Here is a 54562-nt window from a genome sequence, read left to right on the forward strand (position 1 = left end):
TGATTGACGCTGAATTGAAACCATTTCAACAAAAATGAAAGAAATGGAGAATACAGTAACTCAATCAACTAATAACGTAAAAAATAAACTTAGCGGTTTAAAAAGTATGTTTTCAGATTTAGCAAAAGTAGCCGCTTTAGGGTTTCTAGCTAAAGAGTTGTATCAATTAGGTAAATATTCAGTTCAAACAGCGTTAGAAGTTCAAGCTTCTATGAACCAAATTCAACGGCTTATGGGCGAAAGTTCTCAAGCTTTCTTAAAATGGGCTGAAAACAATGCATTAGCTTTTAATATGAGTAAGGCTGAGGCTATAAAATACGGATCAACCTATGGAAATATACTGGCTGGTTTCATTAAAAATCAAGATAAATTAGCAGGCTATACAGCTAAACTGTTAGAAACATCTTCAATCATTGCACAGGGAACAGGACGAACTATGACTGACGTTATGGAACGTATCCGAAGCGGTTTACTTGGTAATACAGAAGCTATTGAAGACTTAGGGGTAATGGTTCAAGTTAAAATGATTGAAAGTACAGAGGCGTTTAAAAAGTTTGCTAATGGTCAAAGTTGGGAACAATTAGACTTCCAAACACAGCAACAAATAAGGTTGATGGCAATTTTAGAACAAGCAACAAAACGTTATGGCGATACATTACAAGATAACGTCAACAATAGAATATCAACATTTAAAGCTTTAATGAAAGACTCAGCATTAAATATTGGTAATGCGTTTTTACCTATAATTAATGCTATTATGCCTACTTTAAATGCATTTGCTGGTGTTATTCGAACAGCAACGGCGAAGTTGGCCGAATTCATTCAATTACTATTTGATAAAAAAGTAAGTAGTACTGATGGAGTTGCAGGGGCTGTAAATAATGCTACCCAAGGGTTGCAAGGTGCAGGGAATGCGGCTGGAGATTTAGCTGATAATTTAGACGATGCTGGTGGAGGAGCTGGAAACCTAGCTGACAATGTAGGTAAAGCAGGTAAAGCCGCTAAAAAAGCAGTAAAAGAACTAAGAGGTTTAATGGGGTTTGATGAAATTAACCTATTAAATAAAAAGAATGATGACTCTGACGACAACTCTGGAGGAGGTGGCGGAGGAGGTAAAGGCGGTAAAGGAAAAGGTGCTGGCGGTAAAGATATTTTACCTGATATAGACATTTCTGACAGAGGTACAAAATATAACACTATGTTTGATGGACTTCTTGAAAAACTTAAACCTTTATTAGCTTTTCTTGAGCATTTAAAAAACTTATTTAAACTTGGTTGGAAACTTACTTTCAGAGAAGAAGGTATTGATCAACTAAAAAAATCACTTATGGGCATTAAAGAGTCTCTAGAAATAATATTTGGTGATGGTTTAGTTGCACGAACGGCCGGAACGTTCTTAGAACGACTAGCATTTGCATTAGGACAAACAACAGCGGCGTTAGCTAACGTTGTGTTAGGAATAGCCGTATTTATCGCTGAAAGTCTTAACAAATCGTTGCAAGAAACTAGACTTGACATAAAAAGTTGGCTAATGCGAAGTTTCTTAGAAATGGGAGATATAGTAGGAAGTATTGGTAATATTGCCGCTGATATCTCAAACATTTTCTATGATACTATTACCAGTCAACCGTCAACAGATATTGGAGCCAATATAATTTCAACATTAACTTATGCTGGAATGGGTGTTGTTGATGTTGGATTGAAACTTGGTAGAGATTTATTAGGTGGTATTGAACGTGTAATTAGAGAAAATTCTCAACCTATCACAGATGCTTTCATTGGTATGTTAGATGCATTAAAACCTTTCTTTGAGACATTTAAAGAAGCTGTAAGAGATGCTTTTAAAATATTTAATGATGTATACGATAACCATATAAAACCGTTTATTGATAGTTTCTTTAAAGGCATATCAGAAATTGTAACGACATTAGCTAATGCATGGAATAATCATATAAACCCAGTTTTAAAAGAGTTGGGAGAAAAATTTCATGATGTATATAGAGATTATATAAAACCAGCTATGGAAAAAACAGGTGAAGCAATTGGTGTTGTTTTCGATGTTTTAAAAGATTTGTGGGAGAATGTACTTGTCCCAGTAGGAAAACTATTATCTGAATTGGCTACAGGATCTTTAGGAGAAATAGTCAAAATATTAGGAGAAACCTTGCTAGAAGCACTAAAAACTGTTTCTGAATGGTGGAAAAAACTAATGGATGTGGTAAAAGATTTTGGTGACTGGTGTAAAGAACATAAAACGACTATAGAAGCAGTTGTTGTGGCAGTCGGTAGTTTTGCAACGGCGTTGATGGTATTAAAAGGTGCTTCAGCAATAGCCGCGACATTATCAGCTCTTTCAGGTGCTAGTATATTACTATCAGGTGCATTTACGGCCTTAACAGTCGTTGAAACAATACTTACTGGGGTTACAACAGTCTTAGGTGGAGTATTTGCATTTTTAACTTCTCCGTTAACGCTTATTGCCTTAGGTATTGCGGCGATAATCACAATTGGGTATTTATTATATGCTCACTGGGATGAGATAAAAGCCTATGCTGAAGAAGTTTGGAACGCTATAAAAGATTGGGTTAATCAAGCTTGGGAAGGCATAAAAGAAGCGTGGAGTAACATTGGAGAGTGGTTCACTGAAAAAATGGGAAGCTGTTAAGCAATTTTCGAACCAGTAGGACAGTGGTTTAGCGAGAAATTCCAACAAGCGTGGGACTTTATAGTTAATATATTCAAAGATATAGGCCAATGGTTTAGTGAAAGGTGGAATGATGTTAAAAATATTTTATCTCCACTAGCTGATTGGTTTAGAGAGAAATTCCAAAATGCTTGGGATAATTGACAAATATATTTAAAATAATAGGTCAATGGTTCAATGAAAGATGGACTGAGGTTAAAAACATTCTATCTCCTATAGGTCAATGGTTTAAAGATAAATTCCAAAGTGCTTGGGATGGTCTGACAGGTATATTTAAATCATTAGGCTCTTGGTTTGGTGCAAGATGGAACGATGTAACAAATGCACTTAGTAACGTTGCCAGTTGGTTTGGAAATACCTTCACTAGTGCATATAATGCGGTTAAAAATGCATTTAGTCTATAGGTTCATTCTTCAGCGGTGTATGGTCTACTGTAAAAAGTATATTTGTAATGCTGGTCAAATGGTCGGAAGTGCTGTTGGTGGAGCTTTTAAAGGGGCGGTTAATGCGGTATTAGGAACTATTGAGAGTATAGTAAATGGATTCATTAACATGATTAATGGTGTAATAGGAGTTATTAACGCTATACCGGGGGTTTCATTAGGATATATCAACGGAATTAGCTTACCAAGGCTTGCTCGTGTGGTATTGTTGATAGCCCAACCATTGCAATGATTGGGGAAGCTGGTAAAGAAGCGGTTGTACCTCTTGAAAACACTGGTTTCTTACAAACAATGGGACGTGTTGTAAGTAGTGCTGTTGCTGATGTAATGGAAATAACCACCAACCTCAGGCGGTTTAACTGGTGATATCGTGATCCAGTTAGGTGGCACTGAGTACGCTAGATTTACAATTGATGAAATCATAAAGAACAGGAAAGGTAGGTCAAACTCTTATAAAAATTTAGGAGGAACAATATGGCAAAGTTAATTATTAATGGAGTAACAATTGTTACTCCTAAATCATTTCAAGTATCTATTCAAGATATCGATGGAGAAACAGGACGAGATGCTAACGGTAATATGGTTAGAGATAGAGTCACAACTAAACGAAAATTAGAGTGTGAATGGGGTTTTTAACTCAATCTGAAATGAGTACCTTATTAAGTAGTGTTACAAGTGAATTCTTCTCAGTTTCCTACCCTGACCCTATCATAGGTCAAACAACAAAACATTTTACGTTGGGGATAGGATTCTCCAGCTTATAGTTTTAGTGAAAAATTCAAAACCATGGAGCGGTTTAAAAATGAATTTCATAGAAAGGTAGGTTAATATGTTTAACAACAATACAAGCTATCAAGAAGCAATAAATGCACCCTCAAGACGAATTACTGGAAACGTAACAATAAAAGGTCAGAAATTATCTGATGATATTTCATCGATGATTATGTTAGTTCAATCTCAGGTAATACACTTACTATTGGTGCTACAAATGCTTCAACAGTAGATATTAAATTCAAGAGATTAATAGAAGGCTAGAAGAAAAAGAACTTATAAGGGTTTCATTTTCTGTTCAAACATCTAGTGGAATTGTCGAGAGACAATTGGAGAGTTCTTCTTAACTGAAATAAAACTTGATAGAAACAACAAAACAACAACGTTAAAGGCCATTGATAAGATGGCTTTTTTAAATGATAAATACACTTCTACTTTACTTTATCCAACCTTAGGAAGGAAATAGTTCAGGAAATAGCTAATAGCTGTAATCTGAGGGTTAATAATAATCTAATATAACAAGCTTACCTAGTTTTAGTAAAAAGTTAGAAAAGTTACTTATAGAGAAATGTTAGGTTACTTAGCACAGACAGTAGGAGCTTTGTAATTTTTAATAATAATGGTGAATTAGAGTTTAGAAAATTAAATAGAACTCAAAAACAATCTCAAAAGGTTCTTACCTTTAAAAGGTTTGGAAGTGGATGAGGTAGAATACAGAATTAACGGTATTTCTATCAGTTTAAATAACCAAGAGAAAACAATATTAGCTGTTGGAAGCCCGTTAGGTACACAGGTTAAACTTACTAACCGTTAATGACTCAAGGGTGGTTAAATTCTATCTTCTCAGAGTATTCAAGATTAAGATTTAACCCTTTAAATTAAATTGGCGTGGTGATCCGTTTGTTGAAGTGGGTGATTGGGTTTCTATAGAAATAGCTAACGGCTCTTATCGTGCTTTTCCTATATTAGAGTTAAAACTATCTTATAGCGGTGGTTTAAAGTCTACTATAGGGCTAATGTTAAGGGGACTACAACTTCAACAACAGAATATAAAGGAACAGTTGAACGTCAAATTGAGTTTATTAATGCTCGATTAGGTGCTTCAGGTAATTATGTTTATGCTGATACCGTTGAACCAACTAATCCGAAAGATGGTGATACATGGTTTAAGCCCAACGGAGCATTCACAGACTTATATATTTATGAAAATAATCAGTGGGTTTTAAAGACATCAACTGGGAATATTGAGGTTTAATAACTAAAATTACAGACTCAAGTGTTTCAACTCAAAAACTTAGCTACCGCAATAGCAAAAATCATAGAACTTGACGCCGCTAGAATAACAACAGGTAGTCTTTCCTTTGAACAATTAAACAGTAGTGCTGTTAGTGAAATAAGAAAGGGTATGGTTAGTGAAACAAAATTTAATAGTTTTGTAAATGATTCTAACGGTTTAAGGCAACAAATGAGTTCTGAGATTGAAAGGGTTGTTGAAAGTAAAAAATCGACACTTAAAGGACAAGATGGAAAAAGTAGTTATATTCATAAGAAATATACTAACGATGTACTTGCAGGCCCAATGACTGATAATAGTAATTCATTATATATAGGAATTTATACAGGTGATAAGCAGTAGCACCAACTAATATGAGTGAATATGAATGGACTAGAGTAAGAGGATATAACGGCGTTAATAGTTACATTCATAGAAAATATAGCGACAATTCAAACGGAGCTAATATGAGTGATGACTCTAATCTAAAATATATAGGTATTTACACTGGGGCTAGTGCGACACCTCCAACAACTCCAACCTCATATACTTGGAGTAAGATAAAAGGTGAAGATGGTCGCCAAGGAGTACCGGGAGTTAGAGGTGCTGATGGTAGAACTAGCTATTTACACACCGCATACGCTAATTCACCTACAGGAGATGTTGATTTTAGTACTACTAATAGCAACGGTAAAGAGTACATAGGAACTTACAGTGATTTTGAACTTGCTGATAGCAATGATTACCGCCGTTATAAGTGGGTCAAAATTAAAGGTGAAAATGGTCAAAATGGTAGAGATGGTAGAGATGGACAGGACGGTAAGTCAATTAATATAAATTGGTTGCCTAATTCTAATTTTTCTTCGGCATTTAATAAATGGGAAGATGTGTTAACTAATAGCGGTTTAAATTCTAGTTTTGAGCATGCAAAAACGCATTTTGGAAGAGGGTTGCACATTTGGGGTACTGCTAATGCTGACTATAAAGGTCTCAAAAGTTTCCAATTTAAATTAGAAGCTAAAAAGGGTGATAAGTTAACTTTATCAATGGACTTGGGTAAAGACGCTTTAACACAAAATGCACCGTTAAAAGTAGGTTTACAGTATTCGATAAAAATAGCTTAGTGCCTCCTGTTAAGGAAGAGCAAATTATAGATTTAGCGACGGAGAATTTTAAAATAAAAAAATATAAACGCATTTCTCGAACGTTCACAGCTAAAACAGATATTGATGAGTGTATAGTAATGTTACATGCGCCCACTAGACAACTTATTAATTTTTATATTGACAACATAAAATTAGAAATAAGTGAAGTTGCGACAGAATGGACACCAGCATATGAAGACTTACAAGGTCACACGCTAACAGCTAATCTATGGTTTAGTGGAAATTACATCAATAATGTAACTAAAAACGTTAGATTAACCTAGTGTTATTTTATGACGGTAAAGAGGTTAATGACTTTACTACAAATGTAAGATATACAAGCGGTGTAAATAGTAGTTGGCTTACTCAAGATAATCTTAGAACACTCAGAGATGGAACTATAGATTATGGCTTTTGGGGTGATGGTGAGAAGAATGGAGAAACCTTATCCGCAATAGCAACGGTAAATTATAAAGGTTAGAAATTGTTTCTACCGCAAGGTTAGATAACGTACCAAATGTTGAAGATGTTAAAGAAACGATTAAGAAATTCAAAACTTTTGAAAGTACCTTAGATAGTTTCAAATCTGTTATTGGAGAAATTAAAGGTAAAGAGATTAAAACTATAGTTAAAGCACCAAATTTATGTACTGAAGATTTTCTAACAATAAAACTAAATCAGGTAATGATTTATACTTTAACGTTTCGCCAAACCTTAAGGCTAACACCAAGTATACTATTATATTAGATGTTTCATTTAAAAAAAATGATGTTCATCAGCGAACTAAAGTGTACGGAGCTAAAAGCGGGGGTGGTGAACAATGGTTAAAAGATGGTCGGAATGTTTGGGTGGTCGATTATGCGACAGAACAAAACAGAGTCAACATTTATCCTTTAGGGGAATTTTCACAAGTGAATAACGTTGAAATATATGAGGGAGACTATAGAGAATTCATAGAACAAAATAATCGTTTCACATCGTTGGGATCAGCAACTAACCAAACTAGTTTTTACTCTTATAAAATAAATCATAATATAACAGGTGCAAAAGGTAAATTTTTCTTAGTGCGATTTGACTTAGCAAGTTTACCATCTGATAAATGGTTTTCAAGTGGTGACGACGGTATTCTTGCACTTTATTCATTTGGAACTAAACAGTTTACAGAAGAGTTAAAACTAAAAGATAACGAGTATATTTTTAAAGAACTTTTTAACGATAATTTTTATATTTTCCATAATACAAATTCATTAAAAATAACCAACGTGAGACTTTACGAAGTACGTTTTGGTGTAACTCTAGCTACTCAAAACTCGTTAATAGATATTAGTAGTATGATTGACCAAACTAAAGACTCCGTTACACTTAGTGCTAGAAAAGAAATTGAAAGTAAATTAACTAATTATCCAACTAATGCATACCTTTCAAACAATTATGCTAATAAACGAGACCTTGAAAGTCTAGTTACAAAATCAGAACTAAAAGTCTTATCAGACAGGATAGAAAGTTCTGTTAATACTGGTAATTTCGGTACTACACTTTCCCAAAATGCTTATTATGTAAGAGTTGCATGGAACGGAATTTCAAATTATGTTCAATTTGAAGATGGAGGATTGAACTTTTATGAAGGTTCTAACACACAAAATAATTTGCGTGCAAGGATAGATGATGGAAATTATACGTTTTGGCGTGACGGATATGAATTAGGAAACATGGGAACAGGATATTACAAACTAGATCGTAATAAAAAAGGTATACAATTTCACCTTGAGTATGATGGATGGTTCATGGGTTGGGCTTATAAGCAAAAAAGGACAGATAACCATTACACTTGGAAATGGTACTATACTTCCGGTTCGGTTGGTGATACATACGCTGATACATTAAATGCAGGTTGTAATACTAATTTTAGGTGGAATGAAATATGGTACTTTAAAACAAGGACTTCTTGGTTCAACATTATGGATGGACTAGACGGGACTATTTCAGTTGTTTCAAACATAGAAAACACTGGAGACGGTGGAATTCGCTGGTGGACTAGAAACTTAACATTTAAAAACGGAATACTAATTGGAGGATAAAAGGATGAATGAACCTATTGAATTAAAATTTACAAATGCAAAAAATGATATTACAAAATTTATTGAGATTACTGGAAATGAAAACGGCGTGCCTCCATTTGTAATGGTTGGGATTTTATCTCAAATTTTAACTGAGTGGCAACGACGCGAACTTATTCAGTTAACGGACGCAATAAGTAGACCAAAAGGAGAAGAAGAAAATGTTTAAACTAGCTTGGAAAAATGGATTTGAACTTGGTGTAGACAACCCAAAAACAAGGGTTCAAATTACAAATGAAGATATGTCGATTATTATCACTAAAAATTTAGATGGTGATTTATCAAAGCATTCTGATTATGATTTAGTTAATTTAGTGTTAGAGAAATTTTATCAAGATACATTCCCTAATCGTGCTGAGAATGAACGATTTAATAAAGTTGATGAAAAACTTAAAGTACTAGACACTAAATTGGCTGAAATGGATAAGATGAAAAAAGAACTTGAAATAACACAAGGTTCTTTAATGGATTTAATAACACAAATGAGCGGAAGTTTGGAGGCTGAACACCATGAAGATAATTCACAACCTAAAAATACAAGTGAAGGAGGTGACAGTAATGATGGCAATGCTATTCGCAATTAATATAGCAAAAGGGAAACGTACGTTTGCACAAGTACCTAAATTCCTTAAAGATAAAGTCAGAGAATGCTTAATCGATATGGATTTAGAACATCTAGCTAAAGAGGGGGCTTAAAGCCCTCTTTTATTTTGCAAAGAAAGGAGTTTAATTAATGGAAATTACATTACCAGAGTTAGCTGAACGATATTACCATTTAACGAAAGATGTTTACATGCATGCTTTTACATTAATGATAGTGCTAGATGTGTTGACTGGTGTAGCAAAGGCTTTTGTATCAAGGACACTTAATTCAACTATTAATAGAAGAGGTTTAATTCAACATATAACTGTATGGGTTATGTGTATTACTGTATATCCTTATGTATTATATTTAGGTTTTAATGAGGCAGGGACAGCATTTTTACTATTCTTCACACTGAGTTATTGCTTATCGCTAATAGAAAATCTAAGTGTTTTAGGTGTGCCGTTTCCAACTGGTATTAAGAAACGATTAGAAAAGTTAAGAGACGAACTTGACGGAAAGAAGGAATAATAGATGAAAAAATTAATTAAATTAGATTTTAACAACACTACAAGGGAACGTAAGACTGAGGATAGCTATTCAGAACTTTATTCTTATGACAAAAATAACGGATCATTTGAGTTTGAGATATTAAACGACACACTTACGACTGAAAAAGTTATAGCTTTGTTTAAATTTACAGAAAGTAATAAAGTATGGAAGACTACTGGAACGGTAGAAGGAAATAAAGTACATGTGACTTTTGATACTACTTTAATTACTCAAAATGAAACGGTAATTTGTTACTTATATTTCGATGAAGAACAAAGAACATCTGACACATTCAGATTTAAGTTTAAAGTAAAAGTATCTGAAATTCATAAAATGAGTCGATATGAAGTTAAAGAAAGATTTATCAACAACACAGTTATTGTCGATAGATTAGACGTTGTGACAAAAGAAGAACTAAAAGAAGCGTTAAAAAATGTTGGTGGAATAGCAACAGAAGGACTATTAACAGAGGTTAAGGCTGAAGAATTGTATGCTAAAAAGTCAGAAGCAGTAGATAATACTAATTTTGAGTTAGTTAAGAACAGATTACTAGCGTTAGAACTTAAGACTGATAAGGATACGGTATATGACGATAGCGAAGTTAAAGAAAGACTTACAACGCTTGAGAATAAACCTCCTGTAGACCTATCTGGATACGCCACTAAAGAAGAACTAAGAAATGTTAGTGGTGGTCAACCATTAGCTGACAACCTTGTGACTAAAGAGGAGCTAGAGAACAAACATTACATTTCTGATATAAGCAATTTGGCTACTAAAGAGGAGTTGCAAGAGGTTAGGAACAGTCAACCAACAGTTGACACTTCAAACCTTGTTACTAGGGATGAATTAACAGCTAAGAATTTCTTAACAGAACATCAATCACTGGATAATCTAGTTACTAAGCAAGAATTAGAAGAGAAACAATATCTAACGGCACATCAAGATTTATCAGAGTACGCTAAGAAGTCAGAATTATACAACGATACACCGCTTAAAGAACGTGTCACGGCACTTGAGAGCAAAGCTATCGAGGGTGGAGCATATGACGATAGCGATTTAAGAAATCGTGTTGTAACGTTGGAAAGCAAAGAAGATAAAGATACTAAATATGATGATACAGAAGTAAAACACAGACTTACAGAACTTGAGAATAAGCCTGCGGTTGATACTTCTGTTTTTGTTACTGAAGAAAAGTTAAATAGTAAAGGATATCTTACTCAACATCAATCTTTAGAAAATGTAGTAACTAAGGAAGAGTTAGAAAGCAAAGGTTATTTAACTTTACATCAAGATATTAGTAATTTAGCAACAAAAGAAGAGTTAGCTAATACGGTGACTAAGGAAGAATTAAACAATAAACATTATGTGACTGAAGAAGAATTAAATAACAAAGCATATCTAACTTCACATCAAGATTTATCAAACTATGCCTTAAAATCAGAAATACCGCAACCATACAACGACAGTACACTAAATGAACGTGTTACAGCGTTAGAAAGTAAAGCAATTGAGGGCGGTGCATATGATGACTCAGATTTAAGAAATAGAGTAGTAGCTCTAGAAGGTAAGGAAGATAAGGACACTAAATATGATGACACAGATTTAAGAAATCGTGTTACTAATTTAGAGAATAAACCACCTATAGATACTTCAGAATTTGTGACTAAAGATGAACTAACTAACAAAGGATATCTTACAACACATCAAAGTTTAGATCACGTGGTAACTAAAGATGAATTAGCTAGTAAGAATTACATCTCAGATATCTCAAATTTAGTTACTAAAGATGAACTAGCAAGCAAGAACTACTTAACTGAACATCAACCATTAACAGAAGTTAATAATAGATTAGATGTGTTGGAAGCTAAGCAAGACAAAGATACAGTTTATAATGACAGTGAGTTAAGACAGCGTGTAACTAATCTTGAAAATAAATCTAATGTGGACTTAACAAACTATGTTACTAGTGAACAATTAGAGAATAAGCACTATTTAACTCAACATCAATCATTAGAAGAGTACGCTAAGAAGTCAGAATTATACAATGATACTGATATTAAACAACGTTTAACAACGTTAGAGAGTAAACCTAACATTGACACATCAAACTTTATCACTAATGAACAGTTAGAAGCTAAGCATTACTTAACGGAACATCAAACCTTAACACACCTTGCAACAACTAGCGATTTAGAAGCATTGAGAAATGTTGCCGTTAGTAAGTCAGAGTTAAGTAAAAAAGTTGATGCGACTGAGTATAATTCTTTCAAAGATAGTGTTGTTACAAAAACTGAACTTACTGAGAAAGGATATTTAACAGAACATCAGAATTTAGATGGATATGCTAAAAAGTCAGAATTAGAAACTTTAAATCAAACATTGTCTCTTACAAATGGAGTGTTAAGCATTAGTGGTGGGAATAGCGTTGCACTACCTGCTAGTCAATATGAAATCCACGGAACTGGAATGCCGAACGGTGTAGTAGAAGCTGAAATTGGTACAACGTATATTGACAAAAACAAAACTAACGGAGCATTCAAATGGATTAAGACTACTAACGGCGGAAATCAGGGGTGGGAAGTGTTAACTGGAGATACTGGTTGGCGAACACTTAACTCAACTTCAAAATTAACTGTTGAGGGTAGAACTTCAACGATTAAAATAAGACGTGTTAACAACTTAGTGACTTACAATTTTGGAGGGCTTCAATGGGGCTGGTTTGGAATAGTCAGACGTGGTGGAGCAGGATACGTAGAACATAAAAGTAGTGGTGAAAGAGGAACTAAAGTATTACCTGTCGACGGAATACCTTCAGGCTTCAGAAGTGAAGCGTCATTAGTTGGTGGTACGTACGACGATAAAGGAAGACCTTACGGTGTTTGGTATTTAGGTGGAGTAAATGACTCAAATTACATTCAATTCACATTTAACGACCCTATTCCAACAGATAGAGATATTAGAGATATAAGAGTGAGTGCAGTATCTTATTTAACATCCGAACCATGGCCTACACAATTACCATAAAGGAGGACAAAACAATGGAACAATTACAACCTATTTTATTAACACTTATCGTGTTCGGACTTAACCTATTAGGTAAGTTTTTAAAAGAGTGGAAACCGTTTCCGACAGAACTTATCCCTCAAGTATTAGGAGTACTTGGGGGGCTTATAGGTTGGGCGGTATTTAAAGATACTAACGCAGTACTTTTAGGACTTGCAAGTGTAGGAACACATCAAGTGGTTAAGCAAAGTAGAAATAATAACAATACGGAGGATAAATAACATGACAGAAATTTATAGCGATTATTTTCAAAACGGAGTATTTTTTACTCCACCTAAAAACGATATACTAGGAATAGTAATACATAATGATGGGGGTTCGCTATCAGCTAGACAATATGACGGATTCTTAGTCGATAGAGTGAACAATGGAACTCTTGACAGAGGGTTCGCAGCGTACTATGTAGATAGAAACGACGTGTATGTATTCCAACCATCTAACCATCAAGAGTGGCACACGGCTAACCCTTACGGAAATGGTAATTTTATCGGGTTTGAAGTTTGTCAATCAATGTCAGCAAGTGATAGTGAATTTATAGCTAATGAAGATGCTACACTATTACTAGCAGGTCAAGTACTTCAAAGCTATGGCTTACCTATCAACGAAGACACAGTTAAATTACACCACGAATTTAGTGCGACTTCTTGCCCTCATAGAAGTATGGAATTACACGGAAATGGTGGAGCTTACAACGGAGCAGGAACTGAAGCGTGTAGACAATATTTCATCAATCGAATTAAGCAATTATTAGCTGGAGACGTAACTGAACCACCAGTTGTAGAGAAAAGCATTTTAGATGAAGACGTAGAACTAGCTAAGCGTGATGAACCTTATTACGAAGCAACAGTAAGCATTGATTATGTGTTAGAAAGCCAACCAACAGAAGATAGTGAGGATAAAGAATTTGTCCCAGCTGGAACTAGAGTACGTGTGTACGAGAAAAAAGGCGGTTGGAGTAGAGTAAATTACAAGGATAGCGATCAATGGATTGAAGATAAGTACTTAACAGAAGTTACAGTATTTTAATGATTTTAGCCCTTACTTAAAAGTAGGGGCTTATTTTTTATGTATTTTTTAAAAAAAGTTTTAAATATCTCTTGACTTTATACCTTATATAAGGTATAATTAATAATGTAAAGGAGGTGAGGTAGTGAGTAACAGAAGAAATAAAAAAACAGACTCTCACAAAGACAAGATGTTGGTACTAGCAACAGTGTTAGCTATCCTCGAAATAGTAAACACAATTCTTGAAATCTTTGTAAAAGTCTGTAAATAGACCCTTAGGGAACGGAGCTTATAAAAGCTCCTAGTACCTAAATGTTATTCACATTATATCATGAAAAAGAAAAAATACAAACTATGATTATAATATTAGGTATATTTGCCGTGATAATTTCAATTATCTTAAAACTTATTTAGGAGGTTTTACAATGATAGATCAAGCGATTAAACAAATAGAAGAATTATTCAACAGTGATTTAACTGATTATAGAATTTCAAAAGATACAGGATTGACACTAAGTGTTATTCAAAATTACCGCAGTGGTAAGTACGAGTTAGAAAATATGAGTTTTAAAGTAGCAAAAAAATTAATCAGATATGCGGAGGAATTAAAAATGAGAAATTATGATAAAATGATGGTAGTGGTAAATGAATTAGTATTAGAAGATGGAGCAACAGTGACTTACTGGACTGAGGATAAACCTAATGATTGTACATGTTGCTATTCAGTAGAAGAGCTAAAAGCACATTTAGGAAATATGGAAGAAGATGACTATGAGAAATTAATATTCCAGGTTGATAATGGTGATGATTGTGACAAATCATATCAATTCTACATGAGTGAATACAAAGCAGTTTTAGATCGTGACGAAATTACACTATCTTTCTTACACAACACTAGATAAATTTTAAGCCCCAAAATAAGGGGCTTTTTTTAAAAAAAATTTCAGTCAAACTTTGATTATCGGAAAATCGTATGTTAAAATATAGTCAGTTGGTATTACAACCTAAACTTTCTTTTAATACTAAAGTTTTTCAAGACGGGACGCTATTTCTCCTTGTAATATTTATTTGGTTAATGCGATGTATCATAGTAACAAAATAGCGTCCGCAGTCGGTTTTCCTTCCATAAAACAAAATAGCAAACATTTTTCAACCTCCTAATGGGGGTTGTTTTTTTATGGGGAAAAAAAGGGGAAAAAGCTTCTGAATACTTGTTTTTTTCTTTTAAACCTCAAATATACACAGGTGCTTTTTAAAACACCTGAAATATGCTATAATATACTGATAAATATACATTTTATACTTGAAATATATTTTTTTACACCTCAAATTTAGAGAAACATCTATATGAGAGAAATATTATAAAAGACACGTACTGGAATTGATTAAATCAACTCTAGCGTGTGTCTTTTTTTGTTAGTAGGGAATAAATGGGGAAAGGTTGTTAAGGTTATTTCTTAAGTTGACTTTCATGTTCTCGGTAACGTGAGTGTAGATTGACAATGTTGTTTTAATATCAGAATGTCCTAATCTTTGAGATATTACTTTGATAGGTACATTTTGTTCTATCAACAAAGCCACATGAGTATGTCTGAAAATATGTGTGTGAATATTTAAAATTTTTAAATGATTTAATATAGTTACGTAGGTAATTTTAAAAATGAATTTATTTGAAGATATATAATCTAGCAATAATTTAGCTATAAAATCGGATATTTCTATAGTTCTAATACTCGATAAAGTTTTAGGTGAACCAAGTTCTCCATTTACTAATTTTGTTTTGCTAACAGAAATAGTTTTATTTTTAAAATCAACATCATCTGGAGTAAGTGCTAACACTTCCCCTATTCTAAGTCCTGTATGCAATTGTAAAATAGCGATACTTCTAACCGTGTTATTTTTTATTTTTTTCAAAATAACTGGTATTTCATCTTTCTCCAAATATTTAACTTTTTGCAATTCCAATGCCTTCTCTTCTTTAGTAAACTTGAAATCAAGTTTTACATTGAAATTCGACACATAGTATTTTTTTATAAATTGGAAAAAGTTATTTAATACCATGCAGGTTAATTTAATAGCGTTAGGGGAATAGTCCTTCCTCATATCCATTAACATTTTATCGTATTTAATTTTAGTAACATCTTCTAATCTTTCATTATCATCTACTACTTTTATTCTTGTTTCATAGGCTAAATAAGAATTATAAGCTAAAGTTGGCTTTTTAAACTCTAAATATTTTTCTTTATAATATCCTAAATTGTGAGCCTCTTGAACTGGATTAAGTATCTTATTGATCCTATCTTGTAATTCCTCAAATGCTTCCTTTTCAGTAGCACGAGTCTTATTATTCTTAACGACAGAAACACGCTTGTTTTTACCATCTCTATCCTTGAATGATTGAACAAATCTATATTTGCCATTATGTGTGATTTCTCTGTACATAAATACACATCCTTTCTTGTTAAATGTAGATGTGTATGATATACTATTAGTGTAGTTTATGTGTATACCATACACATTTATTCTGAGATATTGCCGTATCTCATTTTATCCTTTACTCTTGCCGGAGTAGAGGATTTTTATTTTGTTTAAACTGGTCGAATTTAACCAGTTAAAATAGTAAATTAGTTTAAAGTATGTTATAATAATTTTATAGAGGCTTCGTGTATTATTTACACGATTATTTAAAAGATATGTTAAATATCACCTTTCTAAAATCGATTTTAAAAGGTAAGGAGTTCTATCCTTTAGTAGGTGCTTAATTGTGCCTACTTTTTTTGTTAATCATATAAATAAAAAAGTACTTTAAGAATTTTCACTCAAAGTACTAAAAAATCTAGATTATTTTACCTGCCGGTTCACGCCGACAATACGTATAATAATTATAGCATTTTAAACTTTTAAGTGCAATATTTTTTATTTAAAAGAAAAAGAAGCCTTTATCCAATGATAAAAGACTTCTTCACGGTGGGCACAGCCCTCTAATCTAATATCATTATATCATATATTTAATTTTAAGTCTAATTTAATATTATTCTTACCGTGTCGAATTCGATACGGTTAAAAAAGAAAAAAAGGTATCTATGGAAAACCATAAATACCTTAGCAGAGCCGGTTAAAAACCTCTCTGAAAAATGTTACCAGTAGAGCCTATATTTTCATATACCTCTAAGATACTTTTATTATATTATAAATGTTATGGTTTGTCAATTTTATAGGTTGTTAAATTTTTTATAAGTTCAGTTTCTAATATTTTTAAAATTCTATCTGATAATGTTATTTTTCCTATAGGATCTAAAGGATTAATAGGTTTAAAAATTCTAAATTTACTAATAGTTGTTATTGCCTGTACGTTAGCATATGTATTTTTATTATATTTAAGATAAAACTCTGCTATTTCTTTTGAATAATCTTCGTCTTTTTTTATTAATAACTTAGCTTCATTAATTCTTAAATTACCAGTTTTATTGTGTCGTTTCGCTAAATCATTGATTAAAAGTTGAACGTCCATATTTTTCGGATAATACACTCCAGGCTTTTTTGTTAATGGATTAGCTTGAAAATCCAAAATAGCTGTTAAAAGTCTATTCCTTTCTTGAATATCTTTTACTGTTTGGTCAAAAAACTTATAAATCATGTTCTTATCAAGATTTATAAAATCTTTCTTTTCTTTAGAGGTAAAAGGTATTACGGTTAGCGTCCCCTTTTTAGGATTATCTTTGTTGTCCATAACTACACAAAAATGAGGATGTGAAAATTCATTCCCTATTCCTGTTCCAAAATCAACAAAGATTATAGAGCCTTTTTTATATCGTTTGAAGTGTTTTGTGTGGTTATTATTGTCATTTCTTAATTGTTTGGCTCTAAATATTTCAGAAGATGCTAATTTTTTAAATTTTTTATTTCTTGGATTATTTGCAACACTAATCAAAATATCTCTAGCTCTACTTAGTTTTTTCTTATTATTTACATTTTCATTAGATTCCATTTTTGTATCACTCCTTTCTAAAATTTCCTTCTTAACTCAACAACTCTTCCAATAATGACTACTGGTTTTGTAAGTACTTCTTCGTTTGAAAAGTACATAGGTGAGTATTCTGAATTGTTAGATATTAGCATTATTCCATTACCAAGCTTTTCAAATTTCTTACATGTTGCATCGTCTCCATTTACTAGAGCAATTACCACATCTCCATTGTTAGCTGTTGATTGTTGTCTGACTATAACTGTATCTCCATCGTTTATATCTGGTTTCATACTGTCACCTTTGATTCTAAGTCCAAAGAATTCTCCTTGATTTTCCCACGATTGAGGTACTTCCTCATAGTCCAGTATATCCTCAACAGCTGATATAGGGATACCTGCTGCGACTGTTCCTAATACTGGGATTTTTAAGCCTTGAAGGGTTTGAGGTTCATTAATTTTAGCTTCTTCTATTCTTTCGTATCTATGTACATCGTATCCTAATAACCACGCTTCTGTAACACCAAATACTTTTGATAATAGGAAGATTTTTTCGTTATCTGGATTTGATTTGCCATTTACATATTGAGATAAGTGGCTTTTAGAAAATTTTATATTATATTTCTCTTGAAATGGTTTAGCTAAATTAAGAACGTCTATTTGTCTTAATCTTTTTTCTTTCATTATTTGATTTATTCTTTCAGTAGAAGTTGCCATAACTTTCACCTCCTGTTAGAACTATAATATCATGATTTGAACAAAAGTTCAAGATAAAAGTTCAAAAAATTTGAATTTTTGTGTTGACAACTAGAAAATGTTAGTATATAATAAAATTAAGTTCAAGAGCTTGAACTATAAAAACCATAGAAAGGAGATAAAATGAAATTTAATTATGATAAATTACTGGGAAGAATAGTTGAGGTCTATGGAAATCAAAGTAACTTTGCTAAAGATATGAAACTCTCTGAACGTAGTATTTCTTTTAAATTAAACAATGTAAGACGTTGGAAAGATACTGAAATTAAATTAGCTATGCAACTTTTAAAAATCCCAGAAAGCAAAGTTCATTTATATTTTTTTAATGAATAAGTTCAAATATTTGAACAAAACAAAAAGCTCCCTTATTTCTAAGAGAGCAATGTAAAGATTTATATTTTATTTTGTTTTATTTTTATTGCAATTTATTTGGGTTCATTTTAGAAAATGCTACATAGCATAAAATGGTTTGAATTATTACAAATGGTATGTAAATAGGCATTAATACTATAGCTATTGTGTATAGTATCGCTGCTGTAAGGATAAACCCTCGTTTGTTTAGGAAGTAACCTAATGCATTCATCAATAGTGCAATTCCTGTACAAACTAAGTGAGGCATTATTAGTGCAATTCCGATTGCTGTTCCTACTTGAGTTGCTGAGTCGCCAGTAGATACTTTACTACCAGTGCTTGAAATATAATAAATTAAATATACGACATATAAGGCCGACAAAATTAGTGATGTAAGTGATAATTTACTTTTCTTCATTAATAATCTCCTTTTTGTTAAATCTTTACAAACTTATTATACCACAAGTTGGTTAATACTGAAATTTTTACTAGAGAGTAGAAAGGAGGAAATCAATGGTTAAAAAAGAAGAAATTATAAATAATAAAAAAACATTAAAATCTGAAACAGTAGTTACAGATGGGAAAAATTATTCAAGCATAAAAAATACCCCCAACTCTATTGAATTGAGGGTAGAGAAAATTAGGAGGAGTGAAAATGAAATTCACAATTAATAACAACAAATTCTATTTAAACGATGTTAAATTGGATAAGTTAATTAGTTATTCCATTGTTGCTGATATCAATAGAACAAAACTCACTATTGAATTAATCGTAGATGATGTTGAGATAGATTCAATAGCGAGTAAAAAGGTCAAAGAATTATGAAAGCATTTTATTTAGAAGTAAAAGAACAACTAGAACATAAAGGAATGACAATTTACAGGTTGTCGAAAGAAACTGGAATTTTTGAACAAACATTATATTCAATGTTTAATGGCAACACATCTAGTCCTCAGTTAGATAACGCTGTTAAGATAGCTAAGGTATTAGACATAGATTTAAATAAATTAAAAGTAGGTGATTAAGATGAAAGAAGAGGACTTTTATAATGCTTATAAGGATAAATTAGAAAATCCAGATGATTGGGTTGAAAGACCTGATTTAAAAATATTTTTAAAGATGGAAGGTTCACATAAAAAATTTAATGATTGGTTAATAGAGATTGAAAGTTTGGAAGATAATTATTTATATATTCAAGGTACTCTTGCAACCAACGAAACTTATAACAAAGTTAGAATTTACAATTATATTAATGCCAAAAGGTCAGTAAACAAACGTGAAAAACGACTTAAGAAAGGAGCTTAAGAAATGAATAATTTAAAAAGAAGAAAATTAAACACATTGTATCTTGTGTTAACAACGATTGCTATTTGCACGGCAATAATGACAAGCATTGAATTTACAAGAATATTAGGAATGTTGTTGTGTGTTTTAATGATTTTATTTGTTCAATTTGACGACCGTAGCGAATATGCATTTCCAGACCCTGATGGTGAAGAAGATGGCGAGATTTAATGTTAGTGAAGTGAACAAAAGAACTAAACTTGATTATTTCAAGAAATTAATGATTACAGAAATGTTTAACAAATCAATTTCAGTTAGTGAACTAGCTAAACTTAGCGGTGTACCATCAAGCAAAATACAAGGCTTTAAATATACTCAAACAAGTATTTTAAAATTTGATGAAATTGTTAAGGTAGCAACAGCACTAAATATAGATTTAAACGTATTGAAAGGAGTATAACGAATGAAAGAATTTCATTATGATTATGTAACTAGAATTATTGACTGGGCAAAAGATAGAGAGATTAAGGAGAAAGGTAGATTAACAAAGCAACTATTAAAATCTGATGAAGAAAATTCAGAATTGCAGAACGCTATAGAAAGTTATGAAAATGGTAATAAGGACGCTTTAATTCAAATTAAAGATAGCATAGGTGATATATATGTAACTCTTGTAGTATCAACTTATTTAGTAAGTGAACGACCTTATTTAACTTTTAGAAAGATTAAAACAAGCAAACATTCATCAGTTAGCATTGGTTGGCTGTACTTCATTAGAGAGTTAAAAACTCAAGACAGATTACTGTTTGATGTATTTACAAATACTGAAGCTACTTTCATTGATATTGAAGTTAGATTATCAAGTTATATTAACTTCTTAGAAATGGTAGCACAGGCTTACGGATTAGAATTAGTTGAATGTATTAAATATGCTTACGATACTATTTCTAAGCGAAAAGGAAAAATGATAGACGGTACATTTATTAAAGAAGGAGAATAGCTATGTTAGATAAGGAAATGAAAATCGATAAAAAAGAAGTAGGTAGACGGATAAGAGATTTTAGAATAAGTAAAGCATACACTTTAGCTGAGTTTGGAAAGTTGTTTAAGGCTACTAAAAGCAATGTTTCAGATTGGGAAAACGGTAGAGTACTACCGAATAAAGAAAGACAAAAGAAACTAGCTAAATTACTTCAAATAACCGTTAATGAATTGCTTTACGGAAATACTGAGAAAGATGTTGAAGAACTCTATCAAAGACTTATTAAGCTTCCTAGAGATGAGTTTATTAATTTAATGATGAGAGCATCTATTGAATTTGAAAGCGAAGGAGAATAAAGAATGTTAGTAAATATTAATGAGGATATCTTAAAGTTATTAGAATTAAATGACTTAAAAGACACTGAAAGTAACAAGGAATTAATAGAGAATGTTGTAAATGCTTATATGGTAGGTGGTATTTTTACAGCTATTCAACAAGAGGCTAGTGAAGTGAAGGAAAAAGCAGTTAAAGATTTAATGGATTATTACGCTAAAAGAATGCTTTTACATTCTATTAAAAAATTGTTAGAAGAATAAAAAAGCTCGTTGCGATAAAACAACGAGCGATAAACAAAATAAAAATCTACTGTTATTATAACGTAGATTAAAAGGAAAATCAAGGAGAATTTAGAAAGTGAATGAAAATCAAAAAAAGGTGCTATTTGAATTAATAGAGAACTATGGATATGAAGGCTTTATAGATGATATGTTTCATTTTAGAGATGTATTCAGATATGAAAAGGAAGATAGCGAACTGGCTAAAGCTTACAAGAGTTTGACTGTTAGAGAAGAATTTGAAGTGATTAAAGTTTATATAGCATATTTGGAGGTAATGTATCGTGATATCAACTAATGAATTTTTAAAAGAATTAAAAGACAAAAAATATACAGTTGTTGAAACTGATGAAGAATACAAGATTATTAAGAAAGATGTAATATACGCTATTGTCGGTACAAAAGAACAATACAGCAGGACATTTAAGAATACACCAGTTGAATTAAAGAAACTGGTTAGGAAATATGAGGATACTAAAATTAAGGATAGAACAGGATTTTATAGAATACCTTTAAAGAACTTAAATTTAGGTGGAGAACAACTTTATATTTCATTTAATAGAGTTAGTGAACAGTTCGGAGCAAAAGGAAAGCTATTATTTGATAGTGAAGATAATTTAACTCAGATATTCACTAAAGCAGACTTAGAAAGTGATTATTTTAAAGAACAAATAGGTGAATACTTACAATGGACGGAGGAAGCTTAATAATGGGTGTAGAACAAAAGATATTGATCTTAAGAAAAAGAATTAAGGATTTGAATTTAAAGCCAACTGGGTATAACAAGCACGGACAATTTCACTACTATCAATTATCAGATTTCCTACCTCATACCATCGATATATGTTCAGAAATAGGTTTATATGAGGAATATACTGAAGATGAAGATTATAAAACTTTAGTAGTTAAGGACGTGGAGCAACCAACAGAAGCTAGAATTTTCAAAATGAAAAAAATGGAAGTCCCACCTATTTTACCTACACAACCTAATGAGAAAGTAGGGGTTGCAATGCAACGAGCAGGGAACACTGTTCAAACTGTTGGTTCAGTAGATACTTATTACATGAGGTATCTATATAGGAATTTACTAAAATTAACTGAACCTGACTTTACGGAAATAATGGCAGAACGTAACGCTTTAATTCAGGCAATTCAACAAAATTTACCACCCCAACATATTCAATCTATTTTAAGCAAAAGGAACAAATTTAGATTAGAAGATTTAACTAACGAAGAATTAAGAGATGTTTGGCAATGGATATTAAATCAACGTCAAGCACAACAACATCAACAACAAGAACAAGTAGAAGGAGAACAAACGAATGATAAATAACGTAGTATTAACTGGTAGAATAACTAGAAATTTGGAGTTAAAACAAACTAACAATAATAATTCATCTTTAAATATTACCCTTGCAGTTGAAAGAAATTTTAAAGATCAAAGCGGACAAAAACAGACTGATTTTATTAGTTGTAAAGCCTTTGGCAAACGTGCTGAAACAATAGCCCAGTATTGCCAAAAAGGTGATTTAATTGGAATTACTGGAAGTATTCAAACCGGGAGTTATCAAAAGCAAGATGGAAGTACGGTTTATACAACTGATGTAATGGTTGATGGATTATCATTTTTCCCTAAACCAAAACAGGATAATCAAGCTAATCAATTTAACCAACATTTGAATAATTTTAATCAACAAAATAATTTAGCCCAAAATAACGCTTATAACGGCTTTAATAATCAAAATGGGGATAACGCACTAAACTATATCAATCAACCTCATAACGTGCAAAATAACGGCTATATAAGACAAAATAACCAACAACAAATGGAAATGAGTGGAACTGGTGGAATTAACAACACTAACAACTTATTTAATGATTTTGGCAAAGATATTAATTTAGATAATGTATTCGAAAATGTAATTAACCCGTTTAAGCAAGAATAGTGATCTATGGAGCAAAAAGTAATTAAAGTTATTCCACTAAATTTAAGTTTACTTGAAGTGTTAGGACAAGGGAAAGTCTATGAAGCTCTTGTCCTACAGCAAGTAGATTACTGGTGTACTATCAATAAGAACAAGAATGAGTATTATATTGAAGGTTCATATTGGATGTTTTCATCAGTTAAAAAAATGTTAGAAAGGGACTTCCCGTTATGTTTCAGTTACGACACTTTAAAGCGAACGCTAATTAATTTAGAGGAAGGCAACTTTTTAATAACAAAAAAACATAAAAACGGTAAATTATATCGAGTGAATTACAATAAAATATCTTTTGATAAAAAACTTAAATTAGATAAAAATATTACTAAAAATGAAAATAAAAATCAAAAATCTAGGTTAGTGCAAAATGCACCAACTGAAAAAGTAAAGTTAGGGCAAAATGCATCAACCCAAAAATTAGAGGTTAGGGCAAATTGCATTAACGGTGAGGGCAAAATGCACCAACCAGTTAGGGCAGAATGCACCAACCAGTTAGGGCAAAATGCACCAACCATAAAAGAGATTAATAAAGAGAATAATATATATATTAATTATAATAACTTTATCAAAAATAAAGAACTTAATAATAACAAGGGTTTAACTGATAAAGATAATTTATATAATCAAACCAACAACGATTTAATTTATTCTGGTGGGTTAAAAAAAGATGTTGAGTTAGCAATAAGTCAAGTTTATCTAAAGTTAACAGGAGACTATAAAATAAACGGTGTTAGCGTTGATGTAATGAGAGTACAGGACGTGTTAAAAGATGTAACTGAAACACAAATTAATTACTGTGTACAGCAAATCTTAAAATCTAAACAAATTACTAATTTTGAAAATTATGTAATTGCTAGTTTGTATAATTCAGTGACGAGAGATAAACAAAATAAAATTAATAATCAAAATTCTACGCTAGGTAAATTTAACTGGTGGGATGAATAAATGGAGGTGATTAAGTGTTAAAATTTTTTACACCGATAGCAGTTGTGCCAAGGACTACAGCACAACAAAAGAAATTTTCAACAAAAACTAAAAGATTTTACGAAACAGGAAAGGTTAAAAATTCAAAGGCAACCTTACAACGTGCATTAAGTGGCTTCCAGCCAAAAGAAAAATATACAACAGCTATTAGATTAAAAGTAATATGGATTTTTGAACCAACACAAAAATCTAAAGACGGTGAGAGAAAAGCAACTAGCCCCGATTTAGACAACTTACAGAAATTATTGCAAGATGTAATGTGTAAAATGGGCTTTTACAAAGATGATGGATTAATTACGGATCTAGAAGTCAGTAAGAGGTGGCATAAGAACAGTGGACTGTATATTGAGATTGAAGAAGTAGAGAAGATAGACAATGAATTTAATGAATTAATGGAGGATTTAAAAAATGGAAGAGAAACTATTTAATTTGGTGAGAATTATGAAAAAAGAAACAAGCGGATATAACGGAGTTAAGAAAATTAACTTTGAATACAAGGAAAGAATTTATACATTGACTGAAGAGGGACTATATCCACTAGTAGAACACGCTGGTATTGATATTGATTTAACCAACTCACTAACAGATGTAACGGTTAAAAGTATGGAGTTTTAATCATGACAAAGCTTGATGATATTATGTGGAAATTGAATATGACTAATAAGAAATTAGCTAAATTAAGTGGGGTTAGTACTAATACTATCAATTTAATACGTACTGGGAACGGTAAAGGCAGTAGGAAGAGTATTAGAAAGATAGCTAGTGCATTAAATGTAAATGCAAATGAAATAGGAGATTAAGAGATGTTAGAGAAATTAGCTATAGTAGGATTAATAGGTATAGTTGTTGCTTATTTTGTATTTATATTTATTGAAGCAACTAATTATCAAGAACGTAAAGAAAAAGAAAAACAAGAAGCCATAGAATTAAGGATAAAAAATGCTAGGTTAGAAGAACAACTAAAAGCACTAGACGACAAACAAGCTGAACAAACGAAAAAAACAGCTGAATTGAACGGAATTGGAGGATAAGGAATGGACGAGAAAATAAAAGAATTAGCAAAAAGAATTTTTAACTTAGAGAAGGATAATATTGTACATTATGAACTATTAAAGGAATTTCATTATGAATTATTTAAAATTAAAATGAATTTAACTATTTTGAATTGGTTGGTAATATCTTACATACTTTATCAAGTTATACATTATATCTGGGGGAAATAATATGGTAGGTAAAAAAATGTTAAAAAAAACGTGGGATAACATAGAAATTATACTAATCACACTTTCAATGCTGTTAGCAATGTTTACAGCGGGGTTGATACTGGGGGTATATGTTTCAAGTAACACGATCGAGGAACTTTCTAACGACAATATAGTCAAGGAAAGAACTATCCAGCAACAAAAGGAACGTATTAGAGAACTACAGAAATTTAAGCAACTTAAGGAGATTTACAATGCTTAGATATATTTTTGAATGGTTTGGAATCATACTGTTGTTTGGTTTCATAATGATAGTGTGTAATACTAAGCTTACTGAAGAGGATATATATGTAATAACATTTGTGTGGGCGATATGTAGAATTTGCCTTACATTTGAGAATAGGAGATAAGGAGAAGTTAACAATGAAAATATTAGATACCTGTTGTGGAAGTAGGATGTTTTGGTATAACAAAAATAATAAGGATGTAACTTTTGTTGATAACAGAAAGTTTTACGAAAAATTATCGAGTGGCCATGTTGTTAATGTTAATCCAGATGTATTAGCTGATTTTACAAATTTGCCTTTTAAAGATAATGAGTTTGATTTAATCGTATTTGACCCACCACATTTAATATATGCAGGTGAAAATAGTTGGCTAGCTAAAAAATACGGAAAGTTAGATAAAAAGAAGTGGCCAGAAATAATACTTAAAGGTTTTAATGAATGTAATAGAGTTTTAAGCGATAAAGGAACTTTAATATTCAAATGGAATGATAGTCAAATTCATGTTAATGAAATTTTAAAAATAATTAACAGAACGCCATTGTTTGGAGATAAAAGAGGTAAAACAAGGTGGTTAGTTTTTAATAAAATTAGATAAAGGAGATATACAGATAATGGATAACGTAAAAACAATAAAAACAATGGTTTGGGAATTAGGAGTATTTTCAATTTCTGGAATTACACTTTTTAGAAATTATGATAAACAAAGGAGAAAAAAGGAATTTGAATTATTAAAAGATTTAAGTAGAGGGTTCTATAGAACAAATGATATTTCTCAAGATAGTATAAGAATACCTGTATTTAACTTAGATAATGAAAAAGTGTTTACTATTCAAATAAAAAATACTGAAAATTATTATGAAGTATCATTATTATTCGCTTGTGAAGAAGATGAGATTGAATATTTTAAGAAATATCGTTCATATATAAAATACGAACAAACTTTAACAGAGGTTGAAGTTACTATATCTAGATTTTTATGGAATATGAGTAATTTTCTAGGGGATGAAGATCTGTATTTTAGAGATGTGACGATAGAAGAACACGAAAGATTAAGAGATGAATTAGTCCCTGCATACTGTGCTTTTGAGAGAGGAGATTTAGAGAAATAATGAATTTTAGAGAAATAAGAGTAGCTGATAAATTAATTGATGAATTAGAAAATTTGGATAGTTTTATAACGGATATTCAAAATCCTGCTAGAACTTTAACGGTATCTACCAACTTTAATGGAGTAACAATAATAAAGAAAGAACATAGAATTAAAGTTATACAAGTGCTATTAGGAATGAGAGGTGAATTGGCTAAAAAATTGGAAGAGTTAGGTGTTACGGAGTATAACAATGATTAAACAAGATAGATTTAAACATTTAACTGATAGGCAAAAGTCAGCTTGTTATTTCATCATGTCGACTTTAGGAGTTTATTTGAAAGACAATGAAACTCCCGAAGAATTTTTAAATAAATATTTAGTTAAGGCTAAAAAAAAAGCTGGTTGGAGTGATCCATATAAAAAAGCAAGAGGTTATTCAGTACCGTTACTTCCGTTAGAAGATATTAATAAATACGGTGTGAGTATTGAAGAGGATTTACAGTCAGAATTAATGGCTTATAGATATGAGTATTAGGAGGAAAATAATATGCCAAATTGGTGTGAAGGATATTTAAAAATTAGAGGTAAGAAAAAGGATTTAAAAAATTTCATAGAAAATGAAATTAGATTAGTTAAATTAAAAAGTATTCTTTCAGAAGTTGAATATATTGATATAAAAATGATAGATGACTCGAGAGAATGTAGTTTTAAATATAACAAATCATATAGTGAATTCTTACATTTGAAAAATTCTAGAAGATTTTTTGTAGAAAGTTAAGAAATATCATTTTTTAGTGCTTATGATGATGAAGTTTGTTATTTAACTTTAGAAGTTAAACAAGCGTGGGGTATTGATGTTCAAGAACTCTTAGTAGAGCATAGTAAAAATTATCATGTTGATTTTAATATATATGCTAGTGAGAGTGGTATGGAATTTGAACAATACATCACTGTTGTTGAAGGTGAGTTGATAAAAAATGAAGAAAGAGAATATACTGATTTTTATTTTGAAGCAATTAACCCAGAATTAGGAGGGTAAAATATGAAATACATTTTAAGCATTGTAATGAAAAACGGTGAAACAATTAAAGTGATAGCAACTAAAAAGGATATGGATAATTTACAAGACGCTATAGTTTATGCTGATAGCTATCCGAAAGTTGTGTATTGGATAAATGATATCGAAATAAACGCTAAAGATATAAAAGATTTTTATTATGCCAAGATAATAAAGGAGATAAAAGGATGAACTTTTTAGACTTATTTGCCGGTATTGGTGGTTTCCGATTAGGTATGGAACGAGCTGGGCATAAATGTGTAGGCTTTTGTGAAATAGATAAATTTGCAAGATCAAGCTATAAAGTAATGCACAATACAGAAAATGAAATAGAATATCACGATATAAAAGAGGTGACTAATGAAGAATTTAGAAAACTTAGAGCAAAGGTCGATGTTATTTGCGGAGGTTTCCCCTGCCAAGCCTTTTCAATTGCAGGAAAGCAACTGGGATTTGAAGACACTAGAGGAACTTTATTCTATGAAATTGCTAGAGCAACCAAAGAAATCAAACCACGCTATTTATTGCTTGAGAACGTCAGAAACTTATTATCACACGACAAAGGGCAAACATTCACTAGAATACTTAAAATCTTGGATGAACTGGGGTATGATGTTGAGTGGCAAGTGCTTAACAGCAAAAATTTCGGAGTCCCACAGAATAGGGAACGTGTGTTCATTGTTGGACATCTTAGAGGAGGATGTACCTACAAAGTTTTTCCTATCCAAGGAGAAAACAAAGAACCTGATTTTGAACCAAAAATAAATATTATTGGAAATACTAAAAACCCTAATGGAACTAGTATAGGGACGAGAACTGTTGTTCACGATAAAAACGGTATTGTTGGAGCGTTAATGGCTACTGATTATAAAGTACCAAAGCAAGTGGCTATTAACCACCCAAAATACAATGATATAAAGATTAAAGCTTATTTACCTTATTTTAAGTTTGAAACTACTCAGAGAGTTTATGATGTTGAAGGTATATCACCTACAATTTGTACAATGGCTGGTGGCAACTCTGAACCTAAAGTAGCAATACCGGTACTTACTCCTGATAGAGTGGAGAAAAGACAAAACGGTAGGAGATTTAAGACAAATGGAGAACCTATGTTTACTTTAACAACACAAGATAGACACGGGGTATTAATTAAAGAAGCGAATAAACAAGGTTATAGCGTTGCTTCAGTTGGTGATAGTGTTAATCTCTCACGACCTAATTCAAAGACTAGAAGAGGACGTGTTGGCAAGAATATAGCTAATACATTGCTTACAACAGATGAACAGGGGGTTGTGTTATCAGATTATAAAATAAGGAAATTAACCCCTAAGGAGTGTTGGAGATTGCAAGGTTTCTCAGATGAATTATTTGATAAAGCACAAGAGGTTAACAGCAATAGTCAACTTTATAAACAAGCTGGTAATAGCGTAACTGTAAATGTAGTTGAAGAGATAGCTAAAAGGCTGAAATAGGAGGTGTAAGCGTGGAATATGAAGTTATTTTCACAATGAAAAACGATGAAACGATATGTATTAAAACGGATCAAAAGACAGTCAATGATTTATATGAAGTGTTTAAAGATTTGAAACATATAAGGGGTAAAGTACCGTTAAAATTTGGCGGTAAGTTAATCGATTTAAAAGAAGTAGACTACTTTAGGTGGTATGTGATTTAGGAGGGAAAAGAAATGAATTTAGATTTATATAACCCGTTTATTGAGGTGGAAGGGTTGAAACAACCAAAAGTATATATTAAGAGTTTAGATATGGTATTACCTGTAAAGGTAATTAATTTTCATAAAGGAACAGTTGAAGTGTATTTAAATGATAATGCTGATTTTGTACCTTATGATTTTGATGAAGTTGAGTTTATTTATAATACTGGATATAAAGATGTGGGTGATACTTATATTTATACTGGAGACATATTAGAATATGTAAGAAATGAAGCGATATTTAACGGGAAAAAATTTTTATTGAAAAAAAGTGCTGAACAAGAATTTTACTATTTAGCTAGTAAAAAGTTTTGTGGAATTCAATTGTCAGATATGGATACAACAGAAGAGTTATCAGTAATTGGAAATATTTATGAAAATAAGTATTTATGGGAGGACTAACAATGACTAACGAAGAATTACAGCAAGAGGTTGAAAGATTAGAAGAACAATTAGCTGAATTAAGAATTAAGATATTAGAAAGTAAGACAGAGGAGAAGCCTTATAAAGTGGAATTACCTGATGATATAGGAGATTATTACACTCTAGATGTCTATGGAGCAATTTACTATTTAGAAGATTTTAGTATGAATTTTGTACGTTGTCGTTATGAACGCGGCTTAGTTTTCGAAACTAGAAAAGAAGCAGAGAAATATGATAAAGAACGTATGTTGCTATTTAAACTTCATAAGTGGGCGGAAGAACGTAATGGAGGTTGGACACCTGACTGGAAAGATGATGAAATAAAGTATTATATTACGGATGAGTACGATAGATTTATAATAGATTATACTGTTTGCTATAGAATGTTTACTAAACTACCTTATTTCAAATCAGAAGAAATAGCAGAACAATTCATTGAAGAGTTCGGAGATGAAATAAAAGAGGTGTTTTGCTAATGTTGATTGAAATAGGTGAAAATTTAAGAATGCTATTAGATAATTTACTGTTTGTTTTGGTTATTTTGATATTTGTTTTTTATAAACTAAAAAAGAGGTAAAACATGGAACTAAAATCAATGTTTATAATCGATGTACTACTTTATATTATTTGTATAATCTCAAGTACAGCATTGATAATTATACTGATGTATTTGTTCGTTATATTTATGAAATTAATAAAAGGAGGAAAATTAGATGGAAACAGTAGCAGAGATGATAAGAGTAGTTAAGGAACATTACAATTTAAATGACACGCTATTAGCGGTTGAATTAGGTGTTAAAAGCACGGGGAATATTACTCAGTGGAGAAAGGGAGAGACAAAGCCCAACAAAGATAGATATATTAAATTAAAAGCGTTGTATGAAAAGGTTATGAAGTTAAAAGAGGATCAAACGGAAGAAACTCAAGTTAATGTTAAAGAACGCTATGAATTGAAATACCCGGAAAATGGAACGTTGTTATTCTATAATGACATTACAACGGGTGCTATAAGAGAAATATTATATGACGCTGATGAAATGGATATAGTTAATGTTTATTCATTCGGTATGTTGTATAAGACTAGAGAAGAGGCTATACAAAAGCGATTGGAGTTTTTACTGCTTAAAAGGATAAATGATTGGGCGGAAGAACATAATGAAGGTTGGACACCAAATTGGGAAGATGAAAACGAAAGAAGGTATTTTGTTGAATATGATAATAGGTACGAATATTTAGGTTGTTATTCTTCTATTACAATTAATCCATTATCTAAACTACCTTATTTTAAATCAAAAGAAATAGCAGAACAATTTATTGAAGAGTTTGGAGAACAGATTAAAGAGGTACTTTTCAACAAAGAAGGAAATTAGATAAGTTTGAGGATGAAAAAATGGCTAATATTGAGAAGGATTACGCTTTGTATTATGGAGATGAATTGATATTTGTTGGGACAATGAAAGAGATGGCGGAATTTACCAACAAAAGAATAGAAACATTATATACTTATGGAAATAAGCGATATAAAGATAGAAATACATATTTATTGATTAAGATTGAGGAGGATGAGGAATGTTAAGCACGATAGCAGGTTGGTTATTTTGGAGTATATGTATAATTGTATTGTTGACAGTGTTAATGATAGTACTACATATATTAATTTCACTTGTAAAGGAGTTGTCTAATGAGAGATAAGAAAGAAAGAATAGCATATAAGAAGATTAGATATTTAGAACGTATTAGAGATTTAGAAGATAGCATTCAAGAATTACATGAGCAAATTAAAGATGAAGAAGCAAGAAAGACTAGAGTAAAAGCTATTGATTATTCGAAAGAACAAGTCAAGGGTGGTAATAAATCAAGTTGGGAAGCTATGATAGATAGGGTAGATAGATATATTCAGAAATTGTTAAATGCTATTATTGAATTAACTGAAATGAAAGAAGAAGTGTTAGACTTAATTATGAATGTTGAAAATACAAAATATAAACATTTGCTTATAATGAGATACATTAGATGGTATAGCTGGGATTATATCGAAAAGAAAATGGATATAAGTCAAAACACAAGATTGAAGTATCATACAGAAGCATTATCAGAGATATATATTCCTGATTTATATAAGGGGAGATATTAAAATATATTAAAATATTCTAATATATAGTAATATATATACATATATCTTATATTTATGGTATTATATTAATGTGATCATTTGAATCAGTTCTCTTTTTTGTTAATATAACATAATCACTAACTTACGGAAGTACCTTAACGGGTGCTTCTTTTATTTTGTCAAGAAAGGTGGTGGAAAATTGGCAAAATTAAGTTTAAAACAACAAAAATTCGCTGATGAGTACATCATTAGTGGAAATGCTGAAAAATCGGCTTTGAGTGCAGGTTATTCTGAGAGTTATGCAAGGAAACAATCTCATAAATTGTTGGCAAATGTAGGCATAAAATCTTATATTGATGAACGGATGAAAGAGATTGAATCTAAGAAGTCAGCAACACAACAAGAAGTAATTGAGTATTTAACATCGGTGATGCGGGGTGAACATAAAGAGGAGATACTTATCGGACAGGGTCAAGGTTTTCAAGAAATAACCTATATTGATGTAAGCGCCAAAGATAGATTAAAGGCTGCTAATTTACTTAATAAAATCCATCAGGCAAGAGAGAGTAAGCAAGACGAGACCAAGAAAGAAGATAAGCTTGATATCTATATAGCAAAAGTAGATGGTGAATTAGATGAGTTTATATGATCTATACACGCCAAAACAAATTGAAATATTAAAAAGGGTAAAAGAAAAAGATTTCTTTATCTTGGGACTTCACGGAGCTAAAAGAACGGGTAAGACAGTAATCAACAATGATATATTCTTACGAGAGTTAAGACGTGTTAGAATGATAGCTGATAAGTTAAACATTAAAGAGCCCATGTATATTTTAGCTGGAGTATCGAGTAAAACTATTCAAAATAACGTACTACAAGAACTCTATAACCGATATGAATTAGAAATTAAGTTTGATAAACACAATTCATTTACTTTGTTTGGTGTAAAGGTCGTACAGGCTTTTACAGGGACTATTGCTGGACTTGGTGGTATTCGTGGTATGACAGCCTTTGGGGCTTATATTAATGAGGCTTCATTGGCAAATGAAACGGTATTTAAAGAGATTATCTCACGTTGTTCAGGAGATGGAGCAAGGATAGTATTTGACACCAACCCAGACAACCCCGAACACTGGTTAAAGAAAGAATATATTGACAGTGAGAGTGAAAATATAATATCGTATCATTTTAGATTAGATGATAATACATTTTTATCAGAACGATATATTAAAAACATCAAAGAATCAACCCCTTCTGGTATGTTTTATGATAGAGATATAGAAGGGTTATGGGTAACTGGTGAAGGTATTGTATATAGTGACTTTGATAGAAATAAACATTACTTTGACGATTATTCAAATATAACGTTTAAAAAGAAATTCGCTGGAGTTGACTGGGGGTATAGTCACTACGGATCAATAGTTGTAATGGGTGAAAGTGTTGACGGTAAATTTTATTTGCTAGAAGAACACGCTTATCAATTTAAAGAAATAGATGATTGGGTTGAAATTGCTAAGGAAATAAAAGAAAGGCACGGAAACATTACTTTTTATTGTGATAGTGCCAGACCTGAACACGTAGATAGGTTTTATCGTGAAAGACTTAATTCAGTCAATGCGAATAAAGAAAGATTAGCAGGAATAGAACAAGTAGCAAGGTTATTCAAGAAGGATAGCCTTTTTATTAATTCTAATGTAAAGAGATTTAAAGAAGAGATTTATAACTATATATGGGATGAAAAGACAGGGGACACAATTAAGCAATTTGATGATGTGTTAGACTCGTTAAGATATGCTATATATAGCTATATGAACAGACAAACGGCTAAAGTATTAAATAAAGCCCGTTTAGGACTTTAGAAAGGAGTATAAATGCAATTATTAACTTATCCTAGAGTTGAGTTTGATGAAAAGAACATCAAGAAAGAGTTAGTACTTAAACTAATAAGAGAACATGAGAAACAGATACCACGATTTAAGAAACTTAAGAAATATTATTTAGGTGAGCATGATATTTTAAATAAACAACGTTCAAAAAATAAACCTAATTATAAACCTGTGTGTAATCATGCTAAAGATATAGCTGATACTTCAACAGGTTATTTCATGGGAAATACAATTTCTTATAGCAATTCTGAAGATACTGATATCGATGAATTATTAATTGCTTTTGATAATGCTGAGGTAGATGAATCTGATCACGATAATGCGTTAGATATGGCTATTTATGGTGTTGCTTATGAATATGTTTACGCTAGAGAAAATGAAAATATTTTAGATATAAAAAGCCTTGAAGTAGAGAATACATTTATAGTATATGATGATAGCATTGAACAACAACCGTTATTTGGGATTTATTATTTCAAACGAAAAGAAAATAAAGCAGACACTGAAACATATCAAGCTGTTATTATGACTAAACAATTTGTTTACTCTATAGTTTTAGAAGGTAAAGAAAAAGGGGTTATCTCTGATAAACCTATACCGCATAATATGGGTGATATTCCTATTATCGAATATAAAAATAATAAATATTCAATAGGTGACTTTGAACAACAGATAGGGTTGATTGATAGTTATAATTCATTAACAGCTAATAGAATTAATGATAAAGAACAATTTATTGATAGTATATTAGTTCTATATGGTGCAAGGCTTGGAGATGATGAAGAAGAGTCTATAAAGGCTATGGAGTCTTTAGCAGAAAATAAACTACTAGAATTACACCCTGAAGCACGAGCAGAATATTTAAGTAAAACACTGAATGAGAATGAAGTAGAAACGCTAAGAAACGCTGTTAAGCAAGATATATATACTTTTAGCCATATCCCTAACTTAACTGATGAGAATTTCGCTGGGAATAGTTCAGGCGTTGCAATGGAGTTTAAGCTTTTAGGTTTAGAAATGATAACTAAGATTAAACAAAGATATTATGTTAAAGGCTTGAAGAAACGAATTAAACTATTTGCTAATTATTTAGGGTTAACACAAATAGCTATTGACGCTAACAGCATAGTACCTCATTTTAGCCGTAGTTTACCTAAGAACTTGTTAGAAATATCTCAAATAGTTAGTAATTTAGATGGTAAAGTAAGTCAAGAAACTTTATTAAGTCAAATACCTTTCGTTGAAGATCCTATGAGTGAAATAGAGAAAGTAAACGAAGAGAAACAAGAGAATATAGCACAGAATCAATTATTATTAACAGGTGGAGAACATGTATACAATACGCCAGTAGGTGATGAAGTAGATGAACAAGAAGAACAATAAGTATTGGGAACATAGAAAAGCTGAAATGATGCACTCTCAGATTGCAAGGGCTGATGTTACTTTTGATGAGATATCAAAGGTATATAATCACTCTAGAAAGCATATTGAAAAGAGTATTAAGGGTATATTTAATAAATTTCAGGCTGAATACGGGCTTTCTAAAAAGGAAGCTGAACAAGTTATTAAAATAATGAGGACGAAGAATAAAAAGCTAATTCCAGCTTTATCCTTATTACCAAGCACCCCTAAAATTAAACAAACTATTGAAATGTTGAGTAGTGCGGCTTATGTTTCCCGTATTAATAGACTTCAAAAGCTATTAGATGAAATTGATAATGTACAGGGATATATTGCTAGAAATGAGTTAAGAAAGACAACAGACTTGTATAAGGAAGTTGCAAAGAACGGCTATTATGGTAGTATACATCAAATTCAAACACAAACTGGTATAGGGTTTAGTTTTAATGAATTAGATGAAGATTTAGTTGAAAAACTATTAGCTGTACCGTGGGAGAATAAAAACTATAGAGATAGAGTGTGGGATAATGCAACAGAGTTATCAAATACTTTAAAAAATGAAGTAACACAAGCTGTACTTACTGGAAAAAGTGAGAAACTAGTAATTGATGAGATATCTAATAGGTTTAATGTTGGAGAATTTAAGGCTAAGCGATTAGTAAGGACTGAAACAGCTTATATTAATAATGAAATGGAAGCTTTAAGTTATATTGAAGCTGATATAGATAAATATAGATTTGTGGCTGTATTGGACATTAGAACATCTCATATTTGTCGGGAACACGACCATAAAGTATATGAGGTGTCTAAAAGACAAGTCGGAGTTAACTTCCCACCATTACACCCCTTCTGTAGGTCAACAACAATACCAGTACTTGATACTGAAACCTTATCAGAACTATCTAGAAGGGCTAGAGACCCTAAAACAGGAAAGAATATAATTATACCGGGGAATATGAGTTATAACGAATGGTATAAAAAATATGTTGATAAAGAATAATAACGTTTAATTTTATTAAACCGTCCTAGATATGACGTTAAACTGTCTTTTTATTATACCCAAGCATTTAAGGTGTAAAACTGTATGGAATAATAGTCGGGGACGACTTTAAAAATAGGAGGTTCAAACATGGATCAAGAATTAAATAACGTCGAGACGGTTGAAGAAAAGGTAACAGCTGAACCAACTAAAACACAACCCAACGACAAGAAATATAGTGACGCTGAAGTCGACGAGATTGTAAATAAGAAGTATGCTAAATGGAAAAAAGAGCAAGAGGCCGAACAAAGTGAAGCTAAGAAACTTAAATCTATGAATGCAGACGAAAAAACAAAATATAATCAAGATAAACGACAAGCTGAACTTGATAAGCGTGAGCAAGAAATAGCAAGACGTGAATTAATGGCGGAAGCTAAGTCAATTTTAAACGAACGTGGTTTACCTGTTGATTTAGCTGGGGTTATTGATTTAACGGACGCTGACACGGTTAAAGCTTCAATTGAGGCGATTGGTAAGCAGTGGGAACAAGCAGTTCAAAAGGGTATCGCTGAGAAATTAAAAGGTACTCAACCACTAACAAAAGCACCTCAAAATTCAAATGGTATTACGAAAGAAGCATTAACAAAAATGAAATACCAGGAAAGACTAGATTTTAAAACAAAAAATCCAGATGAATATAATAGGATAATGAAAGGACAATAATTAATATGGCAAATGTAACAATGATGGCGGATTTATTTGATCCGCAAGTAGTAGCAGATATGTTAAATGAAACAGTAGGTAAATCAATCGTATTTTCTCCATTAGCTGAGGTAGATACAACTTTAGCGGGGCAACCCGGAACAAAATTAACAGTACCACAATGGAATTACATTGGGGATGCTGAAGACGTAGCAGAAGGAACAGCAATTCCACTTGCTAAATTAGGTAAAAAATCAACTGAAATGACAATTAAAAAAGCTGGTAAAGGGGTAGAACTTACTGATGAGTCAGTATTAGGAGGTTTAGGAGACCCGATTAATACAGCTGTAAGACAAATCGCTAAGTCTATTGACCAAAAAGTTGATAATGATGTATTAGCGGCGGCTAAAACAGCAACTCAAACATACACAACTAAGAGTGGTTTTAAAGTAGAAGACTTATCTAATGCTCAAGATATCTTCGAAAGTGAAAATGACGATGTTTACGTTTTAATTTGTCACCCTAAAGCAGCTTCTAAACTAAGATTAAACGCTGCTAAAGAATGGTTAACAGGTACTCAAGTTGGTGCTGACAGAGTGGTAAGCGGAACATACGGAGAAGTGTTAAGTACACAAGTTGTACGTTCTAGAAAATGCCAAGAGAACGAAGCATTTTTAATTCAAACTAGTTTAAATGAGGATGTTGACACTAAAGCGTTCAAAGTATTATTAAAACGTGAAGTGTTAACAGAATTCGATAGAAATATCGTTAATAAAACTACTGTAATTACAGCTGACCGCCATTATGGTGTTTACTTACAAAATGCTAAAAAAGTTGTTAAAATTACAGTAACGGCTGAAGCATAGGACGGGTTTTTATATGAAGTTTTTAGTTAAAAATCCAATTTTCGATACGAAAACAGAAAAGACTTATCTTACTGGAGAAGTTTTTGATGTTACAGCTAAAAGATTAGAAGAAATTAAAGAAACGTTAGAACAACAAGGCGGTTTTGATTTATATCTTGAAGAATTAACAAATGAAACTACTAGTGAAGCAGAAGTAACAGAAGAATAGGAGGTTTCCTATGCTTAATGAATTAGAACTATTAACTGGAGAAAGTGACGTAAAAGTCCTTTCTCTTCTTTTGCTAAGGGCTAATAATATAGTATTAGCAGAAACTAACAGGAGAGTTTTAACTCCTGAATTAGAACGTATAGCGTTAGAAATAGCGGTAGAAATGTTCAATAAACAAGGTTGTGAGGGCGAAGCGTCAAGAACTGAAGGCGGGATAGCTATTGTTTATCGTGATGGCTTACCCTCTCATATCAAAAATACTTTATCTTCTTACAGGTTAGCGAGGTGTTCGGGTCGTGCGTTTGAAAAAGAACAGACTGAAACCTTACAAGATATTTAAATACGTAGTTAAGACTAATGATGAAGGGGTACGTTTTAAAGGATACAAAGAGAATGCATATATTATTAATGCTGAAATATATCCAGCTTCAGGACGTATTCAAGCCCAAGTATATGGTGAAAAATTAAATTATATGTTGAATATGCTAATAGAACGTACTACTGAAATAAATGAGCGTGATGGAATTTGTATCAACAGTGAAACACCTAACTATGAAGTAGTATCCATTAAAAAATATACATTTCATAAATTAGTGGAGTTAAAAAAACTTTGACTGAAATACAGAATGTAAGCAGATTGATTAATAAGATACATAGAATAGGTGGAACAGCAGGAGAACAAATTATAAAAGCTGGAGTCAGTAGGGGAACTAAAATAGTTCAATCTGAAGCTAAATTATTAGTACCAACTAATTCTGGACGAACTAGAAACAGTATAAGAACAAAGGTTGATGGTTTGAAAGGTTCTGTATACACTAACGAACCATCAGCTGTATTTGTTGAGTTCGGTACAGGTAGTGTAGGAGCTAGTAATCATGGTGGTATAAGTCCAAATGTTAGACCATCTTACAGAAATACTCCTTGGTGGTTTCATGAGAGTATGGTTGAGGGCGGTTACTTATCAGCGTATAATTTTTTCACGATAGATACGCCTGTTGGTAAGTTTTATAAGACTGAGGGACAAGCGGCACAACCTTTTATGTACCCAGCCTTAAAGAATAATAGGGCTAAAGTTTTAGCTGAAATGGAAAAGTATTTAAGTAGGAAATTGAAGGAGATAACAAAATGATTAATGTTAAACCGTTAATATATAAAGAGTTATCTAAAATAGCGACAAATGTAACAGATACATACCCTGCTGATTGGGAGACATTCCCTGTTGTAATTTATTTAGAAGAGGAGAATAAACCTCATGAATGGCTAGATAATGGAGTAGAAGAGACTACTTATTTACGTTACAAAGTCGATATTTTTGATAAGGAAAGTACTTCTAACATAGCCGTAGAAGTAGATAAAGTATTTAGTTCGTTAGGGTTGAAAAGAACAATGGCACAAGATATGCCAGACCCAAGTAATTTAAGACACAAAGTAATGAGATTTGAAGGGATATATGATCCTGACACAAATATAGTATATCAATATAGAATGGAGGGCTAATATGTTAGCAAATGGAATTAAATTAGAATACAGTGAATCAACAAGCGGTTATACTCTATTAACAGGGCTTAAAGAAGTACCTGAACTTGGGGTTGAACCTGAGAAAGTAGAGAATACAACACTAGCTGATACTGTAAAACAATATGAGTTAGGAATTGGAGACGCTGGGGAACTAGAATACAAATTCAAGTATGAAAATAAAACAGCAACATCACCATTTAGAGTATTACGCAAAGCTATGGACGCTAAAAAAGTTCTTAACTTTAAACAAACATACCCAGATGGAACAACAGTAACATTTAGTGGTCAAGTTTCAGTAAAACTTGGCGGTGGTGGTGTAAATGGTGTTATTGAATTTACACTAAAAGTTGCTTTACAGTCAGATTTAGTATTCGCAGACGCTTCAGTAGCAATGTAATAAGATAAGAAAGGAAATTAGCATAGATGACAAAGAAACCATACACAACTTGGCAAGTAGGTAAAGAGGAATATAAACTAAAATTAACAACATCAGCAGTATGTAAGCTTGAGGAGAATTTAGGGGTAAATATTGTTAAAATCTTTAATTTTAATGATGACTTCCCGTTACCTCCATTAAAAACTATGTTGTATGTATTACATGGTGCTATTACAAAATATCAACATGGGTTAAAATTTGATGATGTAATGAATATTTTTGACGATTATTTAGATGAAGGACACGATCAAATGGATTTATTAATGGAAGTATTAATTCCGTTAATGCAAGACTCGGGTTTTATTCCGAAGGAAGAGAAGAAAGCGGAAAAAGTCAAAGTTCTAAAATAATAGAGACTATGACTGAATATATCGGGGAGTTATACCCTATTGCACTAGATGTAGGGATAACTCCTACTTTATTTTGGGAATATTCAATACAAGAAATAACAGATATTATCGATAGTAGAAATCGTGTATTAGAATTTAACAGAAAAAATGAATATATCCGTGATTATTATTTAGCTAAAAGTGTTGTTGAATGGTTAGCACCTATGTTAAGTAAAGACGCTAAACCACCCGAATTATGGAATTGTGCTCCTGACTATGTTTTCGAGAAAGAAAAAGAAGAAATCGAGAAAAAACGTGTTGAGTATGAATTAGAATTACATAAGGAACGAATGAGAGAATTTGCAATGAGGTTTAATTCTCAGCGGGCTAATAATATGCTATAGTGTCTAGCAGTCGGATATCAAAGTTAAAGTCAATCAATAATGATTGGCTTTTTTATTTTACCTGAGAAAGGAGGAACAAATGGCAACATTAGAAGAATTAAAAGTCGTGATTGACGCTGAATTGAAACCATTTCAACAAAAAATGAAAGAAATGGAGAATACAGTAACTCAATCAACTAATAACGTAAAAAATAAACTTAGCGGTTTAAAAAGTATGTTTTCAGATTTAGCAAAAGTAGCCGCTTTAGGGTTTCTAGCTAAAGAGTTGTATCAATTAGGTAAATATTCAGTTCAAACAGCGTTAGAAGTTCAAGCTTCTATGAACCAAATTCAACGGCTTATGGGCGAAAGTTCTCAAGCTTTCTTAAAATGGGCTGAAAACAATGCATTAGCTTTTAATATGAGTAAGGCTGAGGCTATAAAATACGGATCAACCTATGGAAATATACTGGCTGGTTTCATTAAAAATCAAGATAAATTAGCAGGCTATACAGCTAAACTGTTAGAAACATCTTCAATCATTGCACAGGGAACAGGACGAACTATGACTGACGTTATGGAACGTATCCGAAGCGGTTTACTTGGTAATACAGAAGCTATTGAAGACTTAGGGGTAATGGTTCAAGTTAAAATGATTGAAAGTACAGAGGCGTTTAAAAAGTTTGCTAATGGTCAAAGTTGGGAACAATTAGACTTCCAAACACAGCAACAAATAAGGTTGATGGCAATTTTAGAACAAGCAACAAAACGTTATGGCGATACATTACAAGATAACGTCAACAATAGAATATCAACATTTAAAGCTTTAATGAAAGACTCAGCATTAAATATTGGTAATGCGTTTTTACCTATAATTAATGCTATTATGCCTACTTTAAATGCATTTGCTGGTGTTATTCGAACAGCAACGGCGAAGTTGGCCGAATTCATTCAATTACTATTTGATAAAAAAGTAAGTAGTACTGATGGAGTTGCAGGGGCTGTAAATAATGCTACCCAAGGGTTGCAAGGTGCAGGGAATGCGGCTGGAGATTTAGCTGATAATTTAGACGATGCTGGTGGAGGAGCTGGAAACCTAGCTGACAATGTAGGTAAAGCAGGTAAAGCCGCTAAAAAAGCAGTAAAAGAACTAAGAGGTTTAATGGGGTTTGATGAAATTAACCTATTAAATAAAAAGAATGATGACTCTGACGACAACTCTGGAGGAGGTGGCGGAGGAGGTAAAGGCGGTAAAGGAAAAGGTGCTGGCGGTAAAGATATTTTACCTGATATAGACATTTCTGACAGAGGTACAAAATATAACACTATGTTTGATGGACTTCTTGAAAAACTTAAACCTTTATTAGCTTTTCTTGAGCATTTAAAAAACTTATTTAAACTTGGTTGGAAACTTACTTTCAGAGAAGAAGGTATTGATCAACTAAAAAAATCACTTATGGGCATTAAAGAGTCTCTAGAAATAATATTTGGTGATGGTTTAGTTGCACGAACGGCCGGAACGTTCTTAGAACGACTAGCATTTGCATTAGGACAAACAACAGCGGCGTTAGCTAACGTTGTGTTAGGAATAGCCGTATTTATCGCTGAAAGTCTTAACAAATCGTTGCAAGAAACTAGACTTGACATAAAAAGTTGGCTAATGCGAAGTTTCTTAGAAATGGGAGATATAGTAGGAAGTATTGGTAATATTGCCGCTGATATCTCAAACATTTTCTATGATACTATTACCAGTCAACCGTCAACAGATATTGGAGCCAATATAATTTCAACATTAACTTATGCTGGAATGGGTGTTGTTGATGTTGGATTGAAACTTGGTAGAGATTTATTAGGTGGTATTGAACGTGTAATTAGAGAAAATTCTCAACCTATCACAGATGCTTTCATTGGTATGTTAGATGCATTAAAACCTTTCTTTGAGACATTTAAAGAAGCTGTAAGAGATGCTTTTAAAATATTTAATGATGTATACGATAACCATATAAAACCGTTTATTGATAGTTTCTTTAAAGGCATATCAGAAATTGTAACGACATTAGCTAATGCATGGAATAATCATATAAACCCAGTTTTAAAAGAGTTGGGAGAAAAATTTCATGATGTATATAGAGATTATATAAAACCAGCTATGGAAAAAACAGGTGAAGCAATTGGTGTTGTTTTCGATGTTTTAAAAGATTTGTGGGAGAATGTACTTGTCCCAGTAGGAAAACTATTATCTGAATTGGCTACAGGATCTTTAGGAGAAATAGTCAAAATATTAGGAGAAACCTTGCTAGAAGCACTAAAAACTGTTTCTGAATGGTGGAAAAAACTAATGGATGTGGTAAAAGATTTTGGTGACTGGTGTAAAGAACATAAAACGACTATAGAAGCAGTTGTTGTGGCAGTCGGTAGTTTTGCAACGGCGTTGATGGTATTAAAAGGTGCTTCAGCAATAGCCGCGACATTATCAGCTCTTTCAGGTGCTAGTATATTACTATCAGGTGCATTTACGGCCTTAACAGTCGTTGAAACAATACTTACTGGGGTTACAACAGTCTTAGGTGGAGTATTTGCATTTTTAACTTCTCCGTTAACGCTTATTGCCTTAGGTATTGCGGCGATAATCACAATTGGGTATTTATTATATGCTCACTGGGATGAGATAAAAGCCTATGCTGAAGAAGTTTGGAACGCTATAAAAGATTGGGTTAATCAAGCTTGGGAAGGCATAAAAGAAGCGTGGAGTAACATTGGAGAGTGGTTCACTGAAAAATGGGAAGCTGTTAAAGCAATTTTCGAACCAGTAGGACAGTGGTTTAGCGAGAAATTCCAACAAGCGTGGGACTTTATAGTTAATATATTCAAAGATATAGGCCAATGGTTTAGTGAAAGGTGGAATGATGTTAAAAATATTTTATCTCCACTAGCTGATTGGTTTAGAGAGAAATTCCAAAATGCTTGGGATAATCTGACAAATATATTTAAAATAATAGGTCAATGGTTCAATGAAAGATGGACTGAGGTTAAAAACATTCTATCTCCTATAGGTCAATGGTTTAAAGATAAATTCCAAAGTGCTTGGGATGGTCTGACAGGTATATTTAAATCATTAGGCTCTTGGTTTGGTGCAAGATGGAACGATGTAACAAATGCACTTAGTAACGTTGCCAGTTGGTTTGGAAATACCTTCACTAGTGCATATAATGCGGTTAAAAATGCATTTAGCTCTATAGGTTCATTCTTCAGCGGTGTATGGTCTACTGTAAAAAGTATATTTGTAAATGCTGGTCAAATGGTCGGAAGTGCTGTTGGTGGAGCTTTTAAAGGGGCGGTTAATGCGGTATTAGGAACTATTGAGAGTATAGTAAATGGATTCATTAACATGATTAATGGTGTAATAGGAGTTATTAACGCTATACCGGGGGTTTCATTAGGATATATCAACGGAATTAGCTTACCAAGGCTTGCTCGTGGTGGTATTGTTGATAGCCCAACCATTGCAATGATTGGGGAAGCTGGTAAAGAAGCGGTTGTACCTCTTGAAAACACTGGTTTCTTACAAACAATGGGACGTGTTGTAAGTAGTGCTGTTGCTGATGTAATTGGAAATAACCAACCAACCTCAGGCGGTTTAACTGGTGATATCGTGATCCAGTTAGGTGGCACTGAGTACGCTAGATTTACAATTGATGAAATCAATAAAGAACAGGAAAGAGTAGGTCAAACTCTTATAAAAATTTAGGAGGAACAATATGGCAAAGTTAATTATTAATGGAGTAACAATTGTTACTCCTAAATCATTTCAAGTATCTATTCAAGATATCGATGGAGAAACAGGACGAGATGCTAACGGTAATATGGTTAGAGATAGAGTCACAACTAAACGAAAATTAGAGTGTGAATGGGGTTTTTTAACTCAATCTGAAATGAGTACCTTATTAAGTAGTGTTACAAGTGAATTCTTCTCAGTTTCCTACCCTGACCCTATCATAGGTCAAACAACAAAAACATTTTACGTTGGGGATAGGAGTTCTCCAGCTTATAGTTTTAGTGAAAAATTCAAACCATGGAGCGGTTTAAAAATGAATTTCATAGAAAGGTAGGTTAATATGTTTAACAACAATACAAGCTATCAAGAAGCAATAAATGCACCCTCAAGACGAATTACTGGGAACGTAACAATAAAAGGTCAGAAATTATCTGATGATATTTCATCGATAGATTATGTTAGTTCAATCTCAGGTAATACACTTACTATTGGTGCTACAAATGCTTCAACAGTAGATATTAAATTCAAGAGATTAATAGAAGGGCTAGAAGAAAAAGAACTTATAAGGGTTTCATTTTCTGTTCAAACATCTAGTGGAATTGTCGAGAGACAAATTGGAGAGTTCTTCTTAACTGAAATAAAACTTGATAGAAACAACAAAACAACAACGTTAAAGGCCATTGATAAGATGGCTTTTTTAAATGATAAATACACTTCTACTTTACTTTATCCAACCTTAGGAAGGAATATAGTTCAGGAAATAGCTAATAGCTGTAATCTGAGGGTTAATAATAATCTTAATATAACAAGCTTACCTAGTTTTAGTAAAAAGTTAGAAAAAGTTACTTATAGAGAAATGTTAGGTTACTTAGCACAGACAGTAGGAGCTTTTGTAATTTTTAATAATAATGGTGAATTAGAGTTTAGAAAATTAAATAGAACTCAAAAACAAATCTCAAAAGGTTCTTACCTTTTAAAAGGTTTGGAAGTGGATGAGGTAGAATACAGAATTAACGGTATTTCTATCAGTTTAAATAACCAAGAGAAAACAATATTAGCTGTTGGAAGCCCGTTAGGTACACAGGTTAAACTTACTAACCCGTTAATGACTCAAGGGTGGTTAAATTCTATCTTCTCAGAGTATTCAAGATTAAGATTTAACCCTTTTAAATTAAATTGGCGTGGTGATCCGTTTGTTGAAGTGGGTGATTGGGTTTCTATAGAAATAGCTAACGGCTCTTATCGTGCTTTTCCTATATTAGAGTTAAAACTATCTTATAGCGGTGGTTTAAAGTCTACTATAGGGGCTAATGTTAAGGGGACTACAACTTCAACAACAGAATATAAAGGAACAGTTGAACGTCAAATTGAGTTTATTAATGCTCGATTAGGTGCTTCAGGTAATTATGTTTATGCTGATACCGTTGAACCAACTAATCCGAAAGATGGTGATACATGGTTTAAGCCCAACGGAGCATTCACAGACTTATATATTTATGAAAATAATCAGTGGGTTTTAAAGACATCAACTGGGAATATTGAGGGTTTAATAACTAAAATTACAGACTCAAGTGTTTCAACTCAAAACTTAGCTACCGCAATAGCAAAAATCATAGAACTTGACGCCGCTAGAATAACAACAGGTAGTCTTTCCTTTGAACAATTAAACAGTAGTGCTGTTAGTGAAATAAGAAAGGGTATGGTTAGTGAAACAAAATTTAATAGTTTTGTAAATGATTCTAACGGTTTAAGGCAACAAATGAGTTCTGAGATTGAAAGGGTTGTTGAAAGTAAAAAATCGACACTTAAAGGACAAGATGGAAAAAGTAGTTATATTCATAAGAAATATACTAACGATGTACTTGCAGGCCCAATGACTGATAATAGTAATTCATTATATATAGGAATTTATACAGGTGATAAAGCAGTAGCACCAACTAATATGAGTGAATATGAATGGACTAGAGTAAGAGGATATAACGGCGTTAATAGTTACATTCATAGAAAATATAGCGACAATTCAAACGGAGCTAATATGAGTGATGACTCTAATCTAAAATATATAGGTATTTACACTGGGGCTAGTGCGACACCTCCAACAACTCCAACCTCATATACTTGGAGTAAGATAAAAGGTGAAGATGGTCGCCAAGGAGTACCGGGAGTTAGAGGTGCTGATGGTAGAACTAGCTATTTACACACCGCATACGCTAATTCACCTACAGGAGATGTTGATTTTAGTACTACTAATAGCAACGGTAAAGAGTACATAGGAACTTACAGTGATTTTGAACTTGCTGATAGCAATGATTACCGCCGTTATAAGTGGGTCAAAATTAAAGGTGAAAATGGTCAAAATGGTAGAGATGGTAGAGATGGACAGGACGGTAAGTCAATTAATATAAATTGGTTGCCTAATTCTAATTTTTCTTCGGCATTTAATAAATGGGAAGATGTGTTAACTAATAGCGGTTTAAATTCTAGTTTTGAGCATGCAAAAACGCATTTTGGAAGAGGGTTGCACATTTGGGGTACTGCTAATGCTGACTATAAAGGTCTCAAAAGTTTCCAATTTAAATTAGAAGCTAAAAAGGGTGATAAGTTAACTTTATCAATGGACTTGGGTAAAGACGCTTTAACACAAAATGCACCGTTAAAAGTAGGTTTACAGTATTTCGATAAAAATAGCTTAGTGCCTCCTGTTAAGGAAGAGCAAATTATAGATTTAGCGACGGAGAATTTTAAAATAAAAAAATATAAACGCATTTCTCGAACGTTCACAGCTAAAACAGATATTGATGAGTGTATAGTAATGTTACATGCGCCCACTAGACAACTTATTAATTTTTATATTGACAACATAAAATTAGAAATAAGTGAAGTTGCGACAGAATGGACACCAGCATATGAAGACTTACAAGGTCACACGCTAACAGCTAATCTATGGTTTAGTGGAAATTACATCAATAATGTAACTAAAAACGTTAGATTAAACCTAGTGTTATTTTATGACGGTAAAGAGGTTAATGACTTTACTACAAATGTAAGATATACAAGCGGTGTAAATAGTAGTTGGCTTACTCAAGATAATCTTAGAACACTCAGAGATGGAACTATAGATTATGGCTTTTGGGGTGATGGTGAGAAGAATGGAGAAACCTTATCCGCAATAGCAACGGTAAATTATAAAGGTTTAGAAATTGTTTCTACCGCAAGGTTAGATAACGTACCAAATGTTGAAGATGTTAAAGAAACGATTAAGAAATTCAAAACTTTTGAAAGTACCTTAGATAGTTTCAAATCTGTTATTGGAGAAATTAAAGGTAAAGAGATTAAAACTATAGTTAAAGCACCAAATTTATGTACTGAAGATTTTTCTAACAATAAAACTAAATCAGGTAATGATTTATACTTTAACGTTTCGCCAAACCTTAAGGCTAACACCAAGTATACTATTATATTAGATGTTTCATTTAAAAAAAATGATGTTCATCAGCGAACTAAAGTGTACGGAGCTAAAAGCGGGGGTGGTGAACAATGGTTAAAAGATGGTCGGAATGTTTGGGTGGTCGATTATGCGACAGAACAAAACAGAGTCAACATTTATCCTTTAGGGGAATTTTCACAAGTGAATAACGTTGAAATATATGAGGGAGACTATAGAGAATTCATAGAACAAAATAATCGTTTCACATCGTTGGGATCAGCAACTAACCAAACTAGTTTTTACTCTTATAAAATAAATCATAATATAACAGGTGCAAAAGGTAAATTTTTCTTAGTGCGATTTGACTTAGCAAGTTTACCATCTGATAAATGGTTTTCAAGTGGTGACGACGGTATTCTTGCACTTTATTCATTTGGAACTAAACAGTTTACAGAAGAGTTAAAACTAAAAGATAACGAGTATATTTTTAAAGAACTTTTTAACGATAATTTTTATATTTTCCATAATACAAATTCATTAAAAATAACCAACGTGAGACTTTACGAAGTACGTTTTGGTGTAACTCTAGCTACTCAAAACTCGTTAATAGATATTAGTAGTATGATTGACCAAACTAAAGACTCCGTTACACTTAGTGCTAGAAAAGAAATTGAAAGTAAATTAACTAATTATCCAACTAATGCATACCTTTCAAACAATTATGCTAATAAACGAGACCTTGAAAGTCTAGTTACAAAATCAGAACTAAAAGTCTTATCAGACAGGATAGAAAGTTCTGTTAATACTGGTAATTTCGGTACTACACTTTCCCAAAATGCTTATTATGTAAGAGTTGCATGGAACGGAATTTCAAATTATGTTCAATTTGAAGATGGAGGATTGAACTTTTATGAAGGTTCTAACACACAAAATAATTTGCGTGCAAGGATAGATGATGGAAATTATACGTTTTGGCGTGACGGATATGAATTAGGAAACATGGGAACAGGATATTACAAACTAGATCGTAATAAAAAAGGTATACAATTTCACCTTGAGTATGATGGATGGTTCATGGGTTGGGCTTATAAGCAAAAAAGGACAGATAACCATTACACTTGGAAATGGTACTATACTTCCGGTTCGGTTGGTGATACATACGCTGATACATTAAATGCAGGTTGTAATACTAATTTTAGGTGGAATGAAATATGGTACTTTAAAACAAGGACTTCTTGGTTCAACATTATGGATGGACTAGACGGGACTATTTCAGTTGTTTCAAACATAGAAAACACTGGAGACGGTGGAATTCGCTGGTGGACTAGAAACTTAACATTTAAAAACGGAATACTAATTGGAGGATAAAAGGATGAATGAACCTATTGAATTAAAATTTACAAATGCAAAAAATGATATTACAAAATTTATTGAGATTACTGGAAATGAAAACGGCGTGCCTCCATTTGTAATGGTTGGGATTTTATCTCAAATTTTAACTGAGTGGCAACGACGCGAACTTATTCAGTTAACGGACGCAATAAGTAGACCAAAAGGAGAAGAAGAAAATGTTTAAACTAGCTTGGAAAAATGGATTTGAACTTGGTGTAGACAACCCAAAAACAAGGGTTCAAATTACAAATGAAGATATGTCGATTATTATCACTAAAAATTTAGATGGTGATTTATCAAAGCATTCTGATTATGATTTAGTTAATTTAGTGTTAGAGAAATTTTATCAAGATACATTCCCTAATCGTGCTGAGAATGAACGATTTAATAAAGTTGATGAAAAACTTAAAGTACTAGACACTAAATTGGCTGAAATGGATAAGATGAAAAAAGAACTTGAAATAACACAAGGTTCTTTAATGGATTTAATAACACAAATGAGCGGAAGTTTGGAGGCTGAACACCATGAAGATAATTCACAACCTAAAAATACAAGTGAAGGAGGTGACAGTAATGATGGCAATGCTATTCGCAATTAATATAGCAAAAGGGAAACGTACGTTTGCACAAGTACCTAAATTCCTTAAAGATAAAGTCAGAGAATGCTTAATCGATATGGATTTAGAACATCTAGCTAAAGAGGGGGCTTAAAGCCCTCTTTTATTTTGCAAAGAAAGGAGTTTAATTAATGGAAATTACATTACCAGAGTTAGCTGAACGATATTACCATTTAACGAAAGATGTTTACATGCATGCTTTTACATTAATGATAGTGCTAGATGTGTTGACTGGTGTAGCAAAGGCTTTTGTATCAAGGACACTTAATTCAACTATTAATAGAAGAGGTTTAATTCAACATATAACTGTATGGGTTATGTGTATTACTGTATATCCTTATGTATTATATTTAGGTTTTAATGAGGCAGGGACAGCATTTTTACTATTCTTCACACTGAGTTATTGCTTATCGCTAATAGAAAATCTAAGTGTTTTAGGTGTGCCGTTTCCAACTGGTATTAAGAAACGATTAGAAAAGTTAAGAGACGAACTTGACGGAAAGAAGGAATAATAGATGAAAAAATTAATTAAATTAGATTTTAACAACACTACAAGGGAACGTAAGACTGAGGATAGCTATTCAGAACTTTATTCTTATGACAAAAATAACGGATCATTTGAGTTTGAGATATTAAACGACACACTTACGACTGAAAAAGTTATAGCTTTGTTTAAATTTACAGAAAGTAATAAAGTATGGAAGACTACTGGAACGGTAGAAGGAAATAAAGTACATGTGACTTTTGATACTACTTTAATTACTCAAAATGAAACGGTAATTTGTTACTTATATTTCGATGAAGAACAAAGAACATCTGACACATTCAGATTTAAGTTTAAAGTAAAAGTATCTGAAATTCATAAAATGAGTCGATATGAAGTTAAAGAAAGATTTATCAACAACACAGTTATTGTCGATAGATTAGACGTTGTGACAAAAGAAGAACTAAAAGAAGCGTTAAAAAATGTTGGTGGAATAGCAACAGAAGGACTATTAACAGAGGTTAAGGCTGAAGAATTGTATGCTAAAAAGTCAGAAGCAGTAGATAATACTAATTTTGAGTTAGTTAAGAACAGATTACTAGCGTTAGAACTTAAGACTGATAAGGATACGGTATATGACGATAGCGAAGTTAAAGAAAGACTTACAACGCTTGAGAATAAACCTCCTGTAGACCTATCTGGATACGCCACTAAAGAAGAACTAAGAAATGTTAGTGGTGGTCAACCATTAGCTGACAACCTTGTGACTAAAGAGGAGCTAGAGAACAAACATTACATTTCTGATATAAGCAATTTGGCTACTAAAGAGGAGTTGCAAGAGGTTAGGAACAGTCAACCAACAGTTGACACTTCAAACCTTGTTACTAGGGATGAATTAACAGCTAAGAATTTCTTAACAGAACATCAATCACTGGATAATCTAGTTACTAAGCAAGAATTAGAAGAGAAACAATATCTAACGGCACATCAAGATTTATCAGAGTACGCTAAGAAGTCAGAATTATACAACGATACACCGCTTAAAGAACGTGTCACGGCACTTGAGAGCAAAGCTATCGAGGGTGGAGCATATGACGATAGCGATTTAAGAAATCGTGTTGTAACGTTGGAAAGCAAAGAAGATAAAGATACTAAATATGATGATACAGAAGTAAAACACAGACTTACAGAACTTGAGAATAAGCCTGCGGTTGATACTTCTGTTTTTGTTACTGAAGAAAAGTTAAATAGTAAAGGATATCTTACTCAACATCAATCTTTAGAAAATGTAGTAACTAAGGAAGAGTTAGAAAGCAAAGGTTATTTAACTTTACATCAAGATATTAGTAATTTAGCAACAAAAGAAGAGTTAGCTAATACGGTGACTAAGGAAGAATTAAACAATAAACATTATGTGACTGAAGAAGAATTAAATAACAAAGCATATCTAACTTCACATCAAGATTTATCAAACTATGCCTTAAAATCAGAAATACCGCAACCATACAACGACAGTACACTAAATGAACGTGTTACAGCGTTAGAAAGTAAAGCAATTGAGGGCGGTGCATATGATGACTCAGATTTAAGAAATAGAGTAGTAGCTCTAGAAGGTAAGGAAGATAAGGACACTAAATATGATGACACAGATTTAAGAAATCGTGTTACTAATTTAGAGAATAAACCACCTATAGATACTTCAGAATTTGTGACTAAAGATGAACTAACTAACAAAGGATATCTTACAACACATCAAAGTTTAGATCACGTGGTAACTAAAGATGAATTAGCTAGTAAGAATTACATCTCAGATATCTCAAATTTAGTTACTAAAGATGAACTAGCAAGCAAGAACTACTTAACTGAACATCAACCATTAACAGAAGTTAATAATAGATTAGATGTGTTGGAAGCTAAGCAAGACAAAGATACAGTTTATAATGACAGTGAGTTAAGACAGCGTGTAACTAATCTTGAAAATAAATCTAATGTGGACTTAACAAACTATGTTACTAGTGAACAATTAGAGAATAAGCACTATTTAACTCAACATCAATCATTAGAAGAGTACGCTAAGAAGTCAGAATTATACAATGATACTGATATTAAACAACGTTTAACAACGTTAGAGAGTAAACCTAACATTGACACATCAAACTTTATCACTAATGAACAGTTAGAAGCTAAGCATTACTTAACGGAACATCAAACCTTAACACACCTTGCAACAACTAGCGATTTAGAAGCATTGAGAAATGTTGCCGTTAGTAAGTCAGAGTTAAGTAAAAAAGTTGATGCGACTGAGTATAATTCTTTCAAAGATAGTGTTGTTACAAAAACTGAACTTACTGAGAAAGGATATTTAACAGAACATCAGAATTTAGATGGATATGCTAAAAAGTCAGAATTAGAAACTTTAAATCAAACATTGTCTCTTACAAATGGAGTGTTAAGCATTAGTGGTGGGAATAGCGTTGCACTACCTGCTAGTCAATATGAAATCCACGGAACTGGAATGCCGAACGGTGTAGTAGAAGCTGAAATTGGTACAACGTATATTGACAAAAACAAAACTAACGGAGCATTCAAATGGATTAAGACTACTAACGGCGGAAATCAGGGGTGGGAAGTGTTAACTGGAGATACTGGTTGGCGAACACTTAACTCAACTTCAAAATTAACTGTTGAGGGTAGAACTTCAACGATTAAAATAAGACGTGTTAACAACTTAGTGACTTACAATTTTGGAGGGCTTCAATGGGGCTGGTTTGGAATAGTCAGACGTGGTGGAGCAGGATACGTAGAACATAAAAGTAGTGGTGAAAGAGGAACTAAAGTATTACCTGTCGACGGAATACCTTCAGGCTTCAGAAGTGAAGCGTCATTAGTTGGTGGTACGTACGACGATAAAGGAAGACCTTACGGTGTTTGGTATTTAGGTGGAGTAAATGACTCAAATTACATTCAATTCACATTTAACGACCCTATTCCAACAGATAGAGATATTAGAGATATAAGAGTGAGTGCAGTATCTTATTTAACATCCGAACCATGGCCTACACAATTACCATAAAGGAGGACAAAACAATGGAACAATTACAACCTATTTTATTAACACTTATCGTGTTCGGACTTAACCTATTAGGTAAGTTTTTAAAAGAGTGGAAACCGTTTCCGACAGAACTTATCCCTCAAGTATTAGGAGTACTTGGGGGCTTATAGGTTGGGCGGTATTTAAAGATACTAACGCAGTACTTTTAGGACTTGCAAGTGTAGGAACACATCAAGTGGTTAAGCAAAGTAGAAATAATAACAATACGGAGGATAAATAACATGACAGAAATTTATAGCGATTATTTTCAAAACGGAGTATTTTTTACTCCACCTAAAAACGATATACTAGGAATAGTAATACATAATGATGGGGGTTCGCTATCAGCTAGACAATATGACGGATTCTTAGTCGATAGAGTGAACAATGGAACTCTTGACAGAGGGTTCGCAGCGTACTATGTAGATAGAAACGACGTGTATGTATTCCAACCATCTAACCATCAAGAGTGGCACACGGCTAACCCTTACGGAAATGGTAATTTTATCGGGTTTGAAGTTTGTCAATCAATGTCAGCAAGTGATAGTGAATTTATAGCTAATGAAGATGCTACACTATTACTAGCAGGTCAAGTACTTCAAAGCTATG

General features: G+C 32.3%; 82 protein-coding genes (1 of these 82 cut by a window edge). 78 read left to right on the top strand and 4 right to left on the bottom strand.

The annotated features are described in order from the left end of the window. Positions 1 to 43 precede the first annotated feature (43 nt). The 19 genes from FOC48_RS00005 (at position 44) to FOC48_RS00090 (ending at position 14558) form a co-directional block, all read left to right on the top strand. Positions 44 to 2665 carry a phage tail family protein gene (locus FOC48_RS00005; RefSeq protein WP_172497772.1) on the top strand — a complete coding sequence of 874 codons (2622 nt, stop codon included), beginning with the start codon at positions 44 to 46 and terminating at the stop codon, positions 2663 to 2665. A 179-nt stretch (positions 2666 to 2844) separates the two neighbouring features. Beyond that, positions 2845 to 3108, top strand: coding sequence for a hypothetical protein (locus FOC48_RS00010; protein ID WP_172497774.1), 264 nt, complete (start codon positions 2845 to 2847; stop codon positions 3106 to 3108). Positions 3109 to 3127: 19 nt separating this feature from the next. Then, positions 3128 to 3379: a hypothetical protein gene (locus tag FOC48_RS00015; RefSeq protein ID WP_172497776.1), complete on the top strand. Its 252-nt coding sequence runs from the start codon at positions 3128 to 3130 to the stop codon at positions 3377 to 3379. After that, on the top strand, positions 3376 to 3513 hold the full coding sequence (locus tag FOC48_RS00020; RefSeq protein ID WP_172497778.1) for a hypothetical protein: 138 nt from the start codon (positions 3376 to 3378) through the stop codon (positions 3511 to 3513). The genes FOC48_RS00015 and FOC48_RS00020 overlap by 4 nt, the downstream gene beginning before the upstream one ends. A 108-nt stretch (positions 3514 to 3621) precedes the next feature. Continuing rightward, complete coding sequence (locus tag FOC48_RS09890) at positions 3622 to 3783, top strand: hypothetical protein (protein WP_254263182.1); 162 nt, start codon at positions 3622 to 3624, stop codon at positions 3781 to 3783. A gap of 1411 nt (positions 3784 to 5194) precedes the next feature. Further along, entirely contained in the window at positions 5195 to 5554 is a 360-nt protein-coding gene (locus FOC48_RS00030) for a hypothetical protein (protein ID WP_172497780.1), read from the top strand. An 11-nt stretch (positions 5555 to 5565) separates the two neighbouring features. Next, a complete protein-coding gene (locus tag FOC48_RS00035) occupies positions 5566 to 6315 on the top strand; it encodes a hypothetical protein (protein WP_172497782.1) in 750 nt (249 codons plus the stop codon). Continuing rightward, complete coding sequence (locus FOC48_RS00040) at positions 6315 to 6620, top strand: hypothetical protein (RefSeq protein WP_172497784.1); 306 nt, start codon at positions 6315 to 6317, stop codon at positions 6618 to 6620. The genes FOC48_RS00035 and FOC48_RS00040 overlap by 1 nt, the downstream gene beginning before the upstream one ends. Further along, entirely contained in the window at positions 6620 to 6817 is a 198-nt protein-coding gene (locus tag FOC48_RS00045; RefSeq protein ID WP_172497786.1) for a hypothetical protein, read from the top strand. Before FOC48_RS00040 ends, FOC48_RS00045 begins: the two co-directional genes overlap by 1 nt. 307 nt (positions 6818 to 7124) lie before the next feature. Next, a complete protein-coding gene (locus tag FOC48_RS00050; RefSeq protein WP_172497788.1) occupies positions 7125 to 8414 on the top strand; it encodes an SH2 domain-containing protein in 1290 nt (429 codons plus the stop codon). Between the two features lie 4 nt (positions 8415 to 8418). After that, a complete protein-coding gene (locus FOC48_RS00055; RefSeq protein ID WP_003147985.1) occupies positions 8419 to 8622 on the top strand; it encodes a hypothetical protein in 204 nt (67 codons plus the stop codon). After that, entirely contained in the window at positions 8615 to 9037 is a 423-nt protein-coding gene (locus tag FOC48_RS00060; RefSeq protein WP_003147984.1) for a DUF1366 domain-containing protein, read from the top strand. Before FOC48_RS00055 ends, FOC48_RS00060 begins: the two co-directional genes overlap by 8 nt. Beyond that, positions 9012 to 9149 (top strand): CD1375 family protein, encoded by a 138-nt coding sequence (locus FOC48_RS00065; RefSeq protein ID WP_003147983.1) that lies wholly within the window; start codon positions 9012 to 9014, stop codon positions 9147 to 9149. The genes FOC48_RS00060 and FOC48_RS00065 overlap by 26 nt, the downstream gene beginning before the upstream one ends. 37 nt (positions 9150 to 9186) lie before the next feature. Next, complete coding sequence (locus FOC48_RS00070) at positions 9187 to 9567, top strand: phage holin family protein (RefSeq protein WP_003147981.1); 381 nt, start codon at positions 9187 to 9189, stop codon at positions 9565 to 9567. Between the two features lie 3 nt (positions 9568 to 9570). Next, entirely contained in the window at positions 9571 to 12612 is a 3042-nt protein-coding gene (locus tag FOC48_RS09725; protein WP_216842917.1) for a hypothetical protein, read from the top strand. A 14-nt stretch (positions 12613 to 12626) separates the two neighbouring features. Then, a complete protein-coding gene (locus tag FOC48_RS00080; RefSeq protein WP_003147979.1) occupies positions 12627 to 12872 on the top strand; it encodes a phage holin family protein in 246 nt (81 codons plus the stop codon). A gap of 1 nt (position 12873) precedes the next feature. Continuing rightward, positions 12874 to 13677, top strand: coding sequence for an N-acetylmuramoyl-L-alanine amidase (locus FOC48_RS00085; RefSeq protein WP_003147978.1), 804 nt, complete (start codon positions 12874 to 12876; stop codon positions 13675 to 13677). A gap of 124 nt (positions 13678 to 13801) precedes the next feature. Continuing rightward, positions 13802 to 13927 carry a hypothetical protein gene (locus FOC48_RS10065; protein ID WP_269208075.1) on the top strand — a complete coding sequence of 42 codons (126 nt, stop codon included), beginning with the start codon at positions 13802 to 13804 and terminating at the stop codon, positions 13925 to 13927. 154 nt (positions 13928 to 14081) lie between these two features. Further along, the gene (locus FOC48_RS00090) at positions 14082 to 14558 is read left to right on the top strand and encodes a hypothetical protein (protein ID WP_003147977.1); all 477 of its coding nucleotides are present in this window, start codon (positions 14082 to 14084) and stop codon (positions 14556 to 14558) included. Positions 14559 to 15072: 514 nt separating this feature from the next. Here FOC48_RS00090 and FOC48_RS00095 read toward each other — a convergent pair. From FOC48_RS00095 to FOC48_RS00105, 3 genes are all read right to left on the bottom strand, one after another. After that, entirely contained in the window at positions 15073 to 16098 is a 1026-nt protein-coding gene (locus tag FOC48_RS00095; protein ID WP_003148046.1) for a site-specific integrase, read from the bottom strand. Between the two features lie 754 nt (positions 16099 to 16852). After that, positions 16853 to 17644, bottom strand: a complete 792-nt coding sequence (locus FOC48_RS00100; RefSeq protein ID WP_003148045.1) for a type II toxin-antitoxin system PemK/MazF family toxin — start codon at positions 17642 to 17644, stop codon at positions 16853 to 16855. A gap of 17 nt (positions 17645 to 17661) precedes the next feature. Then, entirely contained in the window at positions 17662 to 18336 is a 675-nt protein-coding gene (locus FOC48_RS00105) for a LexA family protein (RefSeq protein ID WP_003148044.1), read from the bottom strand. Between the two features lie 162 nt (positions 18337 to 18498). On the opposite strand from FOC48_RS00105, the gene FOC48_RS00110 reads away from it, so the two are divergent. Continuing rightward, the gene (locus FOC48_RS00110; RefSeq protein WP_003148043.1) at positions 18499 to 18708 is read left to right on the top strand and encodes a DUF739 family protein; all 210 of its coding nucleotides are present in this window, start codon (positions 18499 to 18501) and stop codon (positions 18706 to 18708) included. Between the two features lie 82 nt (positions 18709 to 18790). Here FOC48_RS00110 and FOC48_RS00115 read toward each other — a convergent pair whose 3' ends face one another. Then, positions 18791 to 19144 carry a hypothetical protein gene (locus tag FOC48_RS00115; protein ID WP_003148042.1) on the bottom strand — a complete coding sequence of 118 codons (354 nt, stop codon included), beginning with the start codon at positions 19142 to 19144 and terminating at the stop codon, positions 18791 to 18793. A gap of 95 nt (positions 19145 to 19239) precedes the next feature. On the opposite strand from FOC48_RS00115, the gene FOC48_RS00120 reads away from it, so the two are divergent. The 58 genes from FOC48_RS00120 to FOC48_RS00405 all read left to right on the top strand — a co-directional run. Further along, positions 19240 to 19398 (top strand): hypothetical protein, encoded by a 159-nt coding sequence (locus tag FOC48_RS00120; RefSeq protein WP_003148041.1) that lies wholly within the window; start codon positions 19240 to 19242, stop codon positions 19396 to 19398. Beyond that, a complete protein-coding gene (locus FOC48_RS00125) occupies positions 19382 to 19552 on the top strand; it encodes a hypothetical protein (RefSeq protein ID WP_003148040.1) in 171 nt (56 codons plus the stop codon). Before FOC48_RS00120 ends, FOC48_RS00125 begins: the two co-directional genes overlap by 17 nt. After that, a complete protein-coding gene (locus FOC48_RS00130; protein ID WP_003148039.1) occupies positions 19549 to 19752 on the top strand; it encodes a helix-turn-helix domain-containing protein in 204 nt (67 codons plus the stop codon). The genes FOC48_RS00125 and FOC48_RS00130 overlap by 4 nt, the downstream gene beginning before the upstream one ends. A gap of 1 nt (position 19753) precedes the next feature. Next, the gene (locus FOC48_RS00135; RefSeq protein ID WP_003148038.1) at positions 19754 to 20032 is read left to right on the top strand and encodes a hypothetical protein; all 279 of its coding nucleotides are present in this window, start codon (positions 19754 to 19756) and stop codon (positions 20030 to 20032) included. A gap of 3 nt (positions 20033 to 20035) precedes the next feature. Continuing rightward, on the top strand, positions 20036 to 20242 hold the full coding sequence (locus FOC48_RS00140; protein WP_003148037.1) for a hypothetical protein: 207 nt from the start codon (positions 20036 to 20038) through the stop codon (positions 20240 to 20242). Further along, a complete protein-coding gene (locus FOC48_RS00145) occupies positions 20229 to 20471 on the top strand; it encodes a helix-turn-helix domain-containing protein (RefSeq protein WP_035467246.1) in 243 nt (80 codons plus the stop codon). Before FOC48_RS00140 ends, FOC48_RS00145 begins: the two co-directional genes overlap by 14 nt. 3 nt (positions 20472 to 20474) lie before the next feature. After that, positions 20475 to 21011, top strand: coding sequence for a MazG-like family protein (locus FOC48_RS00150; RefSeq protein WP_003148035.1), 537 nt, complete (start codon positions 20475 to 20477; stop codon positions 21009 to 21011). 2 nt (positions 21012 to 21013) lie between these two features. After that, a complete protein-coding gene (locus FOC48_RS00155; protein ID WP_003148034.1) occupies positions 21014 to 21349 on the top strand; it encodes a helix-turn-helix domain-containing protein in 336 nt (111 codons plus the stop codon). A 3-nt stretch (positions 21350 to 21352) separates the two neighbouring features. Continuing rightward, complete coding sequence (locus FOC48_RS00160; RefSeq protein WP_003148033.1) at positions 21353 to 21589, top strand: hypothetical protein; 237 nt, start codon at positions 21353 to 21355, stop codon at positions 21587 to 21589. A 97-nt stretch (positions 21590 to 21686) separates the two neighbouring features. Further along, positions 21687 to 21905, top strand: coding sequence for a hypothetical protein (locus FOC48_RS00165; protein WP_003148032.1), 219 nt, complete (start codon positions 21687 to 21689; stop codon positions 21903 to 21905). Beyond that, entirely contained in the window at positions 21892 to 22314 is a 423-nt protein-coding gene (locus tag FOC48_RS00170; protein ID WP_003148031.1) for a hypothetical protein, read from the top strand. Before FOC48_RS00165 ends, FOC48_RS00170 begins: the two co-directional genes overlap by 14 nt. Next, the gene (locus tag FOC48_RS00175; RefSeq protein WP_155801266.1) at positions 22296 to 22940 is read left to right on the top strand and encodes an ERF family protein; all 645 of its coding nucleotides are present in this window, start codon (positions 22296 to 22298) and stop codon (positions 22938 to 22940) included. The genes FOC48_RS00170 and FOC48_RS00175 overlap by 19 nt, the downstream gene beginning before the upstream one ends. Beyond that, positions 22930 to 23553 (top strand): single-stranded DNA-binding protein, encoded by a 624-nt coding sequence (locus tag FOC48_RS00180; protein ID WP_003148029.1) that lies wholly within the window; start codon positions 22930 to 22932, stop codon positions 23551 to 23553. Before FOC48_RS00175 ends, FOC48_RS00180 begins: the two co-directional genes overlap by 11 nt. Positions 23554 to 23559: 6 nt before the next feature. Continuing rightward, positions 23560 to 24534 (top strand): hypothetical protein, encoded by a 975-nt coding sequence (locus FOC48_RS00185; RefSeq protein WP_003148028.1) that lies wholly within the window; start codon positions 23560 to 23562, stop codon positions 24532 to 24534. Positions 24535 to 24548: 14 nt separating this feature from the next. Next, positions 24549 to 25001, top strand: coding sequence for a RusA family crossover junction endodeoxyribonuclease (locus FOC48_RS00190; protein ID WP_003148027.1), 453 nt, complete (start codon positions 24549 to 24551; stop codon positions 24999 to 25001). Further along, on the top strand, positions 24982 to 25188 hold the full coding sequence (locus FOC48_RS00195; RefSeq protein ID WP_003148026.1) for a hypothetical protein: 207 nt from the start codon (positions 24982 to 24984) through the stop codon (positions 25186 to 25188). The genes FOC48_RS00190 and FOC48_RS00195 overlap by 20 nt, the downstream gene beginning before the upstream one ends. Positions 25189 to 25190: 2 nt before the next feature. Then, complete coding sequence (locus FOC48_RS00200; RefSeq protein WP_003148025.1) at positions 25191 to 25373, top strand: helix-turn-helix transcriptional regulator; 183 nt, start codon at positions 25191 to 25193, stop codon at positions 25371 to 25373. Between the two features lie 3 nt (positions 25374 to 25376). Then, positions 25377 to 25604 (top strand): hypothetical protein, encoded by a 228-nt coding sequence (locus FOC48_RS00205; protein ID WP_003148024.1) that lies wholly within the window; start codon positions 25377 to 25379, stop codon positions 25602 to 25604. A 3-nt stretch (positions 25605 to 25607) separates the two neighbouring features. Continuing rightward, positions 25608 to 25796: a hypothetical protein gene (locus FOC48_RS00210; RefSeq protein ID WP_003148023.1), complete on the top strand. Its 189-nt coding sequence runs from the start codon at positions 25608 to 25610 to the stop codon at positions 25794 to 25796. Positions 25797 to 25863: 67 nt separating this feature from the next. After that, positions 25864 to 26037, top strand: a complete 174-nt coding sequence (locus FOC48_RS00215) for a hypothetical protein (protein WP_254263183.1) — start codon at positions 25864 to 25866, stop codon at positions 26035 to 26037. Between the two features lie 161 nt (positions 26038 to 26198). After that, positions 26199 to 26657 carry a TRM11 family methyltransferase gene (locus tag FOC48_RS00220; RefSeq protein ID WP_003148021.1) on the top strand — a complete coding sequence of 153 codons (459 nt, stop codon included), beginning with the start codon at positions 26199 to 26201 and terminating at the stop codon, positions 26655 to 26657. 16 nt (positions 26658 to 26673) lie between these two features. After that, positions 26674 to 27171, top strand: coding sequence for a hypothetical protein (locus FOC48_RS00225; RefSeq protein ID WP_003148020.1), 498 nt, complete (start codon positions 26674 to 26676; stop codon positions 27169 to 27171). Further along, entirely contained in the window at positions 27171 to 27410 is a 240-nt protein-coding gene (locus FOC48_RS00230) for a hypothetical protein (protein WP_003148019.1), read from the top strand. The genes FOC48_RS00225 and FOC48_RS00230 overlap by 1 nt, the downstream gene beginning before the upstream one ends. Then, on the top strand, positions 27403 to 27687 hold the full coding sequence (locus tag FOC48_RS00235; RefSeq protein ID WP_003148018.1) for a hypothetical protein: 285 nt from the start codon (positions 27403 to 27405) through the stop codon (positions 27685 to 27687). Before FOC48_RS00230 ends, FOC48_RS00235 begins: the two co-directional genes overlap by 8 nt. A gap of 12 nt (positions 27688 to 27699) precedes the next feature. Further along, a complete protein-coding gene (locus tag FOC48_RS00240; protein WP_003148017.1) occupies positions 27700 to 27930 on the top strand; it encodes a hypothetical protein in 231 nt (76 codons plus the stop codon). Between the two features lie 264 nt (positions 27931 to 28194). Beyond that, a complete protein-coding gene (locus FOC48_RS00245; RefSeq protein ID WP_003148015.1) occupies positions 28195 to 28401 on the top strand; it encodes a hypothetical protein in 207 nt (68 codons plus the stop codon). Continuing rightward, positions 28398 to 29681 carry a DNA (cytosine-5-)-methyltransferase gene (dcm, locus tag FOC48_RS00250; RefSeq protein ID WP_003148014.1) on the top strand — a complete coding sequence of 428 codons (1284 nt, stop codon included), beginning with the start codon at positions 28398 to 28400 and terminating at the stop codon, positions 29679 to 29681. The genes FOC48_RS00245 and dcm overlap by 4 nt, the downstream gene beginning before the upstream one ends. Before the next feature lie 11 nt (positions 29682 to 29692). Next, positions 29693 to 29884, top strand: coding sequence for a hypothetical protein (locus FOC48_RS00255; RefSeq protein WP_003148013.1), 192 nt, complete (start codon positions 29693 to 29695; stop codon positions 29882 to 29884). Positions 29885 to 29896: 12 nt separating this feature from the next. After that, positions 29897 to 30325, top strand: coding sequence for a YopX family protein (locus FOC48_RS00260; protein ID WP_003148012.1), 429 nt, complete (start codon positions 29897 to 29899; stop codon positions 30323 to 30325). A 2-nt stretch (positions 30326 to 30327) separates the two neighbouring features. Further along, a complete protein-coding gene (locus FOC48_RS00265; protein WP_003148011.1) occupies positions 30328 to 30822 on the top strand; it encodes a hypothetical protein in 495 nt (164 codons plus the stop codon). Between the two features lie 104 nt (positions 30823 to 30926). Then, positions 30927 to 31094, top strand: a complete 168-nt coding sequence (locus FOC48_RS00270) for a hypothetical protein (protein ID WP_003148010.1) — start codon at positions 30927 to 30929, stop codon at positions 31092 to 31094. Continuing rightward, a complete protein-coding gene (locus FOC48_RS00275) occupies positions 31060 to 31716 on the top strand; it encodes a hypothetical protein (RefSeq protein WP_003148009.1) in 657 nt (218 codons plus the stop codon). The genes FOC48_RS00270 and FOC48_RS00275 overlap by 35 nt, the downstream gene beginning before the upstream one ends. 20 nt (positions 31717 to 31736) lie before the next feature. Beyond that, entirely contained in the window at positions 31737 to 31922 is a 186-nt protein-coding gene (locus FOC48_RS00280) for a hypothetical protein (protein WP_003148008.1), read from the top strand. Positions 31923 to 32027: 105 nt separating this feature from the next. Then, positions 32028 to 32480 carry a DUF1492 domain-containing protein gene (locus FOC48_RS00285; protein ID WP_003148007.1) on the top strand — a complete coding sequence of 151 codons (453 nt, stop codon included), beginning with the start codon at positions 32028 to 32030 and terminating at the stop codon, positions 32478 to 32480. A 178-nt stretch (positions 32481 to 32658) separates the two neighbouring features. Next, on the top strand, positions 32659 to 33108 hold the full coding sequence (locus FOC48_RS00290) for a terminase small subunit (protein ID WP_003148006.1): 450 nt from the start codon (positions 32659 to 32661) through the stop codon (positions 33106 to 33108). Further along, positions 33095 to 34318 (top strand): PBSX family phage terminase large subunit, encoded by a 1224-nt coding sequence (locus FOC48_RS00295; protein WP_003148005.1) that lies wholly within the window; start codon positions 33095 to 33097, stop codon positions 34316 to 34318. The genes FOC48_RS00290 and FOC48_RS00295 overlap by 14 nt, the downstream gene beginning before the upstream one ends. 12 nt (positions 34319 to 34330) lie before the next feature. Beyond that, positions 34331 to 35728 (top strand): phage portal protein, encoded by a 1398-nt coding sequence (locus tag FOC48_RS00300; RefSeq protein WP_003148004.1) that lies wholly within the window; start codon positions 34331 to 34333, stop codon positions 35726 to 35728. Then, positions 35709 to 36746, top strand: a complete 1038-nt coding sequence (locus FOC48_RS00305; RefSeq protein ID WP_003148003.1) for a minor capsid protein — start codon at positions 35709 to 35711, stop codon at positions 36744 to 36746. The genes FOC48_RS00300 and FOC48_RS00305 overlap by 20 nt, the downstream gene beginning before the upstream one ends. A gap of 129 nt (positions 36747 to 36875) precedes the next feature. Next, positions 36876 to 37448, top strand: a complete 573-nt coding sequence (locus FOC48_RS00310) for a DUF4355 domain-containing protein (RefSeq protein WP_003148002.1) — start codon at positions 36876 to 36878, stop codon at positions 37446 to 37448. Positions 37449 to 37453: 5 nt separating this feature from the next. After that, a complete protein-coding gene (locus FOC48_RS00315; RefSeq protein WP_003148001.1) occupies positions 37454 to 38293 on the top strand; it encodes a N4-gp56 family major capsid protein in 840 nt (279 codons plus the stop codon). A gap of 13 nt (positions 38294 to 38306) precedes the next feature. After that, a complete protein-coding gene (locus tag FOC48_RS00320) occupies positions 38307 to 38501 on the top strand; it encodes a hypothetical protein (protein WP_003148000.1) in 195 nt (64 codons plus the stop codon). A 10-nt stretch (positions 38502 to 38511) separates the two neighbouring features. Continuing rightward, positions 38512 to 38841 (top strand): phage head-tail connector protein, encoded by a 330-nt coding sequence (locus tag FOC48_RS00325; RefSeq protein WP_003147999.1) that lies wholly within the window; start codon positions 38512 to 38514, stop codon positions 38839 to 38841. Then, the gene (locus FOC48_RS00330; protein ID WP_003147997.1) at positions 38798 to 39115 is read left to right on the top strand and encodes a hypothetical protein; all 318 of its coding nucleotides are present in this window, start codon (positions 38798 to 38800) and stop codon (positions 39113 to 39115) included. Before FOC48_RS00325 ends, FOC48_RS00330 begins: the two co-directional genes overlap by 44 nt. Next, entirely contained in the window at positions 39112 to 39630 is a 519-nt protein-coding gene (locus FOC48_RS00335) for an HK97-gp10 family putative phage morphogenesis protein (RefSeq protein WP_003147996.1), read from the top strand. Before FOC48_RS00330 ends, FOC48_RS00335 begins: the two co-directional genes overlap by 4 nt. Next, a complete protein-coding gene (locus FOC48_RS00340; protein WP_003147994.1) occupies positions 39627 to 39998 on the top strand; it encodes a hypothetical protein in 372 nt (123 codons plus the stop codon). The genes FOC48_RS00335 and FOC48_RS00340 overlap by 4 nt, the downstream gene beginning before the upstream one ends. 1 nt (position 39999) lies before the next feature. Beyond that, complete coding sequence (locus tag FOC48_RS00345) at positions 40000 to 40416, top strand: phage tail tube protein (protein ID WP_003147992.1); 417 nt, start codon at positions 40000 to 40002, stop codon at positions 40414 to 40416. Positions 40417 to 40442: 26 nt separating this feature from the next. After that, a complete protein-coding gene (locus FOC48_RS00350) occupies positions 40443 to 40805 on the top strand; it encodes a DUF6096 family protein (RefSeq protein WP_003147990.1) in 363 nt (120 codons plus the stop codon). Positions 40806 to 40813: 8 nt separating this feature from the next. Next, complete coding sequence (locus FOC48_RS00355; protein WP_003147989.1) at positions 40814 to 41188, top strand: hypothetical protein; 375 nt, start codon at positions 40814 to 40816, stop codon at positions 41186 to 41188. Positions 41189 to 41267: 79 nt separating this feature from the next. Continuing rightward, positions 41268 to 44915 carry a hypothetical protein gene (locus tag FOC48_RS00360; protein WP_003147988.1) on the top strand — a complete coding sequence of 1216 codons (3648 nt, stop codon included), beginning with the start codon at positions 41268 to 41270 and terminating at the stop codon, positions 44913 to 44915. Between the two features lie 10 nt (positions 44916 to 44925). Beyond that, complete coding sequence (locus FOC48_RS00365; RefSeq protein WP_003147987.1) at positions 44926 to 45276, top strand: DUF6711 family protein; 351 nt, start codon at positions 44926 to 44928, stop codon at positions 45274 to 45276. A gap of 6 nt (positions 45277 to 45282) precedes the next feature. Next, on the top strand, positions 45283 to 49737 hold the full coding sequence (locus FOC48_RS00370; protein WP_003147986.1) for a hypothetical protein: 4455 nt from the start codon (positions 45283 to 45285) through the stop codon (positions 49735 to 49737). Between the two features lie 4 nt (positions 49738 to 49741). Then, positions 49742 to 49945 (top strand): hypothetical protein, encoded by a 204-nt coding sequence (locus FOC48_RS00375; protein WP_003147985.1) that lies wholly within the window; start codon positions 49742 to 49744, stop codon positions 49943 to 49945. Continuing rightward, on the top strand, positions 49938 to 50360 hold the full coding sequence (locus tag FOC48_RS00380; RefSeq protein WP_003147984.1) for a DUF1366 domain-containing protein: 423 nt from the start codon (positions 49938 to 49940) through the stop codon (positions 50358 to 50360). The genes FOC48_RS00375 and FOC48_RS00380 overlap by 8 nt, the downstream gene beginning before the upstream one ends. Continuing rightward, positions 50335 to 50472, top strand: a complete 138-nt coding sequence (locus FOC48_RS00385) for a CD1375 family protein (protein WP_003147983.1) — start codon at positions 50335 to 50337, stop codon at positions 50470 to 50472. The genes FOC48_RS00380 and FOC48_RS00385 overlap by 26 nt, the downstream gene beginning before the upstream one ends. A gap of 37 nt (positions 50473 to 50509) precedes the next feature. Continuing rightward, complete coding sequence (locus FOC48_RS00390; RefSeq protein WP_003147981.1) at positions 50510 to 50890, top strand: phage holin family protein; 381 nt, start codon at positions 50510 to 50512, stop codon at positions 50888 to 50890. Between the two features lie 3 nt (positions 50891 to 50893). Continuing rightward, complete coding sequence (locus FOC48_RS09730) at positions 50894 to 53935, top strand: hypothetical protein (RefSeq protein ID WP_216842917.1); 3042 nt, start codon at positions 50894 to 50896, stop codon at positions 53933 to 53935. A 14-nt stretch (positions 53936 to 53949) separates the two neighbouring features. Then, positions 53950 to 54084: a hypothetical protein gene (locus FOC48_RS10070; protein ID WP_301952018.1), complete on the top strand. Its 135-nt coding sequence runs from the start codon at positions 53950 to 53952 to the stop codon at positions 54082 to 54084. Positions 54085 to 54195: 111 nt separating this feature from the next. Beyond that, positions 54196 to 54562: the 5' end (the start) of an N-acetylmuramoyl-L-alanine amidase gene (locus FOC48_RS00405; protein WP_003147978.1), read on the top strand. 437 nt of this gene lie beyond the right edge of the window; the window shows 367 of its 804 coding nt (coding positions 1-367); the start codon lies at positions 54196 to 54198; the stop codon falls past the right edge of the window.

The organism is Gemella haemolysans, from assembly GCF_012273215.1.
Lineage (GTDB): Bacteria > Bacillota > Bacilli > Staphylococcales > Gemellaceae > Gemella > Gemella haemolysans_A.

Coding starts and splice junctions, on each gene's coding strand:
- FOC48_RS00005 (WP_172497772.1), top strand. CDS start 44: ATGGAGAATACAGTAACTCAATCAACTAATAACGTAAAAAATAAACTT.
- FOC48_RS00015 (WP_172497776.1), top strand. CDS start 3,128: ATGGTCTACTGTAAAAAGTATATTTGTAATGCTGGTCAAATGGTCGGA.
- FOC48_RS00020 (WP_172497778.1), top strand. CDS start 3,376: ATGATTGGGGAAGCTGGTAAAGAAGCGGTTGTACCTCTTGAAAACACT.
- FOC48_RS09890 (WP_254263182.1), top strand. CDS start 3,622: ATGGCAAAGTTAATTATTAATGGAGTAACAATTGTTACTCCTAAATCA.
- FOC48_RS00035 (WP_172497782.1), top strand. CDS start 5,566: ATGAGTGAATATGAATGGACTAGAGTAAGAGGATATAACGGCGTTAAT.
- FOC48_RS00055 (WP_003147985.1), top strand. CDS start 8,419: ATGAATGAACCTATTGAATTAAAATTTACAAATGCAAAAAATGATATT.
- FOC48_RS00060 (WP_003147984.1), top strand. CDS start 8,615: ATGTTTAAACTAGCTTGGAAAAATGGATTTGAACTTGGTGTAGACAAC.
- FOC48_RS00065 (WP_003147983.1), top strand. CDS start 9,012: ATGATGGCAATGCTATTCGCAATTAATATAGCAAAAGGGAAACGTACG.
- FOC48_RS00070 (WP_003147981.1), top strand. CDS start 9,187: ATGGAAATTACATTACCAGAGTTAGCTGAACGATATTACCATTTAACG.
- FOC48_RS09725 (WP_216842917.1), top strand. CDS start 9,571: ATGAAAAAATTAATTAAATTAGATTTTAACAACACTACAAGGGAACGT.
- FOC48_RS00080 (WP_003147979.1), top strand. CDS start 12,627: ATGGAACAATTACAACCTATTTTATTAACACTTATCGTGTTCGGACTT.
- FOC48_RS00085 (WP_003147978.1), top strand. CDS start 12,874: ATGACAGAAATTTATAGCGATTATTTTCAAAACGGAGTATTTTTTACT.
- FOC48_RS00090 (WP_003147977.1), top strand. CDS start 14,082: ATGATAGATCAAGCGATTAAACAAATAGAAGAATTATTCAACAGTGAT.
- FOC48_RS00095 (WP_003148046.1), bottom strand. CDS start 16,098: ATGTACAGAGAAATCACACATAATGGCAAATATAGATTTGTTCAATCA.
- FOC48_RS00100 (WP_003148045.1), bottom strand. CDS start 17,644: ATGGAATCTAATGAAAATGTAAATAATAAGAAAAAACTAAGTAGAGCT.
- FOC48_RS00105 (WP_003148044.1), bottom strand. CDS start 18,336: ATGGCAACTTCTACTGAAAGAATAAATCAAATAATGAAAGAAAAAAGA.
- FOC48_RS00110 (WP_003148043.1), top strand. CDS start 18,499: ATGAAATTTAATTATGATAAATTACTGGGAAGAATAGTTGAGGTCTAT.
- FOC48_RS00115 (WP_003148042.1), bottom strand. CDS start 19,144: ATGAAGAAAAGTAAATTATCACTTACATCACTAATTTTGTCGGCCTTA.
- FOC48_RS00120 (WP_003148041.1), top strand. CDS start 19,240: ATGGTTAAAAAAGAAGAAATTATAAATAATAAAAAAACATTAAAATCT.
- FOC48_RS00125 (WP_003148040.1), top strand. CDS start 19,382: ATGAAATTCACAATTAATAACAACAAATTCTATTTAAACGATGTTAAA.
- FOC48_RS00130 (WP_003148039.1), top strand. CDS start 19,549: ATGAAAGCATTTTATTTAGAAGTAAAAGAACAACTAGAACATAAAGGA.
- FOC48_RS00135 (WP_003148038.1), top strand. CDS start 19,754: ATGAAAGAAGAGGACTTTTATAATGCTTATAAGGATAAATTAGAAAAT.
- FOC48_RS00140 (WP_003148037.1), top strand. CDS start 20,036: ATGAATAATTTAAAAAGAAGAAAATTAAACACATTGTATCTTGTGTTA.
- FOC48_RS00145 (WP_035467246.1), top strand. CDS start 20,229: ATGGCGAGATTTAATGTTAGTGAAGTGAACAAAAGAACTAAACTTGAT.
- FOC48_RS00150 (WP_003148035.1), top strand. CDS start 20,475: ATGAAAGAATTTCATTATGATTATGTAACTAGAATTATTGACTGGGCA.
- FOC48_RS00155 (WP_003148034.1), top strand. CDS start 21,014: ATGTTAGATAAGGAAATGAAAATCGATAAAAAAGAAGTAGGTAGACGG.
- FOC48_RS00160 (WP_003148033.1), top strand. CDS start 21,353: ATGTTAGTAAATATTAATGAGGATATCTTAAAGTTATTAGAATTAAAT.
- FOC48_RS00175 (WP_155801266.1), top strand. CDS start 22,296: ATGGACGGAGGAAGCTTAATAATGGGTGTAGAACAAAAGATATTGATC.
- FOC48_RS00180 (WP_003148029.1), top strand. CDS start 22,930: ATGATAAATAACGTAGTATTAACTGGTAGAATAACTAGAAATTTGGAG.
- FOC48_RS00185 (WP_003148028.1), top strand. CDS start 23,560: ATGGAGCAAAAAGTAATTAAAGTTATTCCACTAAATTTAAGTTTACTT.
- FOC48_RS00195 (WP_003148026.1), top strand. CDS start 24,982: ATGGAAGAGAAACTATTTAATTTGGTGAGAATTATGAAAAAAGAAACA.
- FOC48_RS00200 (WP_003148025.1), top strand. CDS start 25,191: ATGACAAAGCTTGATGATATTATGTGGAAATTGAATATGACTAATAAG.
- FOC48_RS00205 (WP_003148024.1), top strand. CDS start 25,377: ATGTTAGAGAAATTAGCTATAGTAGGATTAATAGGTATAGTTGTTGCT.
- FOC48_RS00210 (WP_003148023.1), top strand. CDS start 25,608: ATGGACGAGAAAATAAAAGAATTAGCAAAAAGAATTTTTAACTTAGAG.
- FOC48_RS00215 (WP_254263183.1), top strand. CDS start 25,864: ATGCTGTTAGCAATGTTTACAGCGGGGTTGATACTGGGGGTATATGTT.
- FOC48_RS00220 (WP_003148021.1), top strand. CDS start 26,199: ATGAAAATATTAGATACCTGTTGTGGAAGTAGGATGTTTTGGTATAAC.
- FOC48_RS00225 (WP_003148020.1), top strand. CDS start 26,674: ATGGATAACGTAAAAACAATAAAAACAATGGTTTGGGAATTAGGAGTA.
- FOC48_RS00230 (WP_003148019.1), top strand. CDS start 27,171: ATGAATTTTAGAGAAATAAGAGTAGCTGATAAATTAATTGATGAATTA.
- FOC48_RS00235 (WP_003148018.1), top strand. CDS start 27,403: ATGATTAAACAAGATAGATTTAAACATTTAACTGATAGGCAAAAGTCA.
- FOC48_RS00240 (WP_003148017.1), top strand. CDS start 27,700: ATGCCAAATTGGTGTGAAGGATATTTAAAAATTAGAGGTAAGAAAAAG.
- FOC48_RS00245 (WP_003148015.1), top strand. CDS start 28,195: ATGAAATACATTTTAAGCATTGTAATGAAAAACGGTGAAACAATTAAA.
- dcm (WP_003148014.1), top strand. CDS start 28,398: ATGAACTTTTTAGACTTATTTGCCGGTATTGGTGGTTTCCGATTAGGT.
- FOC48_RS00260 (WP_003148012.1), top strand. CDS start 29,897: ATGAATTTAGATTTATATAACCCGTTTATTGAGGTGGAAGGGTTGAAA.
- FOC48_RS00265 (WP_003148011.1), top strand. CDS start 30,328: ATGACTAACGAAGAATTACAGCAAGAGGTTGAAAGATTAGAAGAACAA.
- FOC48_RS00270 (WP_003148010.1), top strand. CDS start 30,927: ATGGAACTAAAATCAATGTTTATAATCGATGTACTACTTTATATTATT.
- FOC48_RS00275 (WP_003148009.1), top strand. CDS start 31,060: ATGGAAACAGTAGCAGAGATGATAAGAGTAGTTAAGGAACATTACAAT.
- FOC48_RS00280 (WP_003148008.1), top strand. CDS start 31,737: ATGGCTAATATTGAGAAGGATTACGCTTTGTATTATGGAGATGAATTG.
- FOC48_RS00285 (WP_003148007.1), top strand. CDS start 32,028: ATGAGAGATAAGAAAGAAAGAATAGCATATAAGAAGATTAGATATTTA.
- FOC48_RS00295 (WP_003148005.1), top strand. CDS start 33,095: ATGAGTTTATATGATCTATACACGCCAAAACAAATTGAAATATTAAAA.
- FOC48_RS00300 (WP_003148004.1), top strand. CDS start 34,331: ATGCAATTATTAACTTATCCTAGAGTTGAGTTTGATGAAAAGAACATC.
- FOC48_RS00305 (WP_003148003.1), top strand. CDS start 35,709: ATGAACAAGAAGAACAATAAGTATTGGGAACATAGAAAAGCTGAAATG.
- FOC48_RS00310 (WP_003148002.1), top strand. CDS start 36,876: ATGGATCAAGAATTAAATAACGTCGAGACGGTTGAAGAAAAGGTAACA.
- FOC48_RS00315 (WP_003148001.1), top strand. CDS start 37,454: ATGGCAAATGTAACAATGATGGCGGATTTATTTGATCCGCAAGTAGTA.
- FOC48_RS00320 (WP_003148000.1), top strand. CDS start 38,307: ATGAAGTTTTTAGTTAAAAATCCAATTTTCGATACGAAAACAGAAAAG.
- FOC48_RS00325 (WP_003147999.1), top strand. CDS start 38,512: ATGCTTAATGAATTAGAACTATTAACTGGAGAAAGTGACGTAAAAGTC.
- FOC48_RS00340 (WP_003147994.1), top strand. CDS start 39,627: ATGATTAATGTTAAACCGTTAATATATAAAGAGTTATCTAAAATAGCG.
- FOC48_RS00345 (WP_003147992.1), top strand. CDS start 40,000: ATGTTAGCAAATGGAATTAAATTAGAATACAGTGAATCAACAAGCGGT.
- FOC48_RS00350 (WP_003147990.1), top strand. CDS start 40,443: ATGACAAAGAAACCATACACAACTTGGCAAGTAGGTAAAGAGGAATAT.
- FOC48_RS00355 (WP_003147989.1), top strand. CDS start 40,814: ATGACTGAATATATCGGGGAGTTATACCCTATTGCACTAGATGTAGGG.
- FOC48_RS00360 (WP_003147988.1), top strand. CDS start 41,268: ATGGCAACATTAGAAGAATTAAAAGTCGTGATTGACGCTGAATTGAAA.
- FOC48_RS00365 (WP_003147987.1), top strand. CDS start 44,926: ATGGCAAAGTTAATTATTAATGGAGTAACAATTGTTACTCCTAAATCA.
- FOC48_RS00370 (WP_003147986.1), top strand. CDS start 45,283: ATGTTTAACAACAATACAAGCTATCAAGAAGCAATAAATGCACCCTCA.
- FOC48_RS00375 (WP_003147985.1), top strand. CDS start 49,742: ATGAATGAACCTATTGAATTAAAATTTACAAATGCAAAAAATGATATT.
- FOC48_RS00380 (WP_003147984.1), top strand. CDS start 49,938: ATGTTTAAACTAGCTTGGAAAAATGGATTTGAACTTGGTGTAGACAAC.
- FOC48_RS00385 (WP_003147983.1), top strand. CDS start 50,335: ATGATGGCAATGCTATTCGCAATTAATATAGCAAAAGGGAAACGTACG.
- FOC48_RS00390 (WP_003147981.1), top strand. CDS start 50,510: ATGGAAATTACATTACCAGAGTTAGCTGAACGATATTACCATTTAACG.
- FOC48_RS09730 (WP_216842917.1), top strand. CDS start 50,894: ATGAAAAAATTAATTAAATTAGATTTTAACAACACTACAAGGGAACGT.
- FOC48_RS10070 (WP_301952018.1), top strand. CDS start 53,950: ATGGAACAATTACAACCTATTTTATTAACACTTATCGTGTTCGGACTT.